45 protein-coding genes and 1 riboswitch (2 of these 46 running past the window's edge) are annotated in these 57,671 nt (G+C 35.7%); of the genes, 23 read left to right on the top strand and 22 right to left on the bottom strand.

Annotated features, from left to right (window positions below):
- Together E0Y80_RS02700 and E0Y80_RS02695 are read right to left on the bottom strand one after the other, a co-directional pair.
- Positions 1–651, bottom strand: partial view of a porin family protein gene (locus tag E0Y80_RS02700; RefSeq protein ID WP_156305862.1) — the 5' portion only. The gene continues 117 nt to the left of window position 1, outside the view; 651 of the gene's 768 nt are visible here — the first part of the coding sequence; the start codon lies at positions 649–651; its stop codon lies off the left edge, out of view.
- On the bottom strand, positions 651–1,781 hold the full coding sequence (locus tag E0Y80_RS02695) for a PCMD domain-containing protein (protein ID WP_156305861.1): 1,131 nt from the start codon (positions 1,779–1,781) through the stop codon (positions 651–653). Before E0Y80_RS02695 ends, E0Y80_RS02700 begins: the two co-directional genes overlap by 1 nt.
- 505 nt (positions 1,782–2,286) lie before the next feature.
- Between E0Y80_RS02695 and E0Y80_RS02690 the strand changes: the two genes are divergently transcribed.
- Positions 2,287–3,345 (top strand): sensor histidine kinase, encoded by a 1,059-nt coding sequence (locus E0Y80_RS02690; RefSeq protein WP_156305860.1) that lies wholly within the window; start codon positions 2,287–2,289, stop codon positions 3,343–3,345.
- On the top strand, positions 3,342–4,025 hold the full coding sequence (locus tag E0Y80_RS02685; protein WP_156305859.1) for a LytR/AlgR family response regulator transcription factor: 684 nt from the start codon (positions 3,342–3,344) through the stop codon (positions 4,023–4,025). Before E0Y80_RS02690 ends, E0Y80_RS02685 begins: the two co-directional genes overlap by 4 nt.
- Here the strand turns inward: E0Y80_RS02685 and E0Y80_RS02680 are convergent, their stop codons facing one another.
- Both E0Y80_RS02680 and E0Y80_RS02675 read right to left on the bottom strand, forming a co-directional pair.
- Complete coding sequence (locus E0Y80_RS02680; RefSeq protein ID WP_156305858.1) at positions 4,026–4,388, bottom strand: MmcQ/YjbR family DNA-binding protein; 363 nt, start codon at positions 4,386–4,388, stop codon at positions 4,026–4,028. It lies immediately after the preceding gene.
- 175 nt (positions 4,389–4,563) lie between these two features.
- Positions 4,564–5,121, bottom strand: a complete 558-nt coding sequence (locus tag E0Y80_RS02675; protein ID WP_156305857.1) for a thioredoxin family protein — start codon at positions 5,119–5,121, stop codon at positions 4,564–4,566.
- A gap of 194 nt (positions 5,122–5,315) precedes the next feature.
- Between E0Y80_RS02675 and dnaK the strand changes: the two genes are divergently transcribed.
- Positions 5,316–7,238 (top strand): molecular chaperone DnaK, encoded by a 1,923-nt coding sequence (gene dnaK / locus E0Y80_RS02670; RefSeq protein WP_156305856.1) that lies wholly within the window; start codon positions 5,316–5,318, stop codon positions 7,236–7,238.
- Between the two features lie 57 nt (positions 7,239–7,295).
- On the opposite strand, the gene E0Y80_RS02665 is transcribed toward dnaK, so the two are convergent.
- The 3 genes from E0Y80_RS02665 to E0Y80_RS02655 form a co-directional block, all read right to left on the bottom strand.
- Entirely contained in the window at positions 7,296–7,982 is a 687-nt protein-coding gene (locus E0Y80_RS02665; protein WP_156305855.1) for a TIGR02117 family protein, read from the bottom strand.
- A gap of 89 nt (positions 7,983–8,071) precedes the next feature.
- A complete protein-coding gene (locus E0Y80_RS02660) occupies positions 8,072–8,983 on the bottom strand; it encodes a nucleotidyltransferase family protein (RefSeq protein WP_156305854.1) in 912 nt (303 codons plus the stop codon).
- 56 nt (positions 8,984–9,039) lie between these two features.
- A complete protein-coding gene (locus E0Y80_RS02655; protein WP_156305853.1) occupies positions 9,040–10,587 on the bottom strand; it encodes a helicase HerA-like domain-containing protein in 1,548 nt (515 codons plus the stop codon).
- A 160-nt stretch (positions 10,588–10,747) separates the two neighbouring features.
- Between E0Y80_RS02655 and E0Y80_RS02650 the strand changes: the two genes are divergently transcribed.
- From E0Y80_RS02650 to E0Y80_RS02640, 3 genes are all read left to right on the top strand, one after another.
- Positions 10,748–11,140 carry a hypothetical protein gene (locus E0Y80_RS02650; RefSeq protein ID WP_197091462.1) on the top strand — a complete coding sequence of 131 codons (393 nt, stop codon included), beginning with the start codon at positions 10,748–10,750 and terminating at the stop codon, positions 11,138–11,140.
- Between the two features lie 110 nt (positions 11,141–11,250).
- Positions 11,251–12,828, top strand: coding sequence for a SulP family inorganic anion transporter (locus tag E0Y80_RS02645; RefSeq protein ID WP_156305851.1), 1,578 nt, complete (start codon positions 11,251–11,253; stop codon positions 12,826–12,828).
- A 63-nt stretch (positions 12,829–12,891) separates the two neighbouring features.
- Complete coding sequence (locus tag E0Y80_RS02640; RefSeq protein WP_156305850.1) at positions 12,892–13,539, top strand: carbonic anhydrase; 648 nt, start codon at positions 12,892–12,894, stop codon at positions 13,537–13,539.
- Between the two features lie 86 nt (positions 13,540–13,625).
- Here the strand turns inward: E0Y80_RS02640 and E0Y80_RS02635 are convergent, their stop codons facing one another.
- On the bottom strand, positions 13,626–14,900 hold the full coding sequence (locus tag E0Y80_RS02635; protein WP_156305849.1) for an FAD-dependent oxidoreductase: 1,275 nt from the start codon (positions 14,898–14,900) through the stop codon (positions 13,626–13,628).
- A gap of 93 nt (positions 14,901–14,993) precedes the next feature.
- Here E0Y80_RS02635 and E0Y80_RS02630 point away from each other — a divergent pair, with 93 nt between their 5' ends.
- Complete coding sequence (locus E0Y80_RS02630; RefSeq protein ID WP_156305848.1) at positions 14,994–16,667, top strand: glutamine--tRNA ligase/YqeY domain fusion protein; 1,674 nt, start codon at positions 14,994–14,996, stop codon at positions 16,665–16,667.
- 40 nt (positions 16,668–16,707) lie between these two features.
- Here the strand turns inward: E0Y80_RS02630 and E0Y80_RS02625 are convergent, their stop codons facing one another.
- The 4 genes from E0Y80_RS02625 to E0Y80_RS02610 all read right to left on the bottom strand — a co-directional run bounded on the left by E0Y80_RS02625 (position 16,708) and on the right by E0Y80_RS02610 (position 22,236).
- On the bottom strand, positions 16,708–19,716 hold the full coding sequence (locus tag E0Y80_RS02625; RefSeq protein WP_156305847.1) for a protein O-mannosyl-transferase family: 3,009 nt from the start codon (positions 19,714–19,716) through the stop codon (positions 16,708–16,710).
- Between the two features lie 141 nt (positions 19,717–19,857).
- Positions 19,858–20,814 (bottom strand): methylenetetrahydrofolate reductase [NAD(P)H], encoded by a 957-nt coding sequence (metF, locus tag E0Y80_RS02620; protein WP_156305846.1) that lies wholly within the window; start codon positions 20,812–20,814, stop codon positions 19,858–19,860.
- A 47-nt stretch (positions 20,815–20,861) separates the two neighbouring features.
- Positions 20,862–20,961: riboswitch (SAM riboswitch) on the bottom strand.
- A gap of 81 nt (positions 20,962–21,042) precedes the next feature.
- Entirely contained in the window at positions 21,043–21,567 is a 525-nt protein-coding gene (gene rimM / locus E0Y80_RS02615; protein WP_156305845.1) for a ribosome maturation factor RimM, read from the bottom strand.
- Between the two features lie 132 nt (positions 21,568–21,699).
- Positions 21,700–22,236 carry a 30S ribosomal protein S16 gene (locus E0Y80_RS02610; RefSeq protein WP_156305844.1) on the bottom strand — a complete coding sequence of 179 codons (537 nt, stop codon included), beginning with the start codon at positions 22,234–22,236 and terminating at the stop codon, positions 21,700–21,702.
- A gap of 224 nt (positions 22,237–22,460) precedes the next feature.
- Between E0Y80_RS02610 and E0Y80_RS02605 the strand changes: the two genes are divergently transcribed.
- The 6 genes from E0Y80_RS02605 (at position 22,461) to E0Y80_RS02580 (ending at position 32,205) form a co-directional block, all read left to right on the top strand.
- A complete protein-coding gene (locus tag E0Y80_RS02605) occupies positions 22,461–25,835 on the top strand; it encodes a UvrD-helicase domain-containing protein (RefSeq protein WP_156305843.1) in 3,375 nt (1,124 codons plus the stop codon).
- Between the two features lie 8 nt (positions 25,836–25,843).
- Positions 25,844–28,744 carry a PD-(D/E)XK nuclease family protein gene (locus E0Y80_RS02600; protein ID WP_156305842.1) on the top strand — a complete coding sequence of 967 codons (2,901 nt, stop codon included), beginning with the start codon at positions 25,844–25,846 and terminating at the stop codon, positions 28,742–28,744.
- 28 nt (positions 28,745–28,772) lie between these two features.
- On the top strand, positions 28,773–29,672 hold the full coding sequence (locus E0Y80_RS02595; protein WP_197091461.1) for a LysR family transcriptional regulator: 900 nt from the start codon (positions 28,773–28,775) through the stop codon (positions 29,670–29,672).
- Between the two features lie 72 nt (positions 29,673–29,744).
- Positions 29,745–30,788 carry a c-type cytochrome gene (locus tag E0Y80_RS02590; RefSeq protein ID WP_156305840.1) on the top strand — a complete coding sequence of 348 codons (1,044 nt, stop codon included), beginning with the start codon at positions 29,745–29,747 and terminating at the stop codon, positions 30,786–30,788.
- A gap of 36 nt (positions 30,789–30,824) precedes the next feature.
- Positions 30,825–31,262, top strand: coding sequence for a DsrE family protein (locus E0Y80_RS02585; protein ID WP_231595892.1), 438 nt, complete (start codon positions 30,825–30,827; stop codon positions 31,260–31,262).
- Positions 31,263–31,290: 28 nt separating this feature from the next.
- Positions 31,291–32,205, top strand: coding sequence for a molybdate ABC transporter substrate-binding protein (locus E0Y80_RS02580; protein WP_156305838.1), 915 nt, complete (start codon positions 31,291–31,293; stop codon positions 32,203–32,205).
- Between the two features lie 70 nt (positions 32,206–32,275).
- Here E0Y80_RS02580 and E0Y80_RS02575 read toward each other — a convergent pair whose 3' ends face one another.
- From E0Y80_RS02575 to E0Y80_RS02565, 3 genes are all read right to left on the bottom strand, one after another.
- The gene (locus E0Y80_RS02575) at positions 32,276–33,148 is read right to left on the bottom strand and encodes a cupin-like domain-containing protein (protein WP_156305837.1); all 873 of its coding nucleotides are present in this window, start codon (positions 33,146–33,148) and stop codon (positions 32,276–32,278) included.
- Positions 33,149–33,383: 235 nt separating this feature from the next.
- Positions 33,384–34,151 (bottom strand): uroporphyrinogen-III synthase, encoded by a 768-nt coding sequence (locus E0Y80_RS02570; RefSeq protein ID WP_156305836.1) that lies wholly within the window; start codon positions 34,149–34,151, stop codon positions 33,384–33,386.
- Between the two features lie 10 nt (positions 34,152–34,161).
- A complete protein-coding gene (locus tag E0Y80_RS02565; protein ID WP_156305835.1) occupies positions 34,162–35,136 on the bottom strand; it encodes a DUF4271 domain-containing protein in 975 nt (324 codons plus the stop codon).
- 47 nt (positions 35,137–35,183) lie between these two features.
- On the opposite strand from E0Y80_RS02565, the gene E0Y80_RS02560 reads away from it, so the two are divergent.
- Positions 35,184–35,750 carry a DNA-3-methyladenine glycosylase I gene (locus E0Y80_RS02560; protein ID WP_156305834.1) on the top strand — a complete coding sequence of 189 codons (567 nt, stop codon included), beginning with the start codon at positions 35,184–35,186 and terminating at the stop codon, positions 35,748–35,750.
- 1 nt (position 35,751) lies between these two features.
- On the opposite strand, the gene E0Y80_RS02555 is transcribed toward E0Y80_RS02560, so the two are convergent.
- Both E0Y80_RS02555 and E0Y80_RS02550 read right to left on the bottom strand, forming a co-directional pair.
- Positions 35,752–36,294 carry a phosphoribosyltransferase gene (locus E0Y80_RS02555; RefSeq protein WP_156305833.1) on the bottom strand — a complete coding sequence of 181 codons (543 nt, stop codon included), beginning with the start codon at positions 36,292–36,294 and terminating at the stop codon, positions 35,752–35,754.
- Between the two features lie 3 nt (positions 36,295–36,297).
- Positions 36,298–38,370 carry a transglycosylase domain-containing protein gene (locus E0Y80_RS02550; RefSeq protein ID WP_156305832.1) on the bottom strand — a complete coding sequence of 691 codons (2,073 nt, stop codon included), beginning with the start codon at positions 38,368–38,370 and terminating at the stop codon, positions 36,298–36,300.
- 113 nt (positions 38,371–38,483) lie between these two features.
- Between E0Y80_RS02550 and E0Y80_RS02545 the strand changes: the two genes are divergently transcribed.
- Positions 38,484–39,545, top strand: coding sequence for an Mrp/NBP35 family ATP-binding protein (locus tag E0Y80_RS02545; RefSeq protein WP_156305831.1), 1,062 nt, complete (start codon positions 38,484–38,486; stop codon positions 39,543–39,545).
- Between the two features lie 1,308 nt (positions 39,546–40,853).
- Here the strand turns inward: E0Y80_RS02545 and E0Y80_RS02540 are convergent.
- Both E0Y80_RS02540 and E0Y80_RS02535 read right to left on the bottom strand, forming a co-directional pair.
- Complete coding sequence (locus tag E0Y80_RS02540) at positions 40,854–42,248, bottom strand: RagB/SusD family nutrient uptake outer membrane protein (RefSeq protein ID WP_156305830.1); 1,395 nt, start codon at positions 42,246–42,248, stop codon at positions 40,854–40,856.
- A 7-nt stretch (positions 42,249–42,255) separates the two neighbouring features.
- Positions 42,256–45,423, bottom strand: coding sequence for a SusC/RagA family TonB-linked outer membrane protein (locus tag E0Y80_RS02535; protein WP_156305829.1), 3,168 nt, complete (start codon positions 45,421–45,423; stop codon positions 42,256–42,258).
- 819 nt (positions 45,424–46,242) lie between these two features.
- Here E0Y80_RS02535 and trmD point away from each other — a divergent pair.
- The 5 genes from trmD (at position 46,243) to dusB (ending at position 51,049) form a co-directional block, all read left to right on the top strand.
- Complete coding sequence (trmD, locus tag E0Y80_RS02530; protein ID WP_156305828.1) at positions 46,243–46,920, top strand: tRNA (guanosine(37)-N1)-methyltransferase TrmD; 678 nt, start codon at positions 46,243–46,245, stop codon at positions 46,918–46,920.
- 241 nt (positions 46,921–47,161) lie between these two features.
- The gene (locus tag E0Y80_RS02525) at positions 47,162–48,565 is read left to right on the top strand and encodes an anthranilate synthase component I family protein (RefSeq protein WP_156305827.1); all 1,404 of its coding nucleotides are present in this window, start codon (positions 47,162–47,164) and stop codon (positions 48,563–48,565) included.
- Positions 48,565–49,143, top strand: a complete 579-nt coding sequence (locus E0Y80_RS02520) for an anthranilate synthase component II (protein ID WP_156305826.1) — start codon at positions 48,565–48,567, stop codon at positions 49,141–49,143. Before E0Y80_RS02525 ends, E0Y80_RS02520 begins: the two co-directional genes overlap by 1 nt.
- A 25-nt stretch (positions 49,144–49,168) precedes the next feature.
- Positions 49,169–49,951 carry an indole-3-glycerol phosphate synthase TrpC gene (trpC, locus tag E0Y80_RS02515; RefSeq protein WP_156305825.1) on the top strand — a complete coding sequence of 261 codons (783 nt, stop codon included), beginning with the start codon at positions 49,169–49,171 and terminating at the stop codon, positions 49,949–49,951.
- 102 nt (positions 49,952–50,053) lie between these two features.
- Positions 50,054–51,049 carry a tRNA dihydrouridine synthase DusB gene (dusB, locus tag E0Y80_RS02510; protein ID WP_156305824.1) on the top strand — a complete coding sequence of 332 codons (996 nt, stop codon included), beginning with the start codon at positions 50,054–50,056 and terminating at the stop codon, positions 51,047–51,049.
- Positions 51,050–51,059: 10 nt separating this feature from the next.
- Here dusB and E0Y80_RS02505 read toward each other — a convergent pair whose 3' ends face one another.
- Genes E0Y80_RS02505 through E0Y80_RS02495 form a run of 3 tightly spaced genes read right to left on the bottom strand, consistent with a single transcriptional unit; the run spans position 51,060 to position 54,021 of the window.
- Positions 51,060–52,538 (bottom strand): lipopolysaccharide biosynthesis protein, encoded by a 1,479-nt coding sequence (locus E0Y80_RS02505; RefSeq protein ID WP_231595891.1) that lies wholly within the window; start codon positions 52,536–52,538, stop codon positions 51,060–51,062.
- A gap of 2 nt (positions 52,539–52,540) precedes the next feature.
- Positions 52,541–52,822 (bottom strand): acylphosphatase, encoded by a 282-nt coding sequence (locus E0Y80_RS02500; RefSeq protein WP_156305823.1) that lies wholly within the window; start codon positions 52,820–52,822, stop codon positions 52,541–52,543.
- 35 nt (positions 52,823–52,857) lie between these two features.
- Complete coding sequence (locus E0Y80_RS02495; protein WP_156305822.1) at positions 52,858–54,021, bottom strand: amidohydrolase family protein; 1,164 nt, start codon at positions 54,019–54,021, stop codon at positions 52,858–52,860.
- Positions 54,022–54,375: 354 nt separating this feature from the next.
- Between E0Y80_RS02495 and E0Y80_RS02490 the strand changes: the two genes are divergently transcribed.
- The 3 genes from E0Y80_RS02490 to E0Y80_RS02480 form a co-directional block, all read left to right on the top strand.
- Entirely contained in the window at positions 54,376–56,829 is a 2,454-nt protein-coding gene (locus E0Y80_RS02490) for a TonB-dependent receptor (RefSeq protein ID WP_156305821.1), read from the top strand.
- Between the two features lie 351 nt (positions 56,830–57,180).
- Positions 57,181–57,639, top strand: a complete 459-nt coding sequence (gene dtd / locus E0Y80_RS02485; RefSeq protein ID WP_156305820.1) for a D-aminoacyl-tRNA deacylase — start codon at positions 57,181–57,183, stop codon at positions 57,637–57,639.
- Positions 57,640–57,650: 11 nt separating this feature from the next.
- Positions 57,651–57,671 carry the 5' portion of a nucleotide pyrophosphohydrolase gene (locus E0Y80_RS02480; protein ID WP_156305819.1) on the top strand. Its footprint extends 306 nt past the window's final position, so the window shows 21 of its 327 coding nt (coding positions 1–21); the start codon lies at positions 57,651–57,653; its stop codon lies off the right edge, out of view.

Genomic DNA, 57,671 nt, shown 5'->3' with positions numbered 1-57,671 from the left:
ATAGAATTTTTTGTTGATGTCATATTTCCCTCCAATACTCATTCCTACATCAACTTTTCTAATCTGTTTGCTGAAATCGTATGCAGCATCCACAATACCTACTTTTTCACCAGTTGGTTCTTCATCGCGGATATATCCATCAGTTGCAAGACCATAGAATTTTCTTTGTACCGCAAAGGAAACATAAGGACCCGCATGCAATCTCCAATTTTCTGAAAGTTGATAAGTTGCCAAAACTGGAATAGTTAGGTACAAGTTTTCAACATTGGTTGTAATATCACCATAATAATAACCTCTTACATTTTGGGATGGATCTTCATCGGCATTAAAAGTAGTTCTATAACCTTTTACAGTTGCTTCAGTTTTCATTCCTTTACCTTCAAAGATTAAACCGGATTGAACACCCCAATTATCATCAATTCCATAAGTAACTTTTGCCCCTACAAAAAATGGCAACGCTGGTTTAAAACCGTTAATCTTTCTAATTTCTGTTGGTAAGCCTAATGGAGAAGCTCCTCCAATTTTGGTTCCCAGTTCTGCATCGACTCTAATTTTACCTTTTTGCAGTTCTTGACCACTTAGGTTAAATGCTAACATTAGACCTATGACACTTAAAATTGAATTCTTTATATTGATTTTTATTCTGTTCATTACCTTACGTTGATTTTTACTTCATCTACAATTAACTTACTGCCAACAGCACCTTGAAAAATTGCACCATACTTACTAGAAGAAAGTACAATAGCAATACTATATCGGTAAGCATCTACATCATTTTGGCTATATTGCTTTTTATATTCGAAAGGGATATCGAATTTCACAAGTTCGTCCGATTTTGTTGGCCCTGTATTTTTTAACTGTGCTAAAGCTATGATATGTGGGCTAGTAAGCACATCTTTATCGTTCAACCAAGTTCTTCCAGGATCAACATCATCGTTTTCTGTAGCTTTCATTAAAGCTACACGGTCAAACAATACAGCGTAGATATCGCATTCATCAATCACATTAACCTCTTTACCGTTCATATCGATAACTTTTTTGCCTGGTTCATATTTATAATAACCTGATAAAGAAAGAGGAACACGATTAAATGGAAGCCCAAATCGGGTTTGTATATCAATTATGCTTTTGGTAAACATGGAACCGATAAATAGATTTCCTGCAGCAATTGGCTTTTTGACTAATGAGCCTAAGAATCCTGTTGATTTTGTTTCTAGGTAAGCGGCATATTTACCAGACTTCACCAATTTAGGGTCATCAGTTGCTTGTGTTGGGTAAGATTTTTCTGTAGGATTTGTCCCAGCTGTTAATGCAAATCCAGAGTTTCCAGATGCCCAAAGTTCTTGTTGGATACCTTGAACTTCTTCATAGAAATAAATCCATTTCTTTTTTTCATCCTGTTTGAATAGTTCAAAGTCAAAATTTTGGGGAACTGAAGATTCAAGTAATGTAACCGAATACTGTTTTTTAAACTGACCATCTTCAGAAACTACTTCGTAATATACGGGTTGGGAAAAATCCTGGACAGAACCAGATTCTGGGATAGAGGTAGCACCAGGAGTCAGATCAAATTCTAAAGAGAACTCTTTAAGATTTACCTTTCCAGGCTTTACATAGATTACCACATTTCGGTTGTTGACGATAGGTTTAGCATTAATCAAACTGTCAGCAATGGACACCTGGGTAATATCAGCTTCCATGTTTTTCGCCTCATCTTTAATACAGCTCGTTAAAAAGAGAAAAAGTCCAAAAATGGACCATAATAATCGGGAGTACGGCATTATGAATTTTTAATTATTAAATAAATGAAATTGGCAGGCTGCCAAACAAGTGGCAAAGATAGGATTAATTAAACCAATGAATTCATTTCTGCCAAGATGAAATTAGATTGATTCAGCATTTTTACATTGAAATCAGGATTCATCATTTCTTTTTAATGATTTATCACAAAAAATCGAAGGCGATAAATTTCTTCAATATCATTGTGTCAAAGAATTGATAAAAAAAATACGGAGAAATGATGTTCTACTATATTATTCGATTTTTAATAAGTTTTATAGATATTGGAGAGGTATCTAATTGGGTTTATTTAGATCAAACTAAAGAACAAACCCGTTCTATAAATTATTATCTGCTTCAAGATGAATATCCAAAATGTTTCATCCTGATAGTACCCAATAATTACATGGAGGACTATATAGCGTATGCTGAAGGAACAAATGATTCATTCAAAATAACCAATTTGTCAAATACTACAGGGTATTTTTATAATTTTATAGAAGCAATATGAAATCAAACGAAGATTCTAAAAAGAACAAATTCAGAAAATTTATTACTGAATTATTGTTAACAGTGGGGTTAACTATTATTTTCAGTATGGTTAGCTTTCCTATTCACAGGCATCTAGGGATTTTAATTTTGTTTGCCCCATATGCATACATCATCTATGCACTGAACAATTATATACTACTAGAATTCTTATACAAAAAGACCATTTTACTTTCCGAGTATATTCTTTTAGCATTGCTGAGTGGCATTTTGATCTTTTTGCCATTTGCCTTTTTTATTCAAGCGATCCATGGTCGATTCAGTGATAAAATCATTGTATTAGGAGCACTGTGTTTGGCTGTGGTTTTAGGGTTCTCATATTATTACTTTTATAAATTTAGAACCAATAGCAAAACCATTGCTTCCCTACGCAAGGATTTGGGCAAAACTGCTGCTGAGTATAAGCTCATGCAATCTCAAGTCAATCCACATTTCCTATTCAATGTTATGAACAGTATTTATGGGATTGCACTGCAAGAAGATGCTAACCGTACAGCAGATTCAATTCAAAGGTTAAGTCAGATGATGCGGTTTTTGATTTTTGAAAATCAACAAGATCAAATTCCATTATCTAGGGATTTAAGTTATTTGAAAGAGTACATCGCTATTCAAAGCCTGAGAACAGAAACTGTGGAAAATGTTAAGATTGAGCATGAAATTGTAGACAGTTTAGATAGCCTTTATATTGCGCCGATGCTATTAATACCTTTTGTTGAGAATGCTTTTAAACATGGAATAAGTATGAGTAAGCCTTCATGGATTAAAGTGAATGCAGATGTTGTAGATAATCAGCTGAAGTTTTCTGTCTATAATAGTATCCATAAGGTTCAAGGAACTGATTTAGAACGGACAAAATCAGGTATAGGGTTAGAGAATGTAAAATCCAGATTGGATTTAACCTACCCAGACCGTTATATGCTGGTTATGGAGCAAAATCAGCAGGAATATTTTGTTTTTTTAACGATTGATTTGGATGTTGTTCCGACATCTGTTCAAACTGAAACGATGAACTCATGATTAAGGCGATTGCAATAGATGACGAGCCGATTGCACTTGATATTATCCGCAGATATGCTGATAAAATATCCTTTATTAATTTGGAGAAACAATTTTTGAATGGCTTGGAGGCCAAGGAATATCTGAAGGATAATGAGGTACAGCTGCTGTTCTTAGATGTTCGTATGCCTGATATTAATGGCATTGATCTTTTTAAGGAATTGCCTGAGAAGCCAATGGTCATTTTTTCTACCGCCTATTCGGAATACGCCTTGTCAGGATTTGAGCTAGAGGCCTTGGATTATCTATTAAAGCCGTATACCTTCGAGCGTTTTGAGAAGGCATGTCAACGCGCCAAGGAGTTGTTAGAATTAAAGGGAATTTTGGACAATAACCCTACTCTATTCGTCAAAGACGGTTATCAAATGATTAAAATAGATTTAAAAGACATTTTAGTGCTTCAGGCGGTAGGAAATTATATTCGATTTATCTTGAAGGAGAGAGAAGTGCTGGCTAGAATGACTATCAAGGAATTTCTTTCAGAATGGGCTGACAATAATTTTCTGCAGGTGCATAGATCTTATGTAATCAATATAGAACAGATTCGTAAGCTAGACCGACATTCCATCTGGATAAATGATATAGAAATCCCAATTGGGGGTAGTTACTCTGAGGAGGTCAGGGAGCGATTTAATTTATGATTATTCTTTTGCTAGAAGTTCGCGATCTTTTTTAGTTAGGGATTGAGCAACCAAAACATAGCTATGATCGATCAAATCAAAAATCTTATTATCTGCTAATTGCCTATTTGCATGAACAGTGTTCCAATGTTTTTTATTCATATGATATCCCGGGAAGACAGTATGTTCATATTTTCCCCTTAATTCAACGGCATATTCGGGATCACATTTTACATTAAATGACAATTGATCAATCTGGTCCAAACCTACCAATAAAAAGACTTTCCCTAAAACTTTGAACACTAATGTATCTGGACCAAAAGGAGTCTCTTCTGAGCTATACTTTTTAGCTATACAATATTCACGCAGTTCTTCTATATTCATGATTTTATGCTTTTAAAGAGTGATTTATTTTAAAGTTGGAAAATATCTTTGAATATTAATATGTTTTAAATTGGATTTATTGAAAGAATAGGAGGACAACTTCGATTATGAGAATAAAAATGCCCCCAGAAAGAGTTTAACTTTTTGGGGGCATCGCACAACTGCAGGTCATTTATTATTCAGACAACAGTTTTGTTAATTCTTTCTGTATTTCTTCACCTTTATCTTCATTATACCATTTTTGGATGGCTTCTTTAATTTCTTCAAAAGGTTTTCCTTCTGCTTTTTGCTGTTCGAAGATTTCCTGAAGTTTATCAGGTCTTGGTCCCCACACCACTTTATCATGCCCTACATCATTACGAATAATTAATTTAGGGATAGATTTTCCGCCATTGGTGAGGTAATCATCGATTAAAAAAGGTTCAGTATCTCTCAGTTGAATATCTAAGTCGATAAAAGGGTTATTATTAACAATCTTATAGATTTGAGGTACGGAATGTGCCGCGTCACCACACCAAGGTTCGGTAATCAAAATCCAATGTTGTGGGTCTTTGATATTTTCGATGCACTCTTTCATTTGAGCTGAAGGTTCAAATTTTTTCAGCCACCTGTTCATTCTAGACCAATTAAGTTTTGTATAGTTTAGATAGTCAGCGTTTGTAGAGTATGCTTCGTGTGCTTCAGTATTGTTTAAGATATCCTCGAAGTAACTCAGGTATTCGTCAAAAGTCATGTTTGGAATAATTTTTTCAAAAATACATATAATTCCAATATTTAGGAAAAAATGACATATTGTCACGCTCAGATGACAATTCAATGCAGATATTTCCGACTTAAATATGACAAATTGAAAAAAAACTGTTTGGCATAAGCGTTGTTAATACAATAGAAATCATTTAAACATTTAATAAGATAACACAACAAGATATGTCAAAAATTATAGGAATCGACTTAGGAACTACCAACTCATGTGTAGCCGTAATGGAAGGAAATGAGCCGGTAGTTATTGCGAACAACGAGGGTAAACGTACTACACCATCAGTTGTTGCATTCGTAGCAGGCGGGGAACGCAAGGTTGGAGATCCAGCAAAACGTCAAGCAATTACAAACCCACAGAACACAATTTATTCAATCAAGCGTTTTATGGGTGTTACGTATAACGAAGCTAAAGGCGAAATTGATAAAGTTCCTTATAAAGTAGTAAAAGGCGATAACGATACTCCACGAGTTGAGATTGGTGATCGTAAATATACTCCTCAAGAGATCTCTGCAATGATTCTTCAAAAAATGAAGAAAACTGCTGAAGATTACTTAGGACAAGAAGTAACACGTGCAGTTATTACAGTACCTGCATATTTTAATGATGCGCAACGTCAGGCTACAAAAGAAGCGGGTGAAATTGCTGGTTTAAAAGTGGAGCGTATCATCAATGAACCAACTGCAGCAGCATTAGCTTATGGGTTAGAGAAAGCAGACAAAGACATGAAAATTGTAGTTTTTGACTGTGGTGGTGGTACACATGACGTTTCAGTTTTAGAATTGGGTGATGGTGTATTTGAGGTTAAATCTACGGATGGTGATACTCACTTAGGTGGAGATGACTTTGACAATGCTATTATCAACTGGTTAGCAGATGAATTTGCAGACGAGAACGGTGGATTGGATTTAAGAAAAGATCCAATGGCATTGCAACGTTTAAAAGATGCAGCTGAAAAAGCAAAAATTGAATTGTCGAGCACAACATCAACTGAGATAAACTTGCCTTATATTACAGCAGATGGATCAGGTCCTAAGCACTTAGTTCGCACATTATCACGTGCTAAATTTGAAAGCTTAGTGGCTCCACTTATCGAGCGTACAATTGAACCATGTCGTACGGCATTGAAAAACGCTGGATTTAGCACTTCAGATATTGATGAAGTAATATTAGTAGGAGGTTCGACACGTATCCCTGCTATTCAAGATGCTGTTAAGAAATTCTTTGGAAAAGAACCTTCAAAAGGTGTAAACCCTGATGAAGTTGTAGCATTGGGTGCTGCAATTCAAGGTGGTGTATTAACAGGAGAAGTTAAAGATGTATTGTTATTAGACGTAACTCCACTTTCATTAGGTATCGAAACTATGGGAGGTGTTATGACAAAATTAATTGAAGCAAATACAACTATTCCTACCCGTAAATCGGAAGTATTTTCGACTGCATCAGACAATCAACCATCTGTAGAGATCCATGTATTACAGGGAGAGAGACCAATGGCGGCTCAGAACCGTACATTAGGACGTTTTCAGTTGACTGACATCCCTCCTGCTCCACGTGGTATCCCACAAATTGAGGTTGTTTTCGACATCGATGCCAATGGTATCATCAAGGTATCTGCAATCGACAAAGCGACAGGTAAAGAACAGAATATTCGTATCGAGGCTTCTTCAGGATTATCTGATGAAGAAGTTAAGAAAATGAAACAAGAGGCAGAAGCAAATGCTGAAGCGGATAAAAAAGTAAAAGAAGAAGTAGATAAGTTAAATTCTGCTGATGCTTTAATTTTCTCGACTGAGAAACAATTGAAAGAATATGGCGATAAGATTTCGGCAGATAAAAAAGCTCCAATTGAATCAGGATTAGAGAAATTGAAGAAAGCACATGCTGACAAGAATTTCGCTGAGATTGAGGCAGTATCTGCAGAACTTCAAAACGCATGGAATGCGGCATCAGAAGAAATGTACGCAGCATCACAACAAGGTGCAGGACAGCAGCAACAAGCTCAAGGCGATGCTAACGGTCAAGCGAACAATGGTGGAAACCAAGGTGGCGCGGACGATGTTCAGGACGTAGATTTCGAAGAGGTTAAATAGATAAAGTTTACCCCCTTATATGAATGAGAAAGCTCGGAATTTTATTTCGAGCTTTCTCTATTTATGGTAATGTTGAAGTATTCCCTTATCAAATACAGTCCACATTCCAGAAGGCATATTTGCCTTCTTAAGAGCTGAATTAGACCACGTATTGCAGGAATAGAATAAACTATAGGCTCCTTTCGCTTCATAAAAGGCATCATTATCCCCATACTGGGCATTTGTATGAATCAGGATTGGTTTACCTTCAGCATCTTTATCTAAGGCATCAATAATATAGTTTTTTAATATACTGTATTGAATAGAATCGATCTGAATTTTATAGCAAAGGTCGTTTTCAACCATATTTTTATAATAAGTAACATGTAAAGCTGTTTCACCAATTCCAAATCCTGCGATTAGGGCGGTTTTTAGAGTAAGATCTTTCCATTCAGGTGTATTTAGATAAAACCCTTTATCACCCCAGCCTATTGAAATATATGAGTTGTTCATTGATTTTCCTTTTGTGTTCTCTATTGGAAATATCTTTGTCCAATCTTCAAACTCGTTTTTCACCGGTAGTACTATGTCAGTGTGAACTCCATTGGATAAGATGTATGCTGTTATTTCCTTTTTTGAATTAGGGTCATTACTGTTCGCAGGGATTCGAGAAAAGATAAAATCTGCTGCAAAATATAGTGCTGCAAATCCAAGTATTCCAGTAATCACATATAAGAGAAACATCATCATTTTCTTGAACATCATAAATAGATTTAAATAATAAAGTTATCAATATTGTTTAAAAACAAAAATGGCAGGACGAAGCCTGCCATTTTAAATATTATAAAGTATTCCTAGAATAATTTTTCTGGATATTCACCATCTGCAACTAATTTAGAGATACTTTCTTGAACAATAGGTTTATCCTCAACATAAGTAACCCCGAACCATTTAGAAGAAGTAGGAATTACTTTAAAATCAGCTTGTCCATTTTTCACCATGTGATCCGGTACAGAAGGGATAAAGAATTCCGATTTAGGATTATCGGCATTTTCATCAACAAACTTAGGGAACATCTCCATCGCAACATCAAAGATTTTGGGAGTAAATCCCCAGAAATTCATTGAAACACGTGCATCTGCCGGCAATTCGTTCTTAACTCCATTTTCTTCAAATACGATTCTCTTATCACCCTCAGCATTATCATAATATATATTCGTTCTCTCAGTTACAGAAGCCATATGTCCTTCATTAGTAACTTCACAAACACCACGAGATACATATCCATAATCAGACATAGTATTACCAAGTTCAAATCCCATTAAAGACATGTGCGTATCATCAGCTTCATTTGACAAGAAATCAGCCATTTTCTTAAAGGCATCGTATCCATAGAAGTCATCTGCATTAATCACACAGAAAGGGCCATCAACTTCATCCTTTGCACTCATGACAGCATGAGCAGTACCCCATGGTTTAGAACGTTCGATATCTCTATCTACACCAAACTTTCTTAGGTCAAAGTTTTGAAATGCATATGCTACATCAATTTTTCCAGCAAGTTTAGCATCAAATTTTTCACGCATTACCTGTTCAAATTCTTCACGGATAATAAAAACTACTTTTCCAAAACCAGCGCGAATAGCATCAAAAATTGAATAATCGATAATCGTTTCTCCATGAGGGCCGAAGCCATCTACTTGTTTTAATGAACCATAACGGCTAGCCATCCCAGCTGCTAGAACCACCAAAATTGGTTTTCCCATAATGTAAATTTTAGTTTAGTACTCGATTTTTCGTATGCAAATATAGTATTTTAAAATTATCTCTTTTTGAAGATGGAGTTCAGGATTCCATTTGCAATTTTTCCTAATAATTTGGCTCCTTCTCTGGCTAAAGTTCGACTTGCTTGGTTTTGAGCTGCCTCTAATGGAGTTTGCCTTCTGGATTTAGAGTTACTTGTTTTAGAGGCTGCTTTTTCGGCTTCTTGTCGAGCACTTTCCGCTTCTTGATTTGCCTCAGCGATTTTCTGACGTTCTTCTAAGATTTCAGAGGCAGTTTGCCTTTCAATCCTTTCCTGATACTTAGAACGGTATTCGGAATTTTGAATCAGCTCTTGATATAAATCTGCTGAACAAGGCCCCATCACGGCTCTTGCAGGGACTAAATGAGTAGCTACTACCTCCGTTGGGATACCTTTATCATTGAGTACGGTCACAAGTGCTTGCCCCGTTCCTAGAGCCGTCAATACCTTATCGATTTCATAAAAATTTGAAGTTGGATAGGTTTTGACTGTCTTTCTTAAATTATCTGCATCATTAGGAGTAAAAGCTCTTAAAGCATGTTGAATTCTATTACCTAATTGTCCTAGGACAGATTCAGGAATATCCGTTGCAGCTTGGGTACAGAAAAATACTCCAACCCCTTTTGATCTGATTAATCTGACGATTTGTTCAATCTGAGTTAAGAACGCTTTGGATGCGCCATTAAATAGTAAATGCGCTTCATCAAAAAAGAATACAAGTTTCGGCTTGTCTAAATCCCCAACTTCAGGAAGTTTTTTAAATAATTGAGCAAGGAGACTTAATAAGAATGTTGAAAATAAGAGAGGTTGGTCTTGGATATCAGAAATATTCAATAAGGTAATTACTCCTTTGCCATCGACTTTTCCGAACAGATCCTGGATATCAAATTCCTTTTCTCCAAAAATATGTGCTAGGCCCTGTTGTTCAATTGCAACGATCTTTCTTAATATCGTATTTGCACTTGCTGTTGAAATCTTGCCGTAGTCATTTTTAATCTCATCGGCTCCAGGTCCATCAGAAAGATAACTCAGTAATTTTTTGAGGTCCTGAAAGTCAACAATTGGTAATTGCGTATCATCAGCATATTTAAATATGGCACTAAGTACCCCCGCTTGTGTGTCGTTTAAATCTAGGATGCGGGCTAAGAGCACAGGACCAAAATCTTCAACTGTAATACGCATAGGCGCACCTAAATTCCCTGATAGGGAAAATAATTCAATAGGAAAACCTGAAGGCTGGAAAGGAATTCCAACTGCGTTTCCACGTTCAATTAAAGCATCATTTGTTTTTCCTGGCTCTGCCAAACCTGAAAGATCGCCTTTCACATCAAGCATAAAAACGGGTACCCCTGCATCAGACAATTGTTCAGCCATTAATTGCAAGGTTCTAGTTTTACCGGTACCAGTTGCACCAGCGATTAAACCATGACGATTCATCATTTTTAATGCAAGATTTACTTTTGCATCTGTAATGATTTCAGCATTAAGAATTCCTGATCCAAGTTGAATATAAGGTCCTTTTGGACTATAAGAAGATGTAATCTTCTCGATAAATTGTTCTTTCATAAGCTATAGCAATAAAACGCTAGAATGAAAATATGAATAAAGATATAATTAATCAATTTAAGATTTTAATCAAAACAATGTTAACAAAATATTAAGAATTCAGACAAAAGGCATGACTTTTGTAATTTTTTCATAATAAAATTTCAAAAAAGAATTTTTTTTGAAATTAAATTTTATTTTTGTTCAGTTTATGATTATAAAAGATCACATATTTACAAAAGCTTATAGACTATTAGCAGCAAAATTATGCTTCTTTATCTTTTTTACGAAGATGCTAATCTCTATTACGCCTATGTTTGTAGATGTACTTGATAAAGGTACAGTTCTTCAAGTAGTCATGCAGCTTGAAATTGAGAATACCGCAAAAGGTGCCAACAGTAACAATGAAGATTTACATGAGACAGGCATCAAGATTTTTAGACCGGGCGATTTTGATTTCTTAGCATTTAATCCAACCGTTGAAAATACGGGTGGCATAAAGCACTACCTTAAAAATGAGAAGAGTATTTGTGCCTACCATGCCTCAGTTCCTACCCCACCTCCAAACTGTTAATTCAACTTTTAAAGTCTATGCAATATTCTGATGTCATTTTATGACCTCTTAATGGGCATATTGAATCATTTTATCATTTGTTGAATTAAAAAAAATTAAAACTAAGGTTTATGTTTGGTACAAGAACGTCTGCTTTTTTGAAATTATCAAAAAGGGACTTAAAATATGATTTCCCAGCAAGTATTGTAGTATTTTTAGTGGCATTGCCATTATGTTTGGGAATAGCAATGGCCTCTGGAGCGCCGTTGTTTGCCGGAATTTTAACCGGTATTATTGGAGGAATAGTAGTAGCATCTATTTCAGGATCACCATTATCTGTCAGCGGTCCAGCTGCAGGATTAACAGTAATTGTATTGGGAGCAATTGAAAAGCTCGGAGCCTATGAAACATTCATTCTGGCGGTTCTTATTGCAGGAGCAATTCAATTAATATTAGGAATTATCAAAGCGGGAATGATTGGAAATTATTTTCCATCAGCGGTTATTCTTGGAATGTTAGCAGCGATTGGAATCACGATTATCTTAAAGCAGATTCCTTTGGCTTTTGGGTTAACAGAGAGCAATGCATTTGATTTTGAGCATGGAGGGATAACTGCTTTCACAAATACTATCCTTTCGAGCGTGAATTGGGGTGCAACCATTATCTGTTTTCTATCCTTGGCTGTATTGATCTTTTGGCCAAGTATCAAGATGCTTAATAAAATTCCAGCACCCTTAGTGGTTGTATTACTAGGTGTAGGTTTAGGATTTGCTTTCCAAGGAACATCTTTTGCATTGAACCCAGATCACTTTGTTAGTATTCCGGTAGTATCTTCGATAGCAGAATTCCAAGGATTATTTATATTTCCCGATTTTACTCAGATTTTGAATAAAGAAGTTTGGATTGTGGCATTTACTATTGCAATCATTGCAAGTTTGGAAACCTTATTAAGCATCGAGGCTGTGGATAAATTAGATCCATTGAAGCGCAATTCACCAACAAATCGTGAATTAGTTGCACAAGGAATCGGAAACATAACTAGTGGATTATTAGGGGGACTACCGATGACTTCTGTTATTGTTCGTTCATCGGCAAATGCCAATGCAGGCGGTCGCACTAGACAATCTGCCATCCTACACGGTTTATGGTTATTAGTTGCTTTATTAGCTATTCCAAGTATTATCAATTTGATACCTTTAGCTGGTTTAGCAGCAATTCTATTACATACTGGATTTAAATTAGCAAAGCCTGCATTATTCAAACAAATGATGAAAAAAGGCTTGGATCAGTTTATTCCATTTGTAGTAACAATTGTTGCAATTGTATTGACTGATTTGTTGACAGGGGTTGGAATTGGTATCCTTGTGGCAACTTTCTATATTTTACGCGCTAACATGCATAATGCATACCATTTAAACATCAAATCAACTGATCAAGAAGATAAAGAAACGGCGATCATAACATTAGCAGAGGAGGTAACCTTTCTTAACAAAGCTCCAATTCAACAGAAGCTATACAACCTTCCAAAGAGTGTAAAATCTATTGTTATTGATGGTCAAAAGAGTAAATTTATTGACAAAGATGTTATAGATGTGATTAAAGATTTCGAGCAGAACGCGTTGAGTAAAGGCTTAGAAATTGAATTAAATGATGTGACCTACAAAAGGAAAACCATCCAGAAAAAACAAAAACTTAAGAAAGTAGTTTAATTTAAAATAATTGTAGAAACTTGTATGATCTTTTCGAAGATCAGATAAAAATAAAATTTAAAAATGGGACATAAAGATTTAGAAACAGGATTTAATCAGATTTTAGAAGGTAACAGAGATTGGATGAACTTCGTTGAAAAGGATACAACAGGTAGATTCCAACAATTAGCAAAAGGACAAAGCCCAGAAATTTTGTGGATTGGTTGCGCAGATAGTCGGGTTCCTGCGAATGAACTAACTGGTAAAAAACCAGGAGAAGTGTTTGTACATCGTAACATTGCAAACATGTGCGTGCATTCGGATATGAGTATGTTAGCTGTATTAGACTATGCAGTTAATGTATTAAAAGTAAAGCATATCATCGTTGCTGGTCATTATGGTTGCGGGGGTGTTGCTGCATCTTTGAGCTCTCAACAATACGGGATTATCGACAACTGGTTATGCCATATTAAAGATGTATATCGTTTACATGCCTCTGAGATAGATGCAATTGAAGATCAAGAAGAGAAAGCTAATAAATTGGTTGAATTGAATGTTAAAGAGCAAGTTTTTAATTTAACTTCTACATCAATCGTTCAAAATGCATGGAAGAATGGCGCTGATTTAGCTATTCATGGAATGGTTATCAATATAGGAACAGGCCAATTGATCAACCTAGATACTACATTTACCAATAACGAAAGTATGGCAACTGTATTTGCATATAAATAAACTTAACCCATAGGATTATTTACCATAAAAATGGCCGCTCAACAGGTTTGTTGGGCGGCCTATTTTTTTCATTCTAATTAAGGATTCTATTTAACAAAGCTACCATCAAGATTGATGGCTTTAGCAAAAGCTGTCGAGAAAAGATCTGTGACAACCGCAAATTGTTCACGAGTAACTTTGTTTTCCTGATTATACTCTCCTTCGAATTTTAATTTCGTACTCCAATCTTTTATTATCTGCTTTTCAACCTCATCGCCTTTGAAGGATACAAATCGGATTAAACCCATTAAGTCTTTCCATGTTAAATCATCGTTTCTATAATTATCCAGGAACCATAGCTGACTACGGGTATAAATATCATTCAAAACGTCTTTAATATCATCAAACCTTACTATTCCAGATTTATTAAATACATATTTATTATCACTTTCAATCCCTAAAAAGAAACCTGTTAAAAAGCATTTTTGAATAGCATTGAGATGTACATCGTTGATTTTAACATCTTGATAAGGAATTAATCTTGCTTTATATGTTAACAGTTCAGATTGTAGCTTTCTTATATCGATGCTTTTAGTTGTCGTCTTAAAAAATGCTGAATATGCAGCAGTAGCTCCAATAGCTTGACCGAATGCTGATCTAAATGGTATACTTTCTGCATTTATTGGTATATTTCTTAGACGACCTATATCGAAGAAATTATCTTTTTCAGAATTAAGAATATCTTGTAAGAAGACTACATTTACCGTTTGGTTTAAATCGCCTACAGCCAAAGTAGTTCTACTCAGTTCTAAACTCATTTCAGAGGCAGGTGTAAAGTTGAGCCGCGCAGCTGAATCTAGATTTAGTCCACTTGTTTTTAACAAAGCAGCGGACTCACTTGCATCAATTACAGAAATTACATCAAATTTCTGATTATCTGAAAGAGTAACTTCCCATTTCTTTCTACCCTTATTAATTTTTGAGACGGATTTATCTTTAAGAATTGTTAAGTTGGGCAGCTGATTGATAAATTTATCAATGGAATTTCGAGCAAGTCGTGGATTAAAATCAAGTTTTACAGTTTGCGCCAATGAGTCATCCCTATTTTTCGACATTGCCATCTCCATTAAAATACCCATCCAAATACCACCATCAAGATTATTATTACTTTCAATTTTCAAAACTTCTGTGGTAATTTCTTCAGCAAGGATCGGTTTATCCATCACAAGGACAGTCGGAACATTGGATCTCGCAGATTGAATTGCAGCACTTAATGCAGTAATATCAGACCCATAGATTAGTACCGCGGGTTTTTCCTTTTTTTGAGCAAATAATACCATCGGAAGCAATAGGCAAACAAGTGTTAAAACTCTCAGATTCATAGTTCCATAATTTAAATTCGAAAATAAGCAAAAACAAATAAGTATTCGTTATGCGATTATCCATAATATCGATGAAATAGCTAACTTTGCTACATGTTAGAAGAAGAAAAATCATTGAATTTTATTGAAGAGATTATCGAAGAGGATCTTCGTACAGGGAAGCATGATGGGCGTGTCCTAACCCGTTTCCCACCAGAGCCAAATGGCTATCTTCATATTGGACATGCAAAGTCGATCTGTCTAAATTTTTCTTTAGCACAGAAGTACAATGGCAAAACAAACCTGCGATTTGATGACACCAATCCAGTAACTGAGGATGTTGAATACGTAGAAAGCATTAAGAAAGATATTCAATGGTTAGGATTCCAATGGGCAGAAGAATTATACACTTCGGATTATTTTGATACTTTATATCAATTTGCGGTCAATTTAATCAAAAATGACTTAGCATATGTTGATGACAGTACGGCGGAGGAAATCGCTTCTTCTAAAGGAACACCTACGGTTCCAGGAGTGCCAACTGTATTTCGTAGTCGATCAATCGAAGAGAATTTAAGGTTATTCGAAGAAATGCGTGATGGTAAATATAAAGATGGCGAGAAAGTATTGCGAGCTAAGATAGACTTAGCAAGTCCAAATATGCATATGCGCGATCCAATTCTTTACCGTATTAAGCATGCGCATCACCACCGTACTGGAGATAAATGGTGTATTTATCCAATGTACGATTTTGCACATGGTCAATCGGACTCAATTGAAAAAATCACACATTCGGTATGTACATTAGAGTTTATTCCTCATAGACCCCTATACGACTGGTTAATTGAAAGATTAGAGATATTTCCATCAAAACAATATGAATTCGCTCGATTAAACCTTACCTATACGGTAATGAGCAAACGTAAATTACTACAATTAGTTAATGAAAAGTTTGTTGAAAGTTGGGACGATCCGAGAATGCCTACAATATCAGGACTTCGAAGACGTGGTTATACTCCAGAAAGTATTCGGAATTTTTGTGACCGTATAGGAATCCAAAAACGTGAAAACATGATTGATGTTAGTTTGTTGGAATTCTGTATTCGTGAGGACTTAAACAAAACTGCATGGCGCAGAATGGCCGTTTTGGATCCAATCAAATTAATAATCAACAATTATCCAGAAGGTAAAGTTGAAGAATTAATTGGAGAAAATAATCCAGAAGTTGAAGGAGGAGAAGGAAGTAGAGTTATCCCATTTTCCAAGGAATTATGGATTGAGCGTGACGACTTCATGGAGGATGCACCAAAGAAATTCTTCCGTTTAGGACCAGGTCTTTCAGTTCGTTTGAAACATGGTTATATCGTAACATGTACTGACTTTAAGAAGGATGAAAATGGAAATGTAACAGAGGTTTACTGTGATTATGTTCCTAACTCTAAATCTGGCGAAGATACTTCAGGAATGAAAGTAAAGGGAACAATTCATTGGGTATCTGTTCCTCATGCTAAAGAGGTTGAGGTACGTTTATATGATAGACTATTTCAGGATGAAAATCCAGCCGCTGCTGAAGATTTTAAATCTTCAATTAATCCAAATAGTTTACAGATTATAGAAAAAGCCTATGCAGAACCTGACTTGGCAAATGCTGAATCAGGAAAAGGATATCAATTTATTCGCTTAGGGTATTTTAATTTAGATAATAAAAATACTACAGCGGATAAACTAGTATTCAATAGGACTGTTACTTTAAAAGATTCTTGGGCCAAAGAAGCCAAGAAAGGATAAAACAAAAAAAGGAGGCGCTTGCCTCCTTTTTTGTTTATTACTAAAGCCAAACTGCTTTATATTTCTTATCCATGTCGTTTGCCAATGCAACGAGATTTTCATCTCCAAGTTCTTTCAATATAGGTAAATAATCTTCTATAGCTGCCAACCCTAAACGGATAGACATTAAATCGTAGCCCCGGCTGTTCTTCTTAGTGATCGCCACTTGATAGTTCAAATTTTCCGCAATCGCAAGCAATTCCTTTTTTGCCAGCATTTTTGCTTTTTCAATTTCCTTAACCTTAACTAAGGTATCCAAAAGAACAACATTCGAATAAGACAATTGCATACTCTTTGAAACCTTAGGTTGGAATTCATAAGCTTTTAAAGCAAGTTGTTTCACCTTATCCATATCCCCTTGCTTTAATAGGGTTTGCATCCCATCAGCATAGACATTCGGATATACCCAATTTTCATAATATTGATTGGAGTCCACATCAAAATAATTCAACTTATTGATGCTAGACCATTCAAATTTGTTAACAGCATTATCATAAAGCTTATCCACATTTACTAAACTAGATCTTTCAGAAGGCTGACCGATATCTACAGGTACTAACTTGTGAACTAATCCTTCTGATGCAAGGTATTTATCCATTCCCATTGAAGTCATTGATGAGCTTAGGGATGTAAAATAGATTGGACGCTCCCAATTGTTATTAACTAAAATCGACATGATACTTAAATCTGCTCTAGAAACAAAATTATCCTTCAATTCCCATTGCATATATTCGGGAACAAATTCCTGCCATTCTTGAGGGAGATTTGCATTCTTCAAAGCAACATTCTTATCTATCTTCAGCTGCAGTTTGTTATTTGGCATGATATTAACGAATTCACCGGAGTTTGTTTCCAACTTATCTTTATTGTTATCAGACAACATAACCTCTAATAACTTATCGATATCTGAATAACCCTCAATACCCAAATCCACAACCTGTATACCGTCTCTTATCCCTTTTTTAACTTTGTCAAAACTAAACCCTATTGGCAATGCTTTGGATTGATTTACATCCTCCATAGCAAGCTTTACATACCAATCAGATTGCAAATAACCATAATTCAATACACGTACATCTGGTCTAATACCTTCAGCCTCCTGCAAATACCATAGTGGGAAAGTATCATTGTCAGCATAAGTAAACAAAATGGCATTAGGTTCACAGGAATTCAATGTGTTTAAAGCTACTTCACGGGTCATTTGTCTTTCAGAACGGTCATGGTCATCCCAATTTTCTTTCAACATCAATATCGGTCCAGCAACCATACAGAAAGCAACAGATGAATAGGTTATTACTTTCACGGAAACTTTACTTTTACGTTGGATAAAATCAATTATTCCAAGAACCCCTAAACCAATCCAAATAGCGAATATATAAAATGAGCCAGCATAGGAATAATCCCTTTCGCGTGGTTGCATCGGTGTCTGGTTCAAATAGAGAACTATAGCTAATCCTGTAAAGAAAAATAATAACCCTACGATTGCCGTATCTCTTTTATTCTTTTTCATTTGCCATAATAAACCAGCAATACCTAACAAGAGCGGTAGGAAAAAATAAGTATTTCTACTAGGGTCGTTCTTCATGTTAGCCGAAATGGAGTTAATACCCGGCAAACGGATTTCATCGAGAAAATTAATCCCTGAAAGCCAATTTCCAGCTGTTACTTCGCCTTGACTAGGTTGATCGTTTTGACGGCCAACAAAATTCCACATGAAATATCTAGAATACATATGTCCAATCTGGTAATTGAAAAAGAATTTTATATTATCCATAAATGAAGGATCCTCGCCATCAGCCAGATTTAAATATTGCTTATAAAAAGCACTATGTTTAGTGCTATATAACCTTGGAAACAAAACCTTCTTATCATATTCATAACCTTTTACATAATCAATCGAGGCATAATTCTTATCATCTTTTCGGTAGGTTTTCCCATCAATTAATCCAGTAATATTTGAATTAAAAGTAGGCCCTTTAAATAGAGGTTCTGACTGATACTGTTCTCTACTCAGATAGCCTAAGAATGAAAATGCATTATCTGGATCATTATTATTCAAGGCTATATTAGTTTGAGCCCGGATTACAACCATACTAAAGGATGTAAATCCAAAAACAACGAAACATGTACCAAGAATAAACATATTTAATAAGGGTTTATTCTTCTTAATGGAATAATAAATACCATAGATCGCACCTGACACTACGAGTATGATAAAGAATGTGATTCCAGATCCAAAAGGCAGACCTAAAGAATTTACAAAGTAAAGATCAAAGTTTGCAGCTATCCGAACTGAATACTGAATTACTCCCCATAAGATAAATGCGAGTATAAGAATTCCAAGACCAAAAGATTTAGCAACACCTTTCCAAGTGATTTGCTTAGATTTTTTGAAATAAACCAATAAGGCCAGGGCCGGGATAGTTAAAAGATTCAATAAATGAACCCCAATGGAAAGGCCCATTACATAAGCAATCAACAATAGCCATTTATTTGAATCCGGTTCGTCTGCCCTTCTTTCCCATTTCAATGCCAGCCAAAACACAATAGCTGTACACAGTGAGGACATTGCATACACTTCTGACTCTACAGCGGAATACCAGAAAGAATCCGAGAAACTATATGCTAAAGAGCCAACTATACCAGCTGCAAAAATCTGAACGGATTTCATATTTGAAATGACAGCATCATTATTGATCAGCTTTTTAGCCAATGCTGTAATGGTCCAGAAAAGGAAAACAATAGTTAAAGCCGAGCAAAAAGAAGATCCAATATTCATCCAAAAAGCAATCTTTTCAGGGTTTCCGAAGGCTAAGTTTGAAAACACATTCTGTAGCATCAAAAACAAAGGTGCTCCAGGTTGATGGACAATTTCTAAATTCTTGGATGCGGCAATGAATTCTCCAGTATCCCACCAACTCAATGACCTTTCAGCTGTGGAAACATAAACTAGAAAAGCAATGAGTCCACAAAGCCATCCCAAAAGATTGTTAATTTTGCTATAATTCATGATTGTGGTTAGTTTATAGTATTAAATTTAATAAAGTATTAGAATCAAGAATGCTGATTAACATAATTTAACAGCATAAAACAAAAGGGCGAATGGTAAACATCCGCCCTTTGCTCTTATTATTTGATAAACATGTTGCTTTTAAACTAATTTTTCTACGATTTTCCTGGTAGGTCCCGGGTTACTCATGGTGTAAAAGTGTAGGACAGGGGCTCCAAATTCGATTAATTCTTTACATTGTTGAACCAGCCATTCTTCACCGACTTGTCTAACATCAGCATTTGTCTTACAAGATTCAACCGCATCGCTTAAATCCTCGGGTATATCCAAGTGAAATATCCTTGGAAGTGTAATCAATTGCTTCTTAGTCGTCAGTGGTTTCAATCCCGGAATAATAGGAACATGGATATCGTTTTCTCTGCATTTATTCACGAACTCTTTATATTTCTCTACATTAAAAAACATTTGGGTTACAATAAACTCCGCTCCCATTTCTACTTTCTTTTTCAACCATTTGAAGTCGGTATTAAAATTTGGAGATTCAAAATGCTTTTCAGGATAGCCTGCAACACCAATACAGAAATTTGTCTTTTCCGAAGTGCCAATATCCTCATGTAGGTATGAACCTTGGTTCATATCCACCACCTGTTTTAGAAGATCAGTTGCATAAGCGTGTCCTTCAGGTGTTGGTATAAAATCGGCATCCCCTTTTCTAGCGTCACCTCTTAGAACCAATACGTTGTCAATCCCTAAAAAGTTAAGGTCTATTAAAGCATTTTCAGTTTCTTCTTTGGTGAAACCTCCACAGATTAAATGCGGGACAGCATCAACCTTATATTTACTCATTATTGCAGCACAGATGGCAACAGTTCCAGGCCTTTTTCTGTAAGAAACACGTTCCAGCAATCCGTTGGCATGCTGCTTATATAAATAATCTTCACGATGATAAGTCACATCAATAAACGGAGGTTTGAATTCCATCAATTCGTCCATGGTTTGGAAAATACTTTGAATTCCCTGACCTTTTGCAGGAGGTAATAACTCAAATGAATATAAGGTCTTGCCCTTAGCGTTCTTGATGTGGTCTACGATTTTCATAAAAATATATTAAGGCTTAGAGAGAACACAGTGGATCCTGGATTCTTAGCTTATCTTTCCCATATTGGGGTAGAATGTAGCACCTTGACTGGTGTCAGGTTGCTAAGGCTTCAGCGGGTCTAGTCCCTCTGCCTTTCTCTATAAGCGAGGGCTAATATCGTTAATAGCAACCTAATCTCAAAATCTTAAGTAAAAAAAGAAAGGAAATCGCATGATTTCCTTTCTTTTTTATTCTAAATACATATCAATCAATCCCTCAGGGAGTTTTAATACGATTATTTTTTCTTCCGGGTCGATTCCTACGATAAAATCTTCATTTAATGGGAACATTGCATCTCGACCATCAATATCAACGGTCGCAATAAATTGCTGCGGCATTTCTTGCACTTCTGTAATTTCGCCTAACTCCCCTTCCGATTCTTCAATAGCAATATAACCTACCAGATCTTTATATGTAAAATCTTCAGGATCACGCTCCGGCATTTTATCATTCGGCAAATACACTTGTTTCCTCAATAGTGGCTGTGCTTTGTCAATGTGGTCGACATCTTCAAAATTCACATAGGCAGTACTATTGTTCTGCAATTTAATAGTATCAACAAAAAAAGGAACCAATTTCTTGTCTATTTCAAGGAATACAACATCAAAGTCTAAATCCATGTATTGCTCAAACTCAAAAAACATTTGGACCTCACCCTTCAATCCACGGGTTTTACTAATATACCCTATATAAAAACATTGTTCCTTTGTCATATTTACTCGTTGGTTGCCAAAAATACGGATTTCTTTTCCTTCCGCCTATTTCAAGCATTTATTATAGCCTTTTACGCAGAAAAAAAGCCGGTCCAACATTTTGAACCGGCTATTTTGAATACTTTATGAAGATTAACCTTCAGTTTCTTCAGTGTTTTCTGCAGCGTCAGCAGCTTCTTCTGCCTCTTCTGTAGCTGTTTCTTCAGCAACAGGAGCGTTTTTAGCAGCGATAGCAGCAGCTCTGTCTTCTTTTTTCTTAGCTTCAGCAGCTAAAGCAGCTTTTTGAGTCTCTTCTTTAGATTTTGCTAAACCTGATTTTTTACCTTCGATTTGAGCATCTTTACCTTCGTTCCATTTTGCAAATAGTTCTTCAGCTTTAGCCTCATCGAAAGCACCTTTTTTCACACCACCTTGTAAATGTTTTTTGTACAAAATACCTTTGTAAGAAAGGATAGCGCGAACAGTGTCAGTAGGTTGTGCACCTTTGTTCACCCAGTCTAAAGATTTTTCGAAATCCAAAACGATAGTTGCTGGGTTAGTGTTTGGGTTGTATGAACCTAAACGCTCAATGAACTTACCATCACGTGGAGCACGTGCATCTGCTACTACTACGTGGTAAAAAGGTTTCCCTTTTTTACCATGTCTCTGCAATCTGATTTTAGTTGCCATGTTTTATTTTATTTTATGTATTCAACATATCCCCCGTGCTACATGCAGGAGGGGACGCAAAGATACAAAGTATTATTAATTAAAGCAATAGTCCATTTACTGTTAGCTGATTAACCTAAAAATATAAAGTAATACCCCATTTTACGGAAATCTAAATTCATTTACTGCCTACTAAGTACTAAAATTTTCCGATATTCAAATACTTCAAAACCATAGTCATCTTTATGCAAAGAATTGCTCCTTTAAAAATTGTAAAGGCTTCTGCTGGATCAGGAAAAACATTTAGTCTAACAATCCACTACCTTACCCTCTTGCTTTCTAAGGAAAGTAGTTATAGAGAAATATTAGCGGTTACTTTTACAAACAAAGCTACTGCTGAAATGAAAAGTAGGATAATGTCAGTCTTACACGGTCTTGCTATTGGTGACAGCAACGATGCAATCGAACAATATAGAAAGCAGCTCATATTACAAAACCCAAGCTGGGACCCATTTACCATTCAGGAAAAAGCACAGCATATATACAGAAGGATTTTACATGACTATAGCCACTTTTCAGTTAGCACCATTGATGGATTCTCTCAAAAGGTAATTCGAAGCTTTACTTATGAACTTAACCTGGATTCAGGATATGCTATAGAAATGAATATCAATAAGGTCAAGAAAGACCTTACCATTATGCTGAATCAATTGTTGGATGACCGTCCTGACCTTCTTGAATGGATAATCAACTATGCCGAACAAAAGATTGGCAGAAACGAGAATTGGAATTATAGGCAACAATTAATGGGATTGGCAGGGTTGATATTTTCAGAGAACTTCCAAGAATTTGACAGCTATATGATAGCTGCTGATACCCATAAAATTTTCAACCTTTTAAATAAGGAAATTGAAGAGAAATCCAACAATTTCATAAAGGCACTTGAACAGGGATTGGAGACTTTCAAATCAGTATATCGAAGCTTAAATATTGATGAGTCGGAAATGAAATCTAAATCTAAAAACAAGTTAGTTTCCGCAGCAAAAATTAATGTGGATTTACGAAAGATTTCGATAGGCGATATCCAAGAAAAAATATTTGACAAGTTCACCGTATTAGTAGATAACGAAGAGGCATTTACAGATTCCAAAAAAGAGATTCGATATGATTATATACAAGGTATTCAACCTGCATTGGACGCTATCCTAACTCTTCAGCAGCACTTCGCAAGTTATATTGCTTATCAAGCTGTCAGTAGTAATTTATATTTTTTGCGCCTATTAAAAGAGATGAGCGACCTTTTGAGCCAATGGCGTAAAAACAATTCAGCTCAATTGATTTCAGATGCACAGATACTATTAAACAAACTTGGATTAGATGAACATAGTGACCCTACGTTTATTTGGGAAAAAATAGGTAATAGATACAAATATTTCCTTTTCGATGAATTTCAGGATACTTCCAGAATTCAATGGAAAAATTATAGCCCACTACTTTTAAATGCACTTGCAGATGCAACCGGAAAAATAAGCGAGCATTTAGTCGTTGGGGATGTCAAGCAGAGTATCTACCGTTGGAGAAATGGTGATTGGAGAATCCTCCTTCAACAAGTAGAACAGCAAGTAACTCAAAACTTTCATTTAAGGGCTGATAAAATTAATCAATTTATTGATAGCGGCACCCTGGAAACTAATTACAGAAGTCTTCCTAACATCATCAATTTTAATAATTATTTATTTGACAGAATTCCGTCGCTAATGCAGCAAATCCTCAATGAAAAAGTTGCTGAAGGACTCTCTAATGAGGATTATGGCTGGTGGTTGGAAATGGGCAATGACAATTTATTAGTCAAGGCCTATGAAAATAGCGCTCAACTTATTCCTGAGAGCAAATTGAGCCCGGGAAAACCTTTAGGAAATATTGAGATTAATTTCTTTCCTGTTTCAGATGGACGATACAGAAATAATCAGGTAATAGATCAATCCTTAGAAGTGCTATGCTCCAAAATTGGCGAGTGGATTAGTAACGGCACTTATAAGCCATCTGATATCGGCATCCTGGTACGAAGCAATGCACAGGCAAAGCTGATAATCCAGGAATTGATGAAATTCAAAAACTCCGAAGGATTACAATTTGAAGTTATTTCCGGTGATGCACTTACCTTGATTTCAAACCATGCGATAAATTTGATTATTGAAACCCTAAGAGCTTTGGTTTTTCAGTCAAATAAACATGTAATTCACCATGCAAATATGGCTTATCTATATCAGTTGGCAAACAACAGTTCCAACTTTGAACAAGATAACTGGTTAAAATTTAAAGACAATAACCTGAATGAATTAGCACAAGTATTGCCAAGTCAATTGATAGAATCATGGTCCTTGCTACAGAAATTACCACTGGTTCACTTGGTAGAAAAACTTATTGATATTTACCAATTGGGAGACAAGGGAAGCATTCATTTACCTTATCTCCTTGCTTTCAAAGATATTGCGACAGCATTTTCAACACAGGGGGAAAGAGGGATTATTCAATTCTTGGAATATTGGGATGAAGACGGTGAAAGAGCCGTATTACCTGCTAATGGTAAGATTGACGCAATAGAAGTTACTACGATTCACAAATCTAAAGGCCTCGCTTATGAGGTAGTGATGATTCCGTTCTCTTCCTGGAAAATTGATGGTATGACTAATGGAGATTTTTGGATCGATGTATTGGACAGTCCTTTTTCTGAGCTTGGAAAAATCCCCGTAAAGTACACCCAAACTTTAGGTAAATCTGTTTTCTATAAACAGTACTATGAGGAAATGCTATTTAATTACATGGATGCATTAAATACATTTTATGTGGCGACGACAAGAGCTAAACGCCATTTATATATTACTGCACCTCAATTTAAAGATATCGTCGATAAGAAAACAGGAGAAATAACCGGAACGGAAGTTAAAAATGAATTTATAAGTGATTTACTAATTCAAGTTTTGAATTCCCCTAATTCTCCCTATCAATTAGAAAACAATTCTCTACAAATAAATGACCCACTATTAGAAAATGAAGTTTCTAGGAATGAAAAGGATTCAAATGATGATAAACTAAAAATCGAATTATACGACTATCCTCAATCTGATGCTTTAGAAACCGCATTGGAAAAATCGACAAGTCGTAATATCAATAACATTCTAATGCTGGAAAAAGCTGCGCAATATGGTGTGTTGGCCCATGAGATTGTTTCCTTAGTCAAGGATGAATCTGAAATAAACCATTTCGTTGACCAATTTATTGCAGAAGGTGTATTGGCAGTCGATGAAAAAGAATCTTTATTGCAGGAAATACAACAGATATGGAACCACCCAATAATCAACACCTGGCTTACAGGGGATTTTAAGGTGTGGAATGAATCAAGCATTATTTTAGAAGATGGAAGTACCCAACGGCCAGATAAAGTTTTTACAAACCAGAATGAGACCATTGTGCTAGATTTCAAATTTACCCAAGGGGATTACATTAACCATAAAACGCAAGTAGGCAGATATATGAATGCCTTAAAAAATGTTGGATATAGCAATATCAAAGGATATTTATATTATGCAAAGTCCAAAGAATTAGTAGAAGTGAAATAAGTAAGATCATGGAAAAACCATTTTTAAGATTAGTTGCAGAAGATATACAGACAAGATTCGGTAAAGACATTTCAGATCTTGCTATTGTATTCAATAACAAAAGACCTATAACTTATTTAAAGAAACACCTGGTGGATGTCTATGGCCAAGCAATTTGGTCGCCTCAGTTTTTCACTATCCAAGAATTTTTTGGTCAATCGACTAAAAGTTTGCAGACTACTCCACTCAGTCAATTCTTTTTTCTCTACGAAATCCATAATGAACTTTTAGCCCAAGAAGGAAAAGACCCCGAAACCTTAGAAGAGTTTTATCCTATTGCTGAAATCATATTAAGTGATTTTGGACAGTTAGACTATGATTTGGTCCCCATTGATCAGATCTATATGGAACTTTTTGATACAACGGAGATAGATATAACCTTTCAACATTTCACCGAGGAGCAGCAATCATTCATCAAACAATTTTGGAAATCTTTCAGTATGAAAGGCCACACTGCAGTACAACAGAGATTTCTTGCACTGTGGAAGCGCCTCCCAATACTTTACCATACATTTAAAGAAAAATTAAAAGCTGAAAACCAAACCAACTTTCCAACTATTTACAGGCAATTGGCAGAAGGGAAAGCTGAAAACCAAAACTTCATCCAAGGATATCAGAAGGTGCTATTTGTTGGATTCAATGCGCTTAATAATGCTGAAGCCAAACTGTTCAAACATTGGCAGGAAGAGGATAAAGCTCTATTCTATTTTGATGTAGATTCCCATTATTTAGATGATAAAATTCAGGAAGCCGGTTTATTCCTTCGGAAAAACATCTTTCGTACCGGATTGATTAACTCCCTTGCTGAAGCTCCTAATTTTATTGGAACTAGGACAACTGATGTTAAACTATTCCAGACCTTAGGGAAGAATAGTGAAACGAAATTATTACACGAAGTATTGAAAGATGGAGAACAAATTGATTTCAAGAAGGAAACAGCCGCAATACTTTTAGCTGATGAAAGTCTCTTGGTTCCTCTATTACAGAGTCTGCCTAAAATTGACATCAATATCACCACGGGTTATCCTTTAATTCAATCTCCTCTGTATGGTTTATTAGATTTATGGACTGAGGTACAACTTTTAATTTCACAGCAAAAGAAGAAAAACATTCCTTTCCAATTGCTCGAAACATTTTTAAGCCATCCATTAACGAAAGTAAGTAGAAGCCAAAAACAATCAATTCAAAAAGATTCTGCCGAAAAGCAATTATTTGAAATTCCAGTAGAAGATATCGACATTAGTACTTCTGTAATACCTTATTTTTTTAAAACATTAAACAGCTCTGAGGATCTTATTCCGGCAATGGTCCGAATTCTTGACGACCTTTTAAATAGTTTGGCTTTAGATGGAAGAACTAAGGTAATTGAATCCAATCTTCTTATTGAAACGAAAAAGGTTTTGAATCAATTACAGTTGGGATTTCAAAAATTGGGAAACCTAAGTATCCTTTTTCAGGTTGGATTAATCAAAAAAGCATTGTCACCAATCAATTCCGCAATTGAAGGAGATCAATTATATGGATTACAAATTATGGGACTTCTTGAAAGTCGATGTTTGAATTTTGACCGTATATATATCCTGGGTGCAAATGAAGGGATTTTACCAAAAACCTCGAGCTCAGCTACTTTTTTACCCAACAACTTAAGAAAGGCTTATGGATTGCCTATCCTTGAAAATCAAGATGCTCTTTCTGCTTATTTATTTTATAGACACTTTCAATACAGCACAGATATCAACCTCTTCTATAATGGTATTGTAGATGAAAATAGTACTGGAGAAGAAAGTAGATTTATCAAACAACTAAGTTTTGAAACTAAATTTAACTTCATTAAAAAGACACAGCAGCAAGCCTTATTATTCCCGGATCAACCTTCAGAATTAATCGTAGAAAAAAAAGGAGAAATTTGGAATAAGTTATATGGTTCCTATATTCAAAATAAAAAGGCTCTATCTGCATCAGCTTTTACAACGTATTTAATGTCTCCTTTGCAGTTTTTCTTAAAATATGTTGCCGAAATTAAAGAACCTCCTTCTATCTCTCAGGAGTTCGAAATGAATAAATTAGGTACAGTTATCCATGAATGTATGGAACAACTATTAACCCCATTTCTTCAAAAAAAGGACTTTGTCTCTACCCAAGAACTCGTTCACGCACTTGAAAAAGTCGATGAAACAGTTCTCCATGAAATAGCAAAACAATACCAAGCCACTTTTCAAAAGGTAGATGACTTGAACAGTTTGCAACATATAATGCATAAGATATCTTCTGAATATATTAAGATGTATTTGCAATATGATATCGATCAATATGAATCGATTCGGATTGTTGAATTAGAAAATGATCAGGACTATTTCTTAGACTTTGACATTGAAATTAATGGTAAACCTGAAAAAATAAAATTATATGGTATTATTGACCGTGTTGACGAAGTCATAACCAAATCAGGGCAACATAAATTAAGAATTGTTGATTATAAAACTGGGGCAGATCAGGTGGTCTTTGGCAACTTAGACAAAGTATTTGCTGAAAACACAGAAAACAAAGCACTTTTACAAACTTTATTCTATGCTTTTGTTTACGAACAGATCGTTGGGGTTAAAGGTTTAGAACCACACCTATATGTTGCCAGAAGGATGCGTGAAGACGGGACATTATTCAGAAACAGATCGGGAAGTTTGGTCTTCGAAGATTTAATCCTGGAAGACCAGAAAAAAGTCTTTATCGAATTCCTTCGTGAGAAATTGGAGGAATTGTTTAATACAGACATTCCTTTCAAACATAATCCTGATGCTGTCGTTTATCCATCAGACCCTTATACTTTATTCTATAAATATAGTATTACCGAAAAAGCAGAAGAAGAAGCATAAATTAAATCATTTCAACCTGAACTACCATATGTTAGAAGTAAATTTTAGGATAAAAGTATTTTATCACGTAGCTCGTGACTTAAGCTTTACGAAAGCCTCCAGAGAATTAAATGTAAGTCAACCTGCAGTTTCTAAGCATATCCAAGAATTAGAAAGTACTATTGGTCAAGCATTATTCTTAAGAAATGGAAGTAGAATATTATTAACTGAGGCTGGAAAAACCTTAATGGAGTCAGTAAGAGTAATTATTCAAGAATATGAACTGGCTGATTATAAATTAGGGTTACTTAACAATCAAATTCAAGGAAATTTAATTATTGGGGCGAGTACCACAATCGCTCAATATATTTTACCAAAAGTCATCGCTCAATTTTCTGAACAAAATCCTTTGGTCAAAATCAAATTATTTACTGGAAACACAGCACAAGTAGACCGATGGTTGTTCGAACGTAAAATAGGATTAGGATTTGTTGAAGGAATTGCAGAAGACCAATCGTTAAAATATAATAAAATATTAGATGACCAGTTAATTTGGGTGGCAAGTCAATCCCATCCATTATTTAATCAGACGCCTATATGTTTGGAAGAATTAGTAAAACAAGAATTTATTTTCAGGGAACCCGGCTCAGGAACCAATGACATTCTCTTTCAAAAGTTTAAGGAAAATGGAATAAATGCAAAAGACTTAATCAATCGAGTTCAGATGTCGAGCTCTGAATCCATCAAACAATATATTCGCTTCAGCAATAGCATCGGAATACTTTCTCGGTATGCAGTTCAAAATGATTTAGAGAATGGAACCTTAAAACAAATTGAGGTGGATGGATTTGAAATTGATCGTGAATTGTATTTAGTTCATCTACATGGCGAGCTCTCAGGATTACCGAAGCAGTTTATTAGATTTCTAAATCAAGCACTTATATCTTAGCATAACTTTAGGTTATAGCCCATAACATTTTACCGTTTTAGCAAGTCCAAAAGCAAGCTTATGTTTGCTATTATGGAAAACAATTTAAACCAATCTCAATTACTGATAAAGGAAGTAAATCAAATAGCCAAACAATCCAAAATTGTGGCTGGAATATTTATTTTCATTTTGATATTAGTTGTTTTACAAGCACTGGGAATTAATACGGACTTCTTAAAAAAGGAAAGCCAAGTTTCTAAAACAGAAACAAAGGCTGCATCAAATTCATTAAATCATATTGAAGAATTTAAAATCTCTCCATTCCCTGAGAATGAAGAGGGAAAGATGGCGGCCTATGGAGAGAAATTAATCAAGGAAACTTATAAATTTCTAGGGCCAAACAATAAAATAGGCGAAGTTTATTCTGGAAACAATCTTGCCTGTGCAAGTTGTCATTTAAATGCTGGAACCAAAGCCTATGCTGCTCCATATGTTGGATTAAGTGCTATATTTCCTGTTTTTAGTGGTCGAGAGGGAAAAGTTGCCACTTTGGAAGAAAGAATAAATGGATGTTTCGAGCGTAGCATGAATGGAAAGAAACTTCCAGTCGAAAGCAAGGAAATGGTTGCCATCATAAGTTATATCAAACATTTGAGTAAAGATGTTAAAGTAGGTGAACGAATCGAAGGCCAAGGCTTTGTAAAATTAGAAGCTCCTTCAAGGAAAGCTGATTTGCACAATGGAGAAACCGTATTCAAGACACAATGTGTGAGTTGTCACCAAGCAGACGGTTTGGGATTAGCTAAAAAACCAGGAAACTTGGAAGAAGGATACCTATATCCTCCTTTATGGGGCAATGATTCATTCAATGATGGCGCAGGAATGGGAAGAATGTTAACCGCAGCAAAATTTATCAAAGGAAATATGCCATTAGGAGCAACTGCTGATGCGCCCATCCTAACAGATGAAGAAGCCTATGATGTTTCGGCCTATATCAATTCTTTTGAAAGACCTACAAAAGCAAATAAAGAAAATGACTATCCTGATTTAAGTAAAAAACCAAAGGACAGTCCTTACCCTCCTTTCGCAGATAATAAATCTCAAGAACAACATAAATATGGACCTTTTAATTTTTAATAAATGAAAAACATTATTTTATTATGCAGTCTTCTCATGATGGGGACATTACTGAAAGCACAATCTACCGATCTACAAAGTAAGTTAACTCACAACGCTGAATTTACGGGTGCCGATACCCACAATAAACACTATAAAGCAATTTACCAACTGGACAGTAATAACCCCGATGTTATAAAAAAAGCTTTTCGAAACATTAAAAATGTCTTGAATGACCCGAGGTTAAAAGGAAAATTAGAAGTAGAATTAATTACTTTCTCAGGCGGAACCGAAGTTATGCTTAAAGATTCAGCCTATGCTGACGCCCTAAAAGAACTTATTGACAAAGGAGTAATTGTAGCTCAGTGCACAAATTCATTACAGGAAAGAAATTTAAAAAAAGAACAACTCTATGATTTCATTGGCTACGTGCCGAGTGGCAACGGTGAGTTGGTCATTCGCGCATCTGAAGGATGGGTCATTGTAAAACCTTAATCAAACTGGAAATTTAAATACGTATAGAATGAATTTGAAACGAATTATTGTTATTGCTGTTATTTTTATAATGAATAAATCCTTTGCACAAGATAAATTTCAATTTGATCCACCTTGGAATACTCCACCGGAATCCGCAGTTAATTTTACGGTTCCAGGAATCGATAATGTCCCGGATCTTTTTGGAGACATCGTAGATCCTCAGCTCGTTGTATTCTTTGCCGGAAATCAGTTTATGGTCATGGATGACTTAATTGCCGCCTTTAAAGCTCAACATCCAGCCTATCAAAGGATTTTTGTTGAAACTCTTCCTCCAGGAATATTAGCTAAACAGATTGAAGGCGGTTCAATAACTATCGGAAATATGAGGATTACGCATCTACCCGATGTTTATGCAGCAGGAAAAAACAGAATCGATAGTATGCAGCAGCACTTCTCCAGAACTGAAGTATATGCATATAATAAATTGGCCATCATGGTTCCAAAAGGAAATCCAAAAGCCGTAAAGTCCGTTCAAGATTTAGCGAAACCTAATGTTAAAATAGCAATGCCTAATCCTGCTTGGGAAGGTATAGGACGACAAATCGTTTCCGTTTATAAAAAATTAGGCGGCGAAGCATTGGAAAAAAAGATTATGCAAGAAAAGGTCGCTGATGGATCTACATATCTTACCAAAATACATCACAGGGAAAGCCCAATGAAAATTTTATATCAGGAGGTCGATGCCGCTCCTGTATGGTATTCTGAAGTAGTGTATCAATCCATTCTTAAGCACCCCGTAGAACTGGTAGAAATCCCTAAGGACGAAAACATCAGGGCGACATATATGATTGCAGAAATGAAAAATGCTCCAAGAGCTAAAGCAGCAAAGGATTTTGTTGATTTCATGAAATCAGATCAGGCTAAAGCGATCTACAAAAAATATGGCTTTGAAACACCATAACAATTTGTTTATTTAAAATAGAAAGGGTTCTAATCGTTTGACTAGAACCCTTCTTTATTAATACTTTTTATTAGGGCTTTTTATATTTCTTGATAGCCTTATTAGCTCTTTTCTTTGCGGTATTGATTTTATAATCCAACCACTTTTCTTGAAATATTTTACGCATGGTATCATCGAAATGACGGGTCACAAATAAATTTCTTGCCCCCTTTAGTTTCTCACTTAATGAATTAGCCAATGCACGGACAGAAATAGAATATCCTTCTGTTTCATATTGAATATAGTGCCACCAGCCGGCTGGCATATATAATGTTTCACCCGGATTGATCACTGCCTCATATCCATCTAAGAACTCTAAACCAGGATAATCATTAACACTGCTTTTCTTCAAATTTGCAATGCTGTGAAAGTTATATGGCAATTTATACATCAAATCAGACTGGTTATTCGGAAACAACCAAATACGCTTTGCCCCTTGGAACTGAGAAATAAAGACATGCGACATATCAATATCGAAGTGATTGCGTGTTGCAGATCCTTCCCCTCCAAAAAACATATAGGGCAACCATTGCAATACCTTTCCACCAGTAACATCATTAAAGACAACGTCCTTCTTAAGTTCTGGTCTAAGCTTCATCAGGTTGAACAAAAATAATCGCAGTTCAGTAGGGCCTTTACGGATTAAATCCAAATACTCAGCAAAGGTCATACGACCAACAGGAGGACTCGCAGCGTGATTCTGAGACTCCTCTTCTCTACCATAAACATCTATTTGCTCATTACCCGCTATTTCCTTGAAATAGTCATAACTCCATTTGGTCCAACAAGGACTATCTTTACTGATAAAATCCTTTATAATAACAGGCTGACTTTTATTAAGATAGTCCCTAATAAAGTCTTTAGGAGCTATTCCAGAGATACTATTAACAGGTTGTAATTTCACAATCTTCCCATTTTTGTGTTAATGCAAACATAAAAAAAATATTCCTACAATAAATATACCCAAGATAACTCTCCTGTAGATTTACTTCGATTTTTTACCAAATTATTGATTTAATATTTATTAAAAAATGATAAATATCAAATTTAAATGAAATATCCTAGGGCTGAACCATAATTAAAAAGCCGCAACAAAATTTAATCTTTTGATACGGCCTCTATATCTTAAAATAAATTGCTTATTTATTTACGTGCTTAATATATTGCTCAATTGCCATAGTCATACTTGGTGCAACTGGAGTAGGTGCTGGAATATCTAAAATTAATCCATGTTCCAACAATGCCTGTTGTGTGGTAGCTCCAAATGCAGCAATACGTGTGTTATTTTGAATGAAATCAGGAAAGTTCTCATACAAGGATTGAACACTTGAAGGACTGAAGAAAACTATAATATCGTAAAAAACATCTTTTAGATCCTTGATATCCGAAATCACTGTTTTAAACAATACTGCTGGCGTAAAATCGTAACCATTTTCTTGCAACCATCTTTGTGTCTCCTCATTAGCCATGTCTGAACATGGAAATAAGAACTTCTCTTTGTTGTGTTTCTTCAAAACATCTTCTAAATCTTTAGCCGTTTGCTTTCCAAAGAAAATCTTACGCTTGCGATATTGAATATATTTCTGAAGATAAAGAGCAATGGTTTCTGAGATACAGAAATATTTTAGCTCAGCTGAAACGTCAAAACGCATCTCTTCACATACCCTAAAAAAATGGTCAACCGCATTTTTACTGGTAAAGATCACTGCAGAATAATCTGCAAAATTAATCTTCTCTTTTCTGACATCCTTTGCAGAAACTCCCTCTACATGAATAAAACCTCTGAAATCTAATTTTAAATTATACTTCTCAGCTAGTGTGAAATAAGGAGATTTATCGTTTTCCGGCTTTGGTAAAGTAACTAATATGCTCTTTACTTTTTTGGATCTTTCTACATCAATCTGCATATACTCTTTCTTAATTGCTTAGTGACCTAACTAATATCAAAATTGGTGCTAATTCGAGACTGCAAAGATAAAGAATTAAATAAAAAATAGAAAATTTGAAATGATCAAACAAGTGAATTGCAGTTCTTAAGAACCTGTAAGAGAACAAAATTATTACTAAACAGATGTAAATAATCGAAATCGATTTGAAATAATTGGATGGAATAAAGACCACTGCCAAAAGAAATGGCATCAAGAAAAACATGCTATTAAAATACACCAAGTAAAGAATTGCAATATATTCCCTTACTATTTTTTCTAATTGGAAGACGAAGGAAACAAAACGGATAATCAAAATTTTAGCAATAAATAACATCGCTACAAATCCTGAATTTTTTAAAAAATTTTCAAACGTAAGATAATTTTTGTCGCCAAAACTTGACATGATCACAACAACAAATAGACCTAATGACAAACTGAAAACAGCATATAAAAAGATATATGGCCATGAAGTCGCTAGATTATCCTCCTTACTTACCTGAAGCAATAATCGCTCTTTATAATAGGCATCAACAATAATCTTTAATTCCACAGGAAATACAATCCGAAGAACTCCTAATACAAGAAAAAGCAAAAAAACAACTAATAAAACCCAGGCAGGCCGGTAATTCTTTCCAATCCCGATATGGACAGTAGATTCCTTGTTGTTTAAATGATGCGATTCTAATCCATATAAAAGATCATGACTTCCTTTATTTACCGTAGAATCTAATCCCATTTTCAAATAATTTATTCCTTTATCCGGGAAAAGAATTATTTGACTATTTTTAAGAGCATTGTCCAACGAATCAAAAACAGCTAGTCTAGCTAATGAATCCTTTTTTGCTAATGAATCAGCAACCAAGGTTGAATCAACTACTAAACCTTGGCCAATGACTTTAGGAGCATAAAGTATGCTGCTAAATATTAAAAATAGGATAAGATTAAATGCTTTTAAGTGTTTCATGAAAGCCGTAAAGTTAGAACAAAATAATTGCTTTATAAATTGAAAAAATGAGTAAAAAAGAAATTGTAAGATGTGGTTGGTGTGGTATGGATGAATTATACCAATCCTACCACGATAAGGAATGGGGAAAACCTGTAACAGACGATAAGGTATTGTTCGAATTTTTAATATTGGAATCTGCACAGGCCGGATTAAGTTGGATTACTATCCTAAGAAAAAGAGAAGGTTATAAAAAGGCTTTTTCAAATTTCGATTATAAAAAAATCGCTAAATATACGGAGAAGGATGTGGAAAGATTGCTCCAAGACCCTGGAATCATTCGTAATCGACTCAAAATAAATAGCACCATCAATAACGCCAATGCATTTATGGAAATCCAAAAGCAATTTGGCAGTTTTTATAATTATCTTTATAGTTTCTTACCCGAAAATAAACCCATTATCAATCAATTGGAGGATCTTAAAAATGCTCCGGCAAAAACCGAACTTTCTGACATGATCGCCAAAGATTTAAAAAAAAGAGGAATTAAATTTTTTGGTTCAACAACCTGTTATGCTTACATGCAGGCAATTGGAATGGTAAACGACCATTTGACAACCTGCAGCTTTAGGTAAATTACGTTCTTGGAATATTTTTATAGATATTTTGTAGGTTACGGCATTGCCCGTTATAGTCCAAACCGTAACCTACTACAAATTCTTTCTCAATTTCAAAACCTACATACATGATGTTATCAAATGAATACAACAGACATTCAGGTTTTAATAATAACGTCGCTACCGAAATACTGGCAACTCCTAATCTTTCCAATGCCTCAATCGTATGAACTAAGGATCTACCTGAATCTACCACATCCTCAACAATGACAACATGCCTCCCCTCCAGAGACATCCCCACACCAATTAATTCATGAATATCTCCCTGGTCCGTTCCAGAATATGAAGCCAGTTTAACGAACGACATCTCACAAGGAATATGAACTTGTTTCATCAAATCCGCCATAAACATAAAACATCCATTCAATACGCCCACAAAAACTGGATGCTTATCTTCATATTTCAAATTGATATCGATCCCTATCAAACGGATTCTCTTTTGAATCTGCTCGTAATCAATCATCAACTCAAATTCCAGATCGTCGATAAAAATATTCTTCATGTGTTAATTGTTTTCTTCGGTGCTCCCCTTGCCAAATAATTTTTCCAATAAGGTTTTACGTATCTTTTCTTCTTTATCGATTTCATCAACCATATCTTTGATATCATCATGATTCATCATGGAATCAGGAATTCCTTTTGGACGTGGAGGTCTTAAATTTGGCTGTAACTGTACCTGATAAAATCCATAATTGGCAGGAACTTCCTCCCCTTCCAATTGATTCATTTTAGTCATTATATATCCATAGGTATTAAAATGTTTCATTACCCATGGCTTCAATTGTCCGGTATAGTCAAATGAAGACAAACCGGTCTTAGGTCTTGGGATGATGCTGGATAGATATAAACTTTCACCAATCTTAAGTTCCGAAGGTGTTTTGCCAAAATAATACTTAGATGCTTCTGAAATACCATATACATTCTTTCCCCACTCGATTATATTGAGGTAAATTTCCAATAGTCGATCTTTGGTCACTTGTTTAGATTGCTCCATTAACCATACTAATAGAATCTCCTCGAACTTTCGCATCATCGTCTTATTCCGATTCAAATAGAGGTTCTTAATCAATTGCATGGAGATGGTACTCGCTCCTCTTTTAAACTTCTTTTCCTTGATATTAGTAACAATCGATAGTTGAAAAGCCTCCAATTCAAAGCCATTATGTTTGTAAAAAAATGGATCTTCAGTATTCAATACGGTCTTCCTTAAAATCGGAGCAATTTGACCAAGAGGAGTAAAATTAGGGTTGGTTGCATCCAGTTTAATATCACGCATTTTTACAGTATCCTCGTAAGCTTCATATACAAAAGGTCCAATCAGCTCAGCAATATTTGCCTTTCCCCATTTCTTCACCTTTAATCCTTGATCGTCGATTTTTGAGGCAAAGCTCAATTGTTCCGGTTCGTCAATATCAACCTTAAAATCCATATCATACTGAATATCTCCTTCTACTTCAATACCGTCTAAATTCTCAAAAAGTCCAACTGGCAAGGCGTCAAAGAAATTCTGAGCCTTAAACTTCCCGGTATGAACTGCCATTTCCAATATCTTTTTCGGTTTACGGCTGAACTTTAGTTTCGGCTCAAATACAAAATCCTTTACTGAAACTTTCGTCCCTTGAATAAGTTCAATCGTATTTTCTGAAATTAAAAATCCTCCATCCGCAGAGCCATCCGGCAGAACAATCGTTTCTTCCGAAAGCCTATGGTGTTTAACCCGCATGTTTTTGGAACTTATCCCTCCTTTGACCTCTAAATTTTTCTTTCCTTTCCTGGAAACTTGATCTAGGTGAAAACTTAGCTCATCAAAACTCACCTTTAAACCCAATCTCCTTCCTATAAATGGTATCTGCGCATCTTTGTTTTCCGAAGTAATCGTCACATTGGCAGTCTGACGGCTAGGATTAATATTCCCTTTAAAATTCCACTTTGCCTCCTGTTCATTCAAGAAAACATCAATATCATAATCACCGTCATCTATTCTTCCTTCTGGAATCTTCACCACTTGTGTAGCTGCAGAATCTTGATAGGATAGGCTGACGTTTTCTAAACTTAAATTATTGGGAACGGCTTGAAATGCTCTTTTTAAAAGATTATCTACTCTTTCCGCTAATGTTCGATTATTTGAATTCTCCTTGGAGCTGTCTTGATCTGCCTTTTTACGGAATAGAAAATCATAATTGGAAGTGCTGTCATGCTTGACTAGGGTAATATTCGCATTTTTTAAGTTCAAATCCTTCAACTGAACGTTTCCTGAGAGCAATGGGAATAGTTTTACTGAAACTTGAAACTCATCAATTGCCGCTAACTGCTCGGCAGAATCAGGATACAACTTTACTTTTTGAAATTCAACCGTCGTTAACCCTGCAAACTCATATTTATCGACTTCAAAATTTAACTGGTAATCATCCTTAAGCTTTTTCTGTACTTTAATAACCGCCTTATTTAGCATATCACCCCTAACTGACATCGCCCATATAAAACCAATCAGCAGAACTCCTAGAAAACTCGCTAAAGTTATAATGAACCACTTCTTCTTGAAAAATTCAGGGATTTTAATGTTTTTAAAGTCTAACATATATTAACGTCTATACCGTAGAATATGGTAAAAATATGCAAAAATCATTAAAAACATCATTATGACAAGATATTGGGCTTCTTTCTTTAATTTTGTTAAATTAATTTGATTTCATGATTACAAAAGAACAGATTCTACATGCATTAGGCCATGTTGAGGAACCAGATCTGAAAAAAGATTTGGTAACACTCAACATGATTGAAAACATTCAGATATTACCAAATAAAATAAAATTTGATGTGGTATTAACCACTCCTGCATGTCCTTTAAAAGGACATATCGAACATGCATGCCGAAATGCTATTGCTCTATTCGTTTCCAAGGAAATCGATGTGGAAATCAATATGACTGCTAGAGTGCGCGCTGTTGAAAACAATCAACTCAAAAACATCAAGAACATTATCCTGGTTTCATCTGGCAAAGGTGGCGTCGGAAAATCAACCGTTGCAGCAAACCTTGCCCTAGCATTAGCTAACTCCGGTGCTAAAACAGGATTGCTTGACGCCGATATCTATGGCCCATCTGTTCCTTTGATGTTCGGTGTTGAAGATGCAAAACCACAGTCTACACAGACTCCTGATGGAAAGAATAAAATAGTTCCGGTAGAAAAGTTTGGACTTAAATTACTTTCAATTGGTTTTTTTACAGATCCTAATCAACCAATTCCGTGGAGAGGACCAATGGCTACTTCTGCCATCAAACAATTATTTGGTGATACAGATTGGGGGGAATTAGATTATTTGATCGTAGATATGCCTCCGGGAACTGGAGATATACACATCACTACCGCTCAAAGCTATCCTATTTCAGGTGCAGTGATCGTAACAACACCTCAGCAGGTTGCATTAGCAGATGCTATAAAAGGCATGGCCATGTACCAAATGGAAGGTGTCAAGGTACCTATTGTGGGGGTAATTGAAAACATGTCCTATTTCACCCCTGCCGAATTACCTGAAAACAAATATTACATTTTTGGAAAAGATGGTGGCAAAAGATTAGCTGAAGACAATCATGTTCCATTCTTGGGGGAAATCCCATTGGTGAAATCAGTAGCCGATGCAGGAGATAATGGTTTCCCTATAGCATTAGACCAGGAGGAACCAGTAGCAAAATCATTTAGTGAAATTGCTGGTAGAGTAGCTCAGGAATTAAGTATTCTGGCTGCAAGAGCTTAATACTACTTAAATAGAATAAAAATGGGAGCCATTATGATAGCTCCCATTTTTATTTGTATTAATATAACCCGGATTATTCGGCAACATTAAAGCATTTGTATTAATTGCAACTTGTGGAATAGGAAATAACTAATTCTTTGTTCTTTTCTTTCCGTCTAAAAATACTTGAGACATAGTTTTTGATGGATTAGACTCTGATGGTGTTCTTCTCATATCCGTCCACCTTAGGTTTTCGAATGTGAATTCCACCAGAATTATTTCTTTATTTTTTAAATTTGCGGTTTCCTTTAGTCACAATCATTACATTTTCTACTAAAATTTCTAAAGAAACAATCGCTTCAGAATTTGGGCGAAATACCTTCACCGGCAGAACTTGGGTTTTCGAATTGTTAGTTGGCAAAACAACCCCATCACAACAATAAAGTGGTTTATTACCAGCATTTATGGAAGTCCGACCTCTAAATTTGAACTTCGGCAGCATTTCCCTGTAAAGCTTATAGAATGATAGGCAGAAATGTCTTTAAATTACCGCTCTCCTATTGACGATACCGAGTTCGTCAAATTCTTCCGAAAAACATTTCCATAACCTACAGCAATCACTTCATCCAGCCCCATCTCATCCGAAATCATTTAAAAATCTACTTGTGTACCATTACCTATTTTAATTCCCTGGCCCGAGTAACCAAGTAAAGTAAAACTCAATACATCATCTTTACTAGCTTGAATTGAATAATTTTGCGAAACCCCTCTTTGAGTTCCAAACTTGTTCCGACGAATATAACGGATGCACCCGGCAAGGATGTTTCATTATCCTTAGAAATCAACCTCCCCGTAACACCCTGAATTTGTGACGTATCCTCACGCAAACAAACACATCAAAAAGTATGAATACATATTTTTTCATAAAGTATTTGTTTATTTAAAAGAGAATTTTCTTAATAAAATTGATAGTTATTTTGTGTTTTGTTTATACAAAAAAAGTTACAATCGCTTTTTGAAAAATGGTTATTTATCTTTACTGTAAAAATTATACTTTAATATTTAACACTATACCAATACAATAAAAAAATCAATTTTATCTAGATTTTTGAGATGGGTGAAGGGAATCTGGAAAAGTGTTAGGTCAATAAAGATTCGATAGAATAGAGGCAAGGGAATTTCAAAATGCAGCTTGATAAAAAGCAAAGCACTTAAATACCTGAACTTTATGTCATCTGAAACAAAAAAGCCGAGTAAATAAATTTACCCGGCCTTCTTTATACATCCTTCACCTTATTTAAAAGGCGAAGGATTTAATCGTTGGTTATCTTAATAACCTTCGTTTTGTACTAATTTTGGATTTCTTTGAACATCATTCAATGGTAAAGGGAATACTAACAATCCGTTTCCAAATTTGTATTCTGGAACAACACTATGAGCTGGAAGATTTCTTCCAGTACGTAGGAATTCGAATAATCCTTGTCCTTCAAATGCCAATTCAATTCTTCTCTCATTCAAAATAGCTGCAACTAACTCAGCTTTGGTAGCTGGAGCGATCGTAGAAGCTTTTGATCTTGAACGAACCTGATTAACTAAAGCAACTGCATTTGCATCAACACCTGAAGCGATATTTGCCAACGCTTCAGCTTTGATTAACAAAATTTCCGAATAACGCATGATTGGCGCCCAGTCAGAAACTCTTGTATACTTAGCAGTCCAGAATGCACCATTTGCTTCTTTAACTAATTCTGTACGTCTTAAATCTGTAACGCTCATTAAAGCTACATATTTAGGGTCGATTTGAATATCCGCTCTTTGTGTTGGAGCATAGTGTTGCCCTAAAGCATGGTTGGTATTGGGGTTATCTCCACCATTGTGTGCAACAGAGAAAATATTCTCAGGAGTGATGTAGGTATCAAAACCTTCCGCTGGAGAAGCATTCAATTGGAATACTTTTAACGCTTCAACTTTATTAGCATACTCTAATGCTTTAGCATAATCTTTCTTATACAAGTTGATTCTTGCTAATAAACCATATGCCGCACCTTTGGTAGCACGAGCAACCGAACTTAAAGTTGGTGTCGCTGAAGATGCTGGCAAGTCTACAACTGCTTCTTCAAGATCTTTGATCATTTGATCATACACCTCTTTAACAGTATTTCTTGGAATTTGGTTCTCTGGAGAGAACGGAGCATCGCTTGAAGTCAATACCAATGGAACTCCTAAATGAGTAGCTCCTGCTGTAAATCCATAAGGTTGAGCCCAAAGGTTAACCAAATAGAAATATGATAATGATCTAATGAATTTCGCTTCAGCAATAAATTGCTTTTCTTTCTCAGCCGAAACCACACCAGAATTTGCCGTTATATTCTTAACAAATAAGTTAGACTCATTGATAGTTCTGTAAGCAGCGGTCCATGCTAATCCTACTGTACCGTTACTGGAATTTAATGAAGTAAAACTTGGAATATCACCAAAATATGTTGGGTTACCACAATCGATCCCCCTAATGTCTGCATAAATTAATGCACGTCCACCTAAGTATTCAGGATTTTGCAATGCATCGTACATACCTACTGCTGCTTTTTCAACACGGCTAGGATCTGAAAAGATATCTGATGGTGATAAGCTTGAGTAAGGCTCTTCAAAAATTTGATTTTCACATGATACAAACGTCGCTGATGCAACCAAGATACATGCAAAATATTTCTTAATGTTTTTCATCTTATTCTTATTGTAATGAAATGTTTAAACCAAGTGTGTAAGTTCTAGGCTGAGGAACTGATCTATTATCAACACCAATAGCGATGTTGGTATTATTTCTGTTCAAACTAACCTCTGGGTCCTGACCTGAGTAACCAGTGATAACAAATGCATTGTAAACTTGACCATATAATCTCAAGTTACTGATACCCCATCTCGAAAGATCTTTGAATGTGTATCCTAAGCTAATAGTACGCATACGTAAGAAATCACCTTTTTCCAAGAATCGAGTCGATGTTTGGTTTGCAGCTGTCTCAGTCATATACAATTTAGGAACATCAGTTTGTTGTCCTGGTGCAGTCCATCTGTCTAAGATCTCAGAACCATTGTTTACGAAATAATTCGAAAGCAATGAAGCTCTTGTTGAGTTATATATACTGAACCCTCCTGTGTAAACTAATGAGAATCCGAAATCAATATTTTTGTAAGTGAAGTTGTTATCTAAAGCACCGTAGTATTTAGGCAAGCCTGATTCATCTAAATATTGAGCATCAGAACCACCAACACCAGACTGAACCGCAGATGTTACATCGTCAGCATCTGTGTAAGTCCATGATTTATCTGCTTGGTTGTATGTTTTGTAGCCACCATCAGCAGTATACCACATTGGATCACCTGTTTGGCTATCAACACCTTTCCACTTAATTAATTTGTAAGTACCTAATCTTCTACCTACGCTTGCAACAGAAGCTCCGTCAACCATATCTGCACCTTCTGTGACCAAAGAAGTTACTTCGTTATTAACTGTAGTGAAGTTTAATGAAGTAGTCCAAGTGAAGTCCTCACGAGTCATCGTGTTAGCATTCACTGTAAACTCAATACCGCTGTTTTTCATTGAACCAATATTGGTTTCAATTGAACCACCCGGTACACCTACTGTCGAAGGAGGAGTTGCATTCAAGATCAATCCTGAAATATCATTATTATAGTAATCAACTACGAAGTTTAAACGATTGTTTAAAATATTGAAGTCAACACCTACGTCTAATTTTTTAGAAGTTTCCCATTGTAGGTCAGCATTTCCCATTTGAGTAGCTGAGAAACCATTCAATGTTGTATATGCTCCACCTCCGTATAATGTACGAGCTGCATAAGCAGATACCCCACGTGAGTTACCTACTTTACCATAACTACCTCTAACTTTTAAGTAATCTAGCCATTCAACATCTTTTAAGAAGTCTTCGTTTGAAGCAACCCATCCTAATGATACTGAAGGGAAACTACCCCATCTTGAGTTCAAACCGAATCCTGAAAATGCATCCGAACGGAAAGCAACTTCAGCTAAATATTTGTCGTTGAATACATATCCTACACGTCCAAAGTATGATTGAAGACCTGTTGAGAATAATGTACCGCCTGACCATAACATCACTTCAGATGTTCCTGGTACCGCACCAGTGTAAGTACCGTCAATTAAATCAGTAAAGAACGTATCACTGAAGTCATTTCCACCAGCATATACTTGTCTTTCTTTCGTGAATTGCGACTCCATACCTAAGGTAGCTGAAATACGGTGAACACCGAATGATCTGTCGTAGTTCGCGTAGTTTTGCCATACCCATTGATTACGGTAACGGATGTTGTCCTGAACCATACCGTTGTATGACATACCTAAACCACCAATTAGTGGATGAGCATATTGGTGCTCATAGTTATTTAAGTAATCAATACCATATTTTGATGAAATCTTCAATCCTTGGATTGGGTTAATCTCAGCATAAACATTACCTAATAATTGCTCAGGAGTGTTTTGATTTAATTGTAATGCCGAAGCAGCGTAAGGATGCGCAATGTTACCTCCTACCAAGTTAGTGCCATTTACTACTCGTGTGTTGTTACCGTAAGTTAAATAACCATTCGATCCCAAGTTATACCCTGTTGAGTTAGCAGGATTTGAGAAGGCCATAGTTGGGAACGCTTGTAAAGCTGATACAGTCACACCATTTACATAACGGTCTGTTAAGACACCATTATTTTGTGTTTTTGAATAGGAAAGTGACATCCCTGTTTTCAACCATTTAACTGGATTGATATCTGTGTTCAAACGAACTTGACCAGTTTTTAAAGAGTTGTTCTCAAGAATACCTTTTTGATCTAAGTAACGAACCGATCCAAAGTAATTAGCTTTTTCTTGACCACCTGAAATAGACACTGAGTTATCATAACCAATACCATTTCTGTAAACCTCATCTAACCAGTTTGTTCTGTCATCAATACCATCACCATCAACATCTGATTCTCTAGCGATTTCTGTTACACCGCCAAAATACTTGGAAGCATTCGAAATTTTCTCGTTACTGATCGCCATAAAATCTTCTGCACCTAACATATCTAACATTTTTGCTGGACGGCTAAATGTAGTTTTTGAATCAAATGCGATATTCGTAGTTCCTTTTTTACCACGTTTTGTGTTAATCAAGATAACACCATTTGCAGCGCGAGAACCATATAGAACTGCAGCACTTGCATCTTTCAATACCTCAATAGATTCAATATCATTACTGTTGATCATCGCCAATGGGTTGAAACGTGTACCGTTTCCTGAATTGAAAACGTTTGTGTTTTCAACTGTATTCATCGGAACACCATCAATAATGTATAAAGGCAATGAACTTGATGAAATCGAGTTGATACCACGGATACGAACTGAAACCCCGTCTCCTAATGTACCACCTGATGAACCAACTTGAACACCTGCCATTTTACCTGAAAGCGCTTGATCAAAACTTAAACTAGGTTCTTTAGCTAGTTTATCTCCAGAAACTCTACTTTGAGATCCTGTTAAGTCTTTAATTAAACGAACACCGTAACCTGTAACAACAACTTCTTCTAAAGAAGTCTCATCAGATTCTAATTGTACGTTTAAGGTTGTGTTGTTTCCAACACTAACTCTTTTTGAAGCATAACCAACAAAAGAGAAATTTAATGTAGCATTGCCATTAACAGAGATACTGTAATTCCCTGAAGCATCAGTTTGTGTCGCTGAACTAGCTCCCACAACTAACACTGACACACCACTAAGTGGAGTCCCATCAGCAACCGAAGTTACTTTTCCACTCACTTGACGTTCTTGTGCTGACGCTGCCCCGATTAGACAGGTTAACACAAAAATTAAGCTGAGTAATTTGTGTTTCATAAATTTTGCTATTAATTAAAAGTTTTAAAACAGAGTCTGTTAAATTTTGTTAAACAGGTGACAAATATAGACTTTGCTTAAATATTTCACAAATAAATTCAGTGGGACTGAAATTTTTATCAAATAAGTAATAAATAAGTTGATTTTATAACTAATTTGTTATCAATTTTAAAATATTGTTGGAAAGTGCAGGTTTCAGATATAAAATTGTCCATTTCTGATAATTAATTGATCAAAATTTATCCATCATAAAACAGCTAAAAACCTTATTTAATGACACTTAACCTATAATTTTGTAATTTTTCAATTTATTCAACACAATTTTTAATTTTTGATTTTACTTGAGTTTACAGAAATAATTACTTGCTAAACCACTATTATTGATCACAATACATTTGCAAAATATTAAATATGCATGCATAGCATTTTCAAAACTTTCATGAAAACCATATACTTTAATCAAAATATAATTTCGAAAAATTATTAGAAAGTTCATTAATAAATATATTTTACTTGAATCTGTCTACTAATCGAAAGGTTGAGTAAAAACGACAATTGTAAAATAAACGTTACAACACATTACGAATTGCCAATTTGCATTAAAAACATATGTTTGAACACAAAAAAATAGATAATTCACAGAATTACAAAAATTATCATTTAAAGAAATTTTCAATAGACAAATAGTTGAATTGCGAACCTTTTATTTATTAGTGTATTTTATTGGTGTTTTCTTAAAATAAAACCCATTTCTTTAACAATACTCACACTTCAACCTTTATTTTATAAATCCTTTATAAGAATCACTTACCTTTGCATATGCGATTTGATATAATAACGGTTCTCCCAAAATTATTGGACAGCCCATTTGCACACTCCATTCTACAGCGCGCTCAAAACAAAGGGCTCTGTGAAATCCACGTTCACAACCTTAGAGATTATGCCGTGAATAAACAAAAATCAGTTGATGATTATCCCTATGGCGGTGGATCTGGAATGGTCATGCAAATCGCACCTTTCGCTGCTTGTATTGATCAATTAATTTCTGAAAGAAATTACGATGAGATAATTTACATGACCCCGGATGGCGAAACCCTAAATCAGGAAATCGCTAATGGATTAAGCTCAGGTGAAAATTTCATTATTCTCTGTGGACATTACAAAGGCATTGATCAAAGAATTAGGGATATTTATGTAACCAGAGAAATTTCAATCGGAGATTATGTATTATCAGGAGGCGAATTGCCTGCTGCTATTTTAGTTGACGCAATTGTCAGGGTGATCCCTGGGGTTCTTTCTGACGAAACCTCTGCCCTCTCTGATTCATTTCAGGACGGACTCCTTGATGCACCTATTTACACTAGACCTGTCGATTGGAATGGTCATAAAGTTCCCGATATTTTACTGAGTGGACATGAAGCAAAAATAACCGCTTGGCGTCACGAACAACAACTTATTAGAACAAAACAACGAAGACCTGATTTGCTAAACGACTAATAATCCAGCCAAATCTTTGCTTTTTTCACAAATAAAGTTTGAATATTCAATTTTTCTTTTAATTTTGTCATGCAATGACGACTGTAACTCAATATACTAACCGTTGGTGGCTTCTGACTAAATAAGTCGGGAGGGTGGTATATTTTAGATAAGATTTTTCATAATCAACCAAAACCACTGAATGGTAGCCCGACGAAATTCGTCGGGCTTTTTTTATTTTTAAAAACTATTATTAAAATATATGAATTACAAATTCAAAACTAACCATAAAAAGATTCTCGCGGATACAACCACGCCCGTGAGCATTTACTTAAGGCTTCGTGATACTTTCCCAAATAGCTTATTGCTCGAAAGTTCCGAATATAATAGCCGTGACAACAATATCAGCTATATCTGTTGTCAACCAATCGCAAGCATCATCCTCGAAAATGATGAACTTAAGATTTCCCTTCCCCATGAAAATACAGTCATCAAAAATGCAGATGAAATTAATTTAAGAGAAGAGGTGTCAAACTTTAGAAAGTCTTTCTCTGCTGATCTAATCCCAGAGGTGAATGTGATTACTCATGGGTTATTTGGTTATTTCACATTCGGCGCAGTAGAATACTTCGAAGACATCAAGCTTACCTCTAAAATTGATCAAAGAAAAGATATCCCAACTCTTCAATATCATATATATAAATATGTCATTGCGATCGATCACTTCCGAAACCAACTGCATGTATTTGAAAACCTCTTGGACAATGAAGAAACAGATCTGGAAAGACTTCAATTCCTAATTCAGAACAAAAATTTCCCGGAATATTCTTTTCAAGTTAAAGGCGAAGAGAAATCAAATATGAGCGATGAAGATTTCAGAGCTCTAGTCAATAAGATGAAAGAACATATCCAACGTGGTGATGTATTCCAAATCGTTCCCTCCAGAGCTTTTGAAACACCTTTTTCTGGAGATGAATTCAACGTTTATCGCGCTTTAAGATCTATTAACCCTTCTCCTTACTTGTTTTATTTTGATTATGGTGATTTTAAACTATTTGGTTCTTCTCCTGAAGCTCAATTGACTATTAAAAATGATGTCGCTACCATTTATCCCATTGCAGGTACGTTTAAACGCACTGGTAACATGGAGCAAGACGAAAAAATTGCTGAAGAGCTTAAGAATGACCCTAAAGAAAGTGCCGAACATGTTATGCTTGTAGATTTGGCGAGAAATGACCTAAGCAGACATTGTCATAATGTGCAGGTAAAATCCTATAAAGAAGCTCAATATTATTCACATGTAATCCACCTTGTTTCCAAGGTCAGCGGAATATTAAATCCCAACACCAATCCATTTGATGTGGTTGGAGACACTTATCCGGCCGGTACGTTATCCGGAGCTCCTAAGCATATGGCAATTACCCTCATCGATCGTTATGAAAATCAGCATCGTTCTTTTTATTCTGGTGCAATTGGGTTTATGGGCTTCAATGGTGATTTCAACCATGCCATCATGATTCGTTCCTTTATGAGCAAACAAAATTATCTCCATTATCAAGCTGGTGCTGGAATCGTTTTAGATTCTGACCCGGAAAAAGAACTACAAGAAGTAAATAATAAAATTTCAGCTCTTCGCAGAGCTTTAGAATTAGCGGAAATAATATAATGAGCAAGCCAATATTAGTAATCGACAATTACGATTCATTCACCTATAACCTTGTGCACCTTCTGCAAGAACTCAATTTGAGTTACGAAGTTGTAAGAAACGATAAATTTGATATCGATGAGGTAGAGAAATATGACAAAATTCTATTATCTCCTGGACCTGGAATACCAGAAGAAGCAGGATTATTGTTGGATGTAATTAGAAAATACGCAGCAACTAAAAGTATATTAGGCATCTGTCTGGGTCAGCAGGCAATCGCAGAGGTATTTGGAGCTAAACTTTACAATATGCCTAAACCATTACATGGGGTAGCGACTAGCATAGAAATTACCGACAACAACGAAACTCTATTCGCTAATTTCCCTGAAGATTCAAAAATTGGAAGGTATCACTCATGGGCGGTAGATCCCAATACATTAACTACCGAATTAAAAGTAACTGCTGTAGACCCAAATGGAGTAATTATGGCATTGTCGCACACAAAATATGATGTTAAAGGAATGCAGTTCCACCCGGAATCAATCCTTACCGACAATGGAAAAACTTTAATTGCCAATTGGATTAATGGAAACAATTAATGCTTAAAAAATTCGAAAGATTTAAATGAATATATTAGATAAAATTGTAGCTAGAAAAAAAGAAGAAGTTACTGTAGCTAAAAGCCTTGCAACCTTAAGTGAATTGCAAAAAACACCTCTCTTCTCCAGAACTTGTTACAACCTGAAAGAAAGCATTTTAAATCCAGAACGTACTGGAATTATAGCTGAATATAAAAGGGCCTCTCCGTCTAAAGGATTGATCAATGGGGTAAACACTGTACAAGAAGTAGTAAAAGGCTATCAAGATGCCGGGGCTTCCGCAATTTCTGTATTAACAGATAAAGATTTCTTCCAAGGTTCTCTCGAAGATTTAACGGCGGCTCGGGAAGTCCTGGAGATTCCCTTGTTACGCAAGGAGTTTATCATCGATGAATATCAAATCGCCGAAGCTAAAGCATATGGCGCGGATATTATCCTCCTCATTGCAGCATGCTTAAAGCCCGAAGAGGTAAAAAACCTTTCTGAATATGCTAAATCTCTGGGTTTAAACGTACTCTTAGAAGTCCATAATGAAGAGGAACTAATTGCCAATACCTTCGAAAGCATTGATGCTATAGGTGTTAATAACAGAAATCTGAAGGATTTTGTAGTTTCCCTTGACCACTCATATGAACTTGTCAATAAAATCCCCAATCAGTACATCAAAGTTTCAGAAAGTGGAATCTCTGATCCAGAAACCATTAAGGACCTTAAAAAATCAGGCTTCAACGCTTTCTTGATCGGTGAAAACTTTATGAAAACAGAGAATCCAATGCAGGCAATTGCAGAATTTGTTGGTAAAATTTAAAAAAATTGATTGTCAGGCGATTGTTCTATTCCTATGTCTGATGGCTTATGTTTTTTAGTCTTAAATCTATTTTGCTACTTTTGTAAAAAATTAGCAAAATAGATGTCTGTAAAGATTGGCAAAAATATTGATTTAGGTGAGTTTCCCTTACTATTGGCTCCAATGGAAGATGTAAGTGACCCTCCATTCCGTTACGTATGTAAACAGAATGGCGTGGATATGATGTACACTGAATTTATATCTTCTGAAGGCCTTATTCGGGATGCCGCAAAATCTCGTCAAAAATTAGACATTTTTGAATATGAAAGACCTATAGGCATTCAGATCTTTGGATCTGATATTGAGCACATGCGTCAATCTGCAGAAATCTGCACGGCAGCAAACCCTGACTTAATTGACATCAATTATGGTTGTCCGGTTAAAAATGTGGCTTGTCGGGGCGCAGGAGCCAGTCTTTTGCAGGATATTGACAAAATGGTCGCAATGACCAAAGCAGTGGTTGAAGCCACTGATTTACCCGTAACAGTTAAAACCAGACTGGGATGGGATGATAACACAAAAAATGTTTACGAGGTTGCTGAACGCCTTCAAGACATTGGTATCAAAGCATTGGCAATACATGGCCGAACAAGAACTCAAATGTATAAAGGTCAAGCTGATTGGTCAATGATTAAGGATGTTAAAAGAAATCCCAGAATCAAAATTCCTATCTTCGGAAACGGTGATGTTGATTCTGTTGAAAAAGCTGCAGCTTGGCGACAAGAGTATGAAGTAGATGGTATTATGATCGGACGTGCATCCATTGGATACCCTTGGATATTTAGGGAAATAAAACATTTCTTCAATACCGGCGAACGATTGGCTGGCCCTACAGTGTCTGAACGTGTTGATGTATGTAACACCCACCTAACTAAATCAATAGAATGGAAAGGTGATAAAACCGGAATTTTTGAAATGCGAAGACACTATGCCAATTATTTTAAGGGAATTCCAAATTTCAAAGAATACAGAATGAAACTGGTGAGCCTTCAGGATGTAAAAGAAATTCAAGAGGTACTAGAAGAAATAAGATTTAATTTTGCAGAAGAAGTCGCTTAAATAAGCGACTTTATTTTGACCCGCCTCTTTTCAAAATCCTCAAAAGCGACTCCTTTTCAAAGTAGAATACTGCTCCTAAAAACAGTAGAAACAAAAGATTCCCAATCCAGAAATGTCCAAAATATGCAGCCCACGAAACTGCTAATCCAATGATAAGATAGATGCCTATCTTTTTATTTTTATACGGTATACTATAGTTCTGCTGGCCCCAAAAATAAGAAAGACCAACCATAAAGAGATAAGTAACTGTAGTGGATAATGCAGCTCCAAAATATGAAAAATGGGGTATCAAGGCAAAATTCAAGATAATTGTAATAATCGCCCCTATACCAGAAATGTAAAGGCCATATCGCGTCTGATCTGACAACTTATACCAAACAGAAAGATTCATATAGATCCCCAGCAATACATAATTGAACAACAACATCGGAACCAGGATTAGTCCTGACCAATACTTTTCGTTGATAAAATGCTTCAGCCAATCTAAATTCGCACATAGGCCAATCATCACCATGATCATAGCAATCACAAAGTATTCCATGATGACTGCATATGTCTTACGGGCATTCTCATTCTTAGAATACGAAAAGAAAAATGGCTCCGCTCCCAATCGAAATGCGGTGACAAACAGATTTAAAAATACAGCAATTTTCGCAACCCCTCCATATATTCCTGTATCATAATCTCCTTTTTCCCCAGGCAATAATCTTGGAATTAATACTTTATCCAAGTTCTCATTAATGATAAAGGAGATATTTGCAATTAAAATCGGAAATGAATAAGATAGCATGTCTTTTACCAATTTGGAATCCACTTTAAACCGGAAACTCAAAATCTGTGGCAATAACAGGAACAAGGTTAGAATACTGGCAATTGCATTCGAAATGAATACATTCCCCAGCCATCCTTCTCTGAACCACCCTGAACATAATGAACGGATAAACTCTGAACCCTTCATTAATTCGGGCAACCAAACCAATAGGAATAAGTTAGCAAAAATGAAAACTAAAACATTGATCAATTTTATAGCTCCATATTTTATGGGTCTACCCTCCGCCCTTAGCTTAGCGAATGGAACTACGGCTATAGCATCTGCCGCGAGAATCAGTCCAAAATACTTCACATATTCAACATAGTCTTGAACATTGACCCCTTCGTTTAACCAAATGGCGATGGGTTCCGTAAATGTAAAAATGCTGATAAGGAATAATGCTGCTGTAACCAAGGTGACGAGAAAACTGCTGTCGAATACACGCTGCTTATCGCCTTCTACTTTTTGAAGGTATCTAAAATACGTGGTCTCCATCCCGAATGCCAATACAGCATTGACCATGGATGAATAAGAAAAAAGACTGGTGAAAACCCCGTAAACAGATGGTATAAACTTGGAAGTAAAAAATGGAGTCAACACGAAGTTGAGCATCCGTGAAATTATAGTCGAAAGACCATAAATCATCGTATCACTTACAAATTTCTTAACTACGGACACGATTATTTGATTTTTTTGATGACCTCAAAATTCCGAAATCCTTTTAGATCGTCGGACTCTTCATAATGAACTTCAGAAACTTCTGCCCCTTCAGGTCCCTCCTGACAGAATTCCAACAAGGATTCAAGACCAAATTTATCCCCTTCGGCTTCAATAAATACAGACTCGTCAGCCATATTCATAACATATCCTTTCACACCTAACTGATCAGCTACTGCCTTGGTGGATGCCCTAAAAAATACTCCTTGGACCTTGCCTGTTACCCTGATATTCCAATGCTTCATGAATACAAAGGTATAAGAAGAAATAGAATTAGAAACTATCTAATTCTCCTTACCTTAACTTTTGGATTAAGTTTGAACGTGTCCATTCCCTCCAACAACACCAACCCTGGTTTTTTACCAACCTCAAGTGAACCCAATTCCTGTTCAAAATTCAATGCCTTTGCTCCATTGATAGTTGCCCATTTAATCGTTTCATTGAAATCCAGTTCTGGGTATACTTGGTGAATAACTTTCAACTCCTCCAAAATATCCAAGGTATCATTTGAGGCTAAACTATCTGTCCCAATGATGATTTCATGACCTCCTAACAAGAAATTGTCAATTTTTGGAATACGACCTTCAATATATAAATTAGCTTTTGGACAAAAGCAGATATAAACGGATCTTCCCATACGATCAACAAAATCTAAATCCTTCATTGAAGTATATGTATTATGAACTAATATTAGTCTGTTTTTTGAAGGGATATAAGGTAGAAATGATTGCAAGGAATTTCTGGCTTGTGCCCTAAAATCATCCATTACTAAATCCATTTTCTTAAAGAATTCTAAAAATTCACCACTTTTGTATCTAAAAAGCTTGTTCTCTTCATCACTTTCTTGATTATGGATACTGAAGATATTATCCTCACTGACAGCCTTTTTCAAAGCCTTGAACAGGTACTTAGAAACAGAATAAGGTGCATGTGGTGTAATGGATGAATGTTTATAATCAAAATGAAACTCGATTTCCTTTGCATTATCAATATTGGTAATGACATCCTCTTTTTTCATGGCCATTACCTCAACAAAGGTGTGATACTTGATCAAACTATTTTCTTTAATTTTAGCCGACACTACAGTATTCACATGATCTCCAACTGCCTGAATTCCCTTCTCATACATCTTCTTATCCGCGTCTAACATCGCCTCTTCCAATGATGCATTATGATTTCCTCTTTCATTCATGACAGAAGACAGAAACGATGGCAAGCCAATATTTCTAGGAACTATCCCTAACAGATTTGAAAGTTCAAGGTGACAGTGGGAATTAATAAATCCAGGAATTAGGGCTCCTTTAAATTGCTCTACAAGGCTTTCATCGATTTCACCCGGGTTATAAACCCCCTTAACAAGACCATCGTCATCCATTGCAACAACACCTTTTTTAATAGCTGGTCCTGTAACAGGAAATACAACATCGGCAGCATAATACTTCATAAGAAAAAAATATTTCCGTTTTTTTTAAGTTAGCGTAAATTGCCTTTAATGGCATTGCAGGCAATTTACAAAAAAATACAATGAGTTTAACTAATAAAATAATAATTACGAATTTTTTACAATAATATATAAATTTTGTTTTATTTATCCAAAATGATAGCTTTGTCCTATCAATTAGGGGTGCCTTGTTTATGAACACAAATAAAGGCTGAGATTATACCCTGTGTTTCAACGTATTATACGAAACACGCACCTGACCTGGATAATGCCAGCGTAGGGAAAGGGCGGTTAAATAGAACTTGGTGTGACCCCTTGCAACAAGAAAGTTTAACTCATTAAAACAATTTTTTTATTATGTTTAACAAGCTTTGGGCAATTTTAGCCTTATGTTTGCTCGTATCTGTGAGCTTCGCTCAAGAAAACTTCACTGTGAGGGTTTTAGACAAGTCTGGAGCCCCTGCAATCGCAGCAACAGTATCTATTGACAAACAGTCAAAATCAACTGATCAACACGGAATCGCCGTTTTTGAAGATTTAAAATCACAATTCTATAACTTAAAAATTTCTTTTATTGGTTATAAATCCGAGATATTAAGAATTAATCCGTCGAATCAAGCTATTTTTTCCATAAAATTAAAAGATCAGGTTTACGAATTTGAAGAACTCTACGTCTCCGCAACACGTGCTAAAGAAAATTCAGCAACCACTTTTAAGACGCTCGACAAAGAACAAATTCAACAAAAAAACCTCGGCCAAGATATTCCTTACCTTCTAGACCAAACTCCAGGAGTCGTTATTGGATCCGATGCGGGCGCTGGAATTGGATATACCAATTTGACAATCCGTGGATCTGACAATGAAAGAATAAATGTTACCCTAAATGGAATACCCCTTAACAACCCTGAAAGTATGGGCTCATTCTTCGTAAATCTTCCAGATTTTGCTTCTAGCACAGAAAGTATACAGATTCAACGTGGAATCGGGACTTCTACAAACGGACCCGCAGCTTTTGGTGCTTCCCTAAACATTCAAACGGATGCTCTTGAAACCAAACCTTATCTTGAATTAAATAATGCTTTCGGATCATATAATTCCTGGAAAAACACGATTAAGGCTGGTACCGGATTAATAAACAACAAATACGCTTTCAATGCTCGTGCTTCTAGAATCAGTTCTGACGGATATGTTGACCGGGCTTTCTCTAACCTGAAATCATTCTATGTGGACGGTGGACTATATACCGATAAACATACCTTAAAAGCTACTGTATTCTCTGGCAAGGAAAAAACTTATCAAGCATGGTATGGATTGGCTGAACCTTTGTTTACAGGAAATAAAGCACGAATTGAAGAATATGCTGATAATCTTTGGCTTGAAGGTGCTGAACGCGAAAGATTCCTCAACGGTAACCGTCGCTATAACTATTATACATACGATAATCAAACGGACAATTACACCCAAACCCATGCCCATCTAAATTATTCTTATAGGCCTTCCACTCAATTGACCTTCAATTCTGCCCTACACTATACGCGAGGTGCTGGATATTATGAAGAGTTTAAGCCAATGAGCGATTTGAATGACTATGGTATTGACCCAATAAAGGTTAATGGTGAGACGATTGAAAATACAGATTTGGTTCGAAGAAGATGGTTGGATAACCATTTCTATGGTATCACCTATTCCTTATTATACAAACCTTCCAGCAGTTTAAACTTCACTTTTGGAGGTTCATATAATCAATATAAAGGTGACCATTATGGTGAGGCTGTCTGGGCAGACCAAGTCCCAGAAAGTGCGTTAGGAAAAAAATACTATTTCGGTCATGCCAACAAGAATGACTTTAATTTCTTTGCTAAGGCAGACTATAGAGTAGATAAATTCCTTTTTAATCTAGATCTACAATATCGTAACATAGTCTATAATGGTAAAGGTGATGATGAAGATATTAAGAACTACAGCTTTGATGACACACATAATTTCTTCAATCCAAAAGCTGGCATTACCTATTTCCTTGATGAAAATTCAAACTTCTATGGTTCCTACGCATTTGCAAGCAAGGAGCCTACTAGAAATGATTATGTAGAGAATCCAATGGGCACTGTACCTCGTCCAGAAAAAATGCAGGATATTGAAGCAGGATATCGTTTCAGATCCGAAACTTTCAATATTGGTGCAAATGTTTACGCTATGCTGTACAAGGATCAATTAATTCCAACAGGGGAAATTAACAATGTGGGAGCTGCTGTCCGTATTAATGTCGACAACAGTTACCGAACTGGGTTTGAATTAGACGGAAGCTGGAAAATTCATTCAAAATTTATCTGGTCAGCAACCGCAGCATTGAGCCAAAATAAAATCAAGAATTTTGAAGAACAGATTCCAATTTATGATGACGACTTCAATGTTGTTGATCATGAATTAATTGTACATAAATCATCCAATATTGCTAAGTCTCCAAATATTGTCCTATCAAATAATTTCACTTATAAACCAATTGAGGCATTATCCTTTAGATTTTTAAGCAAGTATATATCCAGGATTTACCTAGATAATACTTCAGAAAAAAATCGAAGCATAGCACCTTCATTTGTTAATAATGTTCAGGCAGTTTACAGCTTCTCAGCATTTGGAATAAGGAAAATCGATTTGAATTTGATGGTCAACAACATTTTCAACGAGAAATATGCTACATCAGGTTATACCTATAGTTCGATAATGCAGTCTGTAGGTAAGCGGGATTATTTCAATTTTTATTACCCTCAAGCAGAAACCAACGCAATGTTGGGACTAAACATTAGATTTTAAGTAGACATAAGACAGTAGACATAAGATTTTTTTAAGGGGTGATTTTTTGGGGATTTTTTTGCGGCGTGCCGCAAAAAAATCCCCAAAAAACCGCCCCTTCTGCCCCACGTTACGCTTGTTCATTCTTCATCGCAAGATGAAGAAACTATTTTTAAGAAGAGACAAGGAGAATTTTGACATAAGGCATAAGAGCCGAGATATATAAATCTGATAATCCCGTAGGGATAAACATGCCACTCCTACGGTGTTTGTTTTTTTATTTACTTTTTTTCTATAGCTATGCCATGCCGATGGCATTGAAAAAACCAATTGATTTTGCCAAAATCAATTATACTTAATACTTTTAATCCCATGCGAGCAGTAATTCAACGTGTAACCCACGCCTCATGTACAGTAGACCAACAGATAACAGGAAAAATTAACCAGGGGCTCCTTGTTCTCCTAGGCGTCGAAGAAGAAGATACCAAGGAAGACCTGCAATGGCTGGCACAAAAATTAGTTAACCTACGCATTTTCTCCGATGAACAAGGCTTAATGAATAAATCCGTGCAGGACCTAGACGGAAATATCCTTCTAATATCCCAATTCACTTTATTTGCACAAACAAAAAAAGGCAACAGACCTTCCTTTATCCGTGCAGGAAAACCCGACAAAGCAAAACCTATGTACGAAGAAATGGGAAAATACCTAACCGAATTATTAGGCAAAGAAGTCCAAATGGGCGTTTTTGGAGGGGACATGAAAATCGACCTACTCAATGACGGACCAGTTACCATTATCATGAACACAAAAGACAGGGATAACCATTAACCATCAAAACAATGACAATTAAAGAAGCACAA

Source organism: Sphingobacterium endophyticum, assembly GCF_009733535.1.
Classification (GTDB): Bacteria; Bacteroidota; Bacteroidia; order Sphingobacteriales; family Sphingobacteriaceae; genus Sphingobacterium; species Sphingobacterium endophyticum.
This window is presented reverse-complemented; position numbering and strand designations above follow the sequence as displayed.

Excerpts from the sequence above, each read along its gene's own strand:
- E0Y80_RS02695 (WP_156305861.1), bottom strand. The coding sequence starts at position 1,781 with ATGCCGTACTCCCGATTATTATGGTCCATTTTTGGACTTTTTCTCTTT.
- E0Y80_RS02690 (WP_156305860.1), top strand. The coding sequence starts at position 2,287 with ATGAAATCAAACGAAGATTCTAAAAAGAACAAATTCAGAAAATTTATT.
- E0Y80_RS02685 (WP_156305859.1), top strand. The coding sequence starts at position 3,342 with ATGATTAAGGCGATTGCAATAGATGACGAGCCGATTGCACTTGATATT.
- E0Y80_RS02680 (WP_156305858.1), bottom strand. The coding sequence starts at position 4,388 with ATGAATATAGAAGAACTGCGTGAATATTGTATAGCTAAAAAGTATAGC.
- E0Y80_RS02675 (WP_156305857.1), bottom strand. The coding sequence starts at position 5,121 with ATGACTTTTGACGAATACCTGAGTTACTTCGAGGATATCTTAAACAAT.
- dnaK (WP_156305856.1), top strand. The coding sequence starts at position 5,316 with ATGTCAAAAATTATAGGAATCGACTTAGGAACTACCAACTCATGTGTA.
- E0Y80_RS02665 (WP_156305855.1), bottom strand. The coding sequence starts at position 7,982 with ATGATGTTCAAGAAAATGATGATGTTTCTCTTATATGTGATTACTGGA.
- E0Y80_RS02660 (WP_156305854.1), bottom strand. The coding sequence starts at position 8,983 with ATGGGAAAACCAATTTTGGTGGTTCTAGCAGCTGGGATGGCTAGCCGT.
- E0Y80_RS02655 (WP_156305853.1), bottom strand. The coding sequence starts at position 10,587 with ATGAAAGAACAATTTATCGAGAAGATTACATCTTCTTATAGTCCAAAA.
- E0Y80_RS02645 (WP_156305851.1), top strand. The coding sequence starts at position 11,251 with ATGTTTGGTACAAGAACGTCTGCTTTTTTGAAATTATCAAAAAGGGAC.
- E0Y80_RS02640 (WP_156305850.1), top strand. The coding sequence starts at position 12,892 with ATGGGACATAAAGATTTAGAAACAGGATTTAATCAGATTTTAGAAGGT.
- E0Y80_RS02635 (WP_156305849.1), bottom strand. The coding sequence starts at position 14,900 with ATGAATCTGAGAGTTTTAACACTTGTTTGCCTATTGCTTCCGATGGTA.
- E0Y80_RS02630 (WP_156305848.1), top strand. The coding sequence starts at position 14,994 with ATGTTAGAAGAAGAAAAATCATTGAATTTTATTGAAGAGATTATCGAA.
- E0Y80_RS02625 (WP_156305847.1), bottom strand. The coding sequence starts at position 19,716 with ATGAATTATAGCAAAATTAACAATCTTTTGGGATGGCTTTGTGGACTC.
- metF (WP_156305846.1), bottom strand. The coding sequence starts at position 20,814 with ATGAAAATCGTAGACCACATCAAGAACGCTAAGGGCAAGACCTTATAT.
- rimM (WP_156305845.1), bottom strand. The coding sequence starts at position 21,567 with ATGACAAAGGAACAATGTTTTTATATAGGGTATATTAGTAAAACCCGT.
- E0Y80_RS02610 (WP_156305844.1), bottom strand. The coding sequence starts at position 22,236 with ATGGCAACTAAAATCAGATTGCAGAGACATGGTAAAAAAGGGAAACCT.
- E0Y80_RS02605 (WP_156305843.1), top strand. The coding sequence starts at position 22,461 with ATGCAAAGAATTGCTCCTTTAAAAATTGTAAAGGCTTCTGCTGGATCA.
- E0Y80_RS02600 (WP_156305842.1), top strand. The coding sequence starts at position 25,844 with ATGGAAAAACCATTTTTAAGATTAGTTGCAGAAGATATACAGACAAGA.
- E0Y80_RS02595 (WP_197091461.1), top strand. The coding sequence starts at position 28,773 with ATGTTAGAAGTAAATTTTAGGATAAAAGTATTTTATCACGTAGCTCGT.
- E0Y80_RS02590 (WP_156305840.1), top strand. The coding sequence starts at position 29,745 with ATGGAAAACAATTTAAACCAATCTCAATTACTGATAAAGGAAGTAAAT.
- E0Y80_RS02585 (WP_231595892.1), top strand. The coding sequence starts at position 30,825 with ATGATGGGGACATTACTGAAAGCACAATCTACCGATCTACAAAGTAAG.
- E0Y80_RS02580 (WP_156305838.1), top strand. The coding sequence starts at position 31,291 with ATGAATTTGAAACGAATTATTGTTATTGCTGTTATTTTTATAATGAAT.
- E0Y80_RS02570 (WP_156305836.1), bottom strand. The coding sequence starts at position 34,151 with ATGCAGATTGATGTAGAAAGATCCAAAAAAGTAAAGAGCATATTAGTT.
- E0Y80_RS02565 (WP_156305835.1), bottom strand. The coding sequence starts at position 35,136 with ATGAAACACTTAAAAGCATTTAATCTTATCCTATTTTTAATATTTAGC.
- E0Y80_RS02560 (WP_156305834.1), top strand. The coding sequence starts at position 35,184 with ATGAGTAAAAAAGAAATTGTAAGATGTGGTTGGTGTGGTATGGATGAA.
- E0Y80_RS02555 (WP_156305833.1), bottom strand. The coding sequence starts at position 36,294 with ATGAAGAATATTTTTATCGACGATCTGGAATTTGAGTTGATGATTGAT.
- E0Y80_RS02550 (WP_156305832.1), bottom strand. The coding sequence starts at position 38,370 with ATGTTAGACTTTAAAAACATTAAAATCCCTGAATTTTTCAAGAAGAAG.
- E0Y80_RS02545 (WP_156305831.1), top strand. The coding sequence starts at position 38,484 with ATGATTACAAAAGAACAGATTCTACATGCATTAGGCCATGTTGAGGAA.
- E0Y80_RS02540 (WP_156305830.1), bottom strand. The coding sequence starts at position 42,248 with ATGAAAAACATTAAGAAATATTTTGCATGTATCTTGGTTGCATCAGCG.
- E0Y80_RS02535 (WP_156305829.1), bottom strand. The coding sequence starts at position 45,423 with ATGAAACACAAATTACTCAGCTTAATTTTTGTGTTAACCTGTCTAATC.
- trmD (WP_156305828.1), top strand. The coding sequence starts at position 46,243 with ATGCGATTTGATATAATAACGGTTCTCCCAAAATTATTGGACAGCCCA.
- E0Y80_RS02525 (WP_156305827.1), top strand. The coding sequence starts at position 47,162 with ATGAATTACAAATTCAAAACTAACCATAAAAAGATTCTCGCGGATACA.
- E0Y80_RS02520 (WP_156305826.1), top strand. The coding sequence starts at position 48,565 with ATGAGCAAGCCAATATTAGTAATCGACAATTACGATTCATTCACCTAT.
- trpC (WP_156305825.1), top strand. The coding sequence starts at position 49,169 with ATGAATATATTAGATAAAATTGTAGCTAGAAAAAAAGAAGAAGTTACT.
- dusB (WP_156305824.1), top strand. The coding sequence starts at position 50,054 with ATGTCTGTAAAGATTGGCAAAAATATTGATTTAGGTGAGTTTCCCTTA.
- E0Y80_RS02500 (WP_156305823.1), bottom strand. The coding sequence starts at position 52,822 with ATGAAGCATTGGAATATCAGGGTAACAGGCAAGGTCCAAGGAGTATTT.
- E0Y80_RS02495 (WP_156305822.1), bottom strand. The coding sequence starts at position 54,021 with ATGAAGTATTATGCTGCCGATGTTGTATTTCCTGTTACAGGACCAGCT.
- E0Y80_RS02490 (WP_156305821.1), top strand. The coding sequence starts at position 54,376 with ATGTTTAACAAGCTTTGGGCAATTTTAGCCTTATGTTTGCTCGTATCT.
- dtd (WP_156305820.1), top strand. The coding sequence starts at position 57,181 with ATGCGAGCAGTAATTCAACGTGTAACCCACGCCTCATGTACAGTAGAC.